The organism is Pirellulales bacterium (genome assembly GCA_036267355.1).
In the GTDB taxonomy this organism is placed as follows: domain Bacteria; phylum Planctomycetota; class Planctomycetia; order Pirellulales; family DATAWG01; genus DATAWG01.
In genome coordinates, this window is the sequence record DATAWG010000072.1 from 1 (window position 1) to 57,671 (window position 57,671).

The 57,671-nt window shown below is 61.9% G+C and carries 41 protein-coding genes (1 of these 41 running past the window's edge); 19 read left to right on the forward strand and 22 right to left on the reverse strand.

The window, feature by feature from the left end:
• Positions 1-559: 559 nt before the first annotated feature.
• The 5 genes from VHX65_10755 to VHX65_10775 all read right to left on the reverse strand — a co-directional run bounded on the left by VHX65_10755 (position 560) and on the right by VHX65_10775 (position 6,196).
• A complete protein-coding gene (locus VHX65_10755) occupies positions 560-1,267 on the reverse strand; it encodes a hypothetical protein (protein HEX3999021.1) in 708 nt (235 codons plus the stop codon).
• Positions 1,268-1,479: 212 nt separating this feature from the next.
• Entirely contained in the window at positions 1,480-1,917 is a 438-nt protein-coding gene (locus VHX65_10760) for a hypothetical protein (protein ID HEX3999022.1), read from the reverse strand.
• A 140-nt stretch (positions 1,918-2,057) separates the two neighbouring features.
• Positions 2,058-4,103 carry an NAD(+) synthase gene (nadE, locus tag VHX65_10765; GenBank protein ID HEX3999023.1) on the reverse strand — a complete coding sequence of 682 codons (2,046 nt, stop codon included), beginning with the start codon at positions 4,101-4,103 and terminating at the stop codon, positions 2,058-2,060.
• 813 nt (positions 4,104-4,916) lie between these two features.
• Positions 4,917-5,513 (reverse strand): sigma-70 family RNA polymerase sigma factor, encoded by a 597-nt coding sequence (locus VHX65_10770; GenBank protein HEX3999024.1) that lies wholly within the window; start codon positions 5,511-5,513, stop codon positions 4,917-4,919.
• 224 nt (positions 5,514-5,737) lie between these two features.
• Complete coding sequence (locus VHX65_10775; GenBank protein ID HEX3999025.1) at positions 5,738-6,196, reverse strand: hypothetical protein; 459 nt, start codon at positions 6,194-6,196, stop codon at positions 5,738-5,740.
• A 454-nt stretch (positions 6,197-6,650) separates the two neighbouring features.
• Between VHX65_10775 and VHX65_10780 the strand changes: the two genes are divergently transcribed.
• The 3 genes from VHX65_10780 to VHX65_10790 all read left to right on the forward strand — a co-directional run bounded on the left by VHX65_10780 (position 6,651) and on the right by VHX65_10790 (position 10,713).
• The gene (locus tag VHX65_10780; protein HEX3999026.1) at positions 6,651-7,502 is read left to right on the forward strand and encodes an ROK family protein; all 852 of its coding nucleotides are present in this window, start codon (positions 6,651-6,653) and stop codon (positions 7,500-7,502) included.
• 93 nt (positions 7,503-7,595) lie between these two features.
• Positions 7,596-9,119: an NAD(P)/FAD-dependent oxidoreductase gene (locus tag VHX65_10785; protein ID HEX3999027.1), complete on the forward strand. Its 1,524-nt coding sequence runs from the start codon at positions 7,596-7,598 to the stop codon at positions 9,117-9,119.
• A gap of 262 nt (positions 9,120-9,381) precedes the next feature.
• On the forward strand, positions 9,382-10,713 hold the full coding sequence (locus VHX65_10790; GenBank protein HEX3999028.1) for an Lpg1974 family pore-forming outer membrane protein: 1,332 nt from the start codon (positions 9,382-9,384) through the stop codon (positions 10,711-10,713).
• Between the two features lie 448 nt (positions 10,714-11,161).
• Here VHX65_10790 and VHX65_10795 read toward each other — a convergent pair whose 3' ends face one another.
• Positions 11,162-12,124, reverse strand: coding sequence for an alpha/beta hydrolase (locus tag VHX65_10795; GenBank protein HEX3999029.1), 963 nt, complete (start codon positions 12,122-12,124; stop codon positions 11,162-11,164).
• Positions 12,125-12,609: 485 nt separating this feature from the next.
• Here VHX65_10795 and VHX65_10800 point away from each other — a divergent pair, with 485 nt between their 5' ends.
• On the forward strand, positions 12,610-13,653 hold the full coding sequence (locus VHX65_10800; GenBank protein HEX3999030.1) for a DUF4142 domain-containing protein: 1,044 nt from the start codon (positions 12,610-12,612) through the stop codon (positions 13,651-13,653).
• Positions 13,654-14,037: 384 nt separating this feature from the next.
• Positions 14,038-15,045, forward strand: a complete 1,008-nt coding sequence (locus VHX65_10805; GenBank protein ID HEX3999031.1) for an alpha/beta fold hydrolase — start codon at positions 14,038-14,040, stop codon at positions 15,043-15,045.
• Positions 15,046-15,134: 89 nt separating this feature from the next.
• Here the strand turns inward: VHX65_10805 and VHX65_10810 are convergent, their stop codons facing one another.
• The 10 genes from VHX65_10810 to VHX65_10855 form a co-directional block, all read right to left on the reverse strand.
• Positions 15,135-16,151: a LysM peptidoglycan-binding domain-containing protein gene (locus VHX65_10810; GenBank protein ID HEX3999032.1), complete on the reverse strand. Its 1,017-nt coding sequence runs from the start codon at positions 16,149-16,151 to the stop codon at positions 15,135-15,137.
• Positions 16,152-16,407: 256 nt separating this feature from the next.
• Entirely contained in the window at positions 16,408-17,508 is a 1,101-nt protein-coding gene (locus VHX65_10815) for a D-TA family PLP-dependent enzyme (protein HEX3999033.1), read from the reverse strand.
• Entirely contained in the window at positions 17,505-18,575 is a 1,071-nt protein-coding gene (locus VHX65_10820) for a membrane dipeptidase (GenBank protein ID HEX3999034.1), read from the reverse strand. The genes VHX65_10815 and VHX65_10820 overlap by 4 nt, the downstream gene beginning before the upstream one ends.
• Before the next feature lie 35 nt (positions 18,576-18,610).
• Positions 18,611-19,993: a gluconate:H+ symporter gene (locus VHX65_10825; GenBank protein HEX3999035.1), complete on the reverse strand. Its 1,383-nt coding sequence runs from the start codon at positions 19,991-19,993 to the stop codon at positions 18,611-18,613.
• Positions 19,994-20,209: 216 nt separating this feature from the next.
• Positions 20,210-23,527 (reverse strand): malto-oligosyltrehalose synthase, encoded by a 3,318-nt coding sequence (gene treY / locus VHX65_10830; protein ID HEX3999036.1) that lies wholly within the window; start codon positions 23,525-23,527, stop codon positions 20,210-20,212.
• The gene (gene treZ / locus VHX65_10835) at positions 23,517-25,349 is read right to left on the reverse strand and encodes a malto-oligosyltrehalose trehalohydrolase (protein HEX3999037.1); all 1,833 of its coding nucleotides are present in this window, start codon (positions 25,347-25,349) and stop codon (positions 23,517-23,519) included. Before treZ ends, treY begins: the two co-directional genes overlap by 11 nt.
• Before the next feature lie 78 nt (positions 25,350-25,427).
• Positions 25,428-25,601 carry a DUF1328 domain-containing protein gene (locus tag VHX65_10840; GenBank protein ID HEX3999038.1) on the reverse strand — a complete coding sequence of 58 codons (174 nt, stop codon included), beginning with the start codon at positions 25,599-25,601 and terminating at the stop codon, positions 25,428-25,430.
• Positions 25,602-25,827: 226 nt separating this feature from the next.
• Positions 25,828-25,980 carry a hypothetical protein gene (locus VHX65_10845; protein ID HEX3999039.1) on the reverse strand — a complete coding sequence of 51 codons (153 nt, stop codon included), beginning with the start codon at positions 25,978-25,980 and terminating at the stop codon, positions 25,828-25,830.
• A gap of 373 nt (positions 25,981-26,353) precedes the next feature.
• Positions 26,354-28,504: a glycogen debranching protein GlgX gene (gene glgX / locus VHX65_10850; protein ID HEX3999040.1), complete on the reverse strand. Its 2,151-nt coding sequence runs from the start codon at positions 28,502-28,504 to the stop codon at positions 26,354-26,356.
• A gap of 227 nt (positions 28,505-28,731) precedes the next feature.
• Positions 28,732-30,522: a glycoside hydrolase family 15 protein gene (locus VHX65_10855; GenBank protein ID HEX3999041.1), complete on the reverse strand. Its 1,791-nt coding sequence runs from the start codon at positions 30,520-30,522 to the stop codon at positions 28,732-28,734.
• Between the two features lie 174 nt (positions 30,523-30,696).
• Here VHX65_10855 and treS point away from each other — a divergent pair, with 174 nt between their 5' ends.
• On the forward strand, positions 30,697-34,056 hold the full coding sequence (gene treS, locus VHX65_10860; GenBank protein HEX3999042.1) for a maltose alpha-D-glucosyltransferase: 3,360 nt from the start codon (positions 30,697-30,699) through the stop codon (positions 34,054-34,056).
• Positions 34,057-34,140: 84 nt separating this feature from the next.
• Here the strand turns inward: treS and VHX65_10865 are convergent, their stop codons facing one another.
• Positions 34,141-35,832 (reverse strand): DUF4038 domain-containing protein, encoded by a 1,692-nt coding sequence (locus VHX65_10865; GenBank protein HEX3999043.1) that lies wholly within the window; start codon positions 35,830-35,832, stop codon positions 34,141-34,143.
• Between the two features lie 607 nt (positions 35,833-36,439).
• On the opposite strand from VHX65_10865, the gene VHX65_10870 reads away from it, so the two are divergent.
• Complete coding sequence (locus tag VHX65_10870; GenBank protein HEX3999044.1) at positions 36,440-36,868, forward strand: Rrf2 family transcriptional regulator; 429 nt, start codon at positions 36,440-36,442, stop codon at positions 36,866-36,868.
• A gap of 114 nt (positions 36,869-36,982) precedes the next feature.
• Positions 36,983-37,774: a histidinol-phosphatase gene (gene hisN, locus VHX65_10875; GenBank protein ID HEX3999045.1), complete on the forward strand. Its 792-nt coding sequence runs from the start codon at positions 36,983-36,985 to the stop codon at positions 37,772-37,774.
• Between the two features lie 58 nt (positions 37,775-37,832).
• Here hisN and VHX65_10880 read toward each other — a convergent pair whose 3' ends face one another.
• Positions 37,833-38,234 carry a hypothetical protein gene (locus VHX65_10880; GenBank protein ID HEX3999046.1) on the reverse strand — a complete coding sequence of 134 codons (402 nt, stop codon included), beginning with the start codon at positions 38,232-38,234 and terminating at the stop codon, positions 37,833-37,835.
• A gap of 344 nt (positions 38,235-38,578) precedes the next feature.
• On the opposite strand from VHX65_10880, the gene VHX65_10885 reads away from it, so the two are divergent.
• From VHX65_10885 to VHX65_10915, 7 genes are all read left to right on the forward strand, one after another.
• On the forward strand, positions 38,579-40,012 hold the full coding sequence (locus VHX65_10885) for a hypothetical protein (GenBank protein ID HEX3999047.1): 1,434 nt from the start codon (positions 38,579-38,581) through the stop codon (positions 40,010-40,012).
• 296 nt (positions 40,013-40,308) lie between these two features.
• The gene (locus VHX65_10890) at positions 40,309-41,307 is read left to right on the forward strand and encodes a sugar phosphate isomerase/epimerase family protein (GenBank protein ID HEX3999048.1); all 999 of its coding nucleotides are present in this window, start codon (positions 40,309-40,311) and stop codon (positions 41,305-41,307) included.
• A 259-nt stretch (positions 41,308-41,566) separates the two neighbouring features.
• Positions 41,567-42,109, forward strand: coding sequence for a DUF6174 domain-containing protein (locus tag VHX65_10895; GenBank protein ID HEX3999049.1), 543 nt, complete (start codon positions 41,567-41,569; stop codon positions 42,107-42,109).
• A gap of 178 nt (positions 42,110-42,287) precedes the next feature.
• Positions 42,288-43,091 carry an SDR family NAD(P)-dependent oxidoreductase gene (locus VHX65_10900; GenBank protein HEX3999050.1) on the forward strand — a complete coding sequence of 268 codons (804 nt, stop codon included), beginning with the start codon at positions 42,288-42,290 and terminating at the stop codon, positions 43,089-43,091.
• Positions 43,092-43,448: 357 nt separating this feature from the next.
• On the forward strand, positions 43,449-45,035 hold the full coding sequence (locus VHX65_10905; GenBank protein ID HEX3999051.1) for a hypothetical protein: 1,587 nt from the start codon (positions 43,449-43,451) through the stop codon (positions 45,033-45,035).
• A 120-nt stretch (positions 45,036-45,155) separates the two neighbouring features.
• Positions 45,156-48,077, forward strand: coding sequence for a DUF1553 domain-containing protein (locus tag VHX65_10910; GenBank protein ID HEX3999052.1), 2,922 nt, complete (start codon positions 45,156-45,158; stop codon positions 48,075-48,077).
• Between the two features lie 7 nt (positions 48,078-48,084).
• The gene (locus VHX65_10915) at positions 48,085-49,569 is read left to right on the forward strand and encodes a DUF1501 domain-containing protein (GenBank protein ID HEX3999053.1); all 1,485 of its coding nucleotides are present in this window, start codon (positions 48,085-48,087) and stop codon (positions 49,567-49,569) included.
• A 135-nt stretch (positions 49,570-49,704) separates the two neighbouring features.
• Here VHX65_10915 and VHX65_10920 read toward each other — a convergent pair whose 3' ends face one another.
• A complete protein-coding gene (locus VHX65_10920; protein HEX3999054.1) occupies positions 49,705-50,001 on the reverse strand; it encodes a DUF2934 domain-containing protein in 297 nt (98 codons plus the stop codon).
• Between the two features lie 312 nt (positions 50,002-50,313).
• On the opposite strand from VHX65_10920, the gene VHX65_10925 reads away from it, so the two are divergent.
• A complete protein-coding gene (locus VHX65_10925; protein HEX3999055.1) occupies positions 50,314-51,900 on the forward strand; it encodes a cyclopropane-fatty-acyl-phospholipid synthase family protein in 1,587 nt (528 codons plus the stop codon).
• The gene (locus VHX65_10930; protein HEX3999056.1) at positions 51,879-53,021 is read left to right on the forward strand and encodes an NAD(P)/FAD-dependent oxidoreductase; all 1,143 of its coding nucleotides are present in this window, start codon (positions 51,879-51,881) and stop codon (positions 53,019-53,021) included. Before VHX65_10925 ends, VHX65_10930 begins: the two co-directional genes overlap by 22 nt.
• 223 nt (positions 53,022-53,244) lie before the next feature.
• Here the strand turns inward: VHX65_10930 and VHX65_10935 are convergent, their stop codons facing one another.
• Positions 53,245-54,651 carry a DUF1598 domain-containing protein gene (locus VHX65_10935; GenBank protein HEX3999057.1) on the reverse strand — a complete coding sequence of 469 codons (1,407 nt, stop codon included), beginning with the start codon at positions 54,649-54,651 and terminating at the stop codon, positions 53,245-53,247.
• 237 nt (positions 54,652-54,888) lie between these two features.
• Between VHX65_10935 and VHX65_10940 the strand changes: the two genes are divergently transcribed.
• Together VHX65_10940 and VHX65_10945 are read left to right on the forward strand one after the other, a co-directional pair.
• Complete coding sequence (locus VHX65_10940) at positions 54,889-55,140, forward strand: CDGSH iron-sulfur domain-containing protein (GenBank protein ID HEX3999058.1); 252 nt, start codon at positions 54,889-54,891, stop codon at positions 55,138-55,140.
• A gap of 271 nt (positions 55,141-55,411) precedes the next feature.
• On the forward strand, positions 55,412-56,245 hold the full coding sequence (locus VHX65_10945) for a hypothetical protein (protein ID HEX3999059.1): 834 nt from the start codon (positions 55,412-55,414) through the stop codon (positions 56,243-56,245).
• 1 nt (position 56,246) lies between these two features.
• On the opposite strand, the gene VHX65_10950 is transcribed toward VHX65_10945, so the two are convergent.
• Positions 56,247-56,861: a DUF4254 domain-containing protein gene (locus VHX65_10950; protein ID HEX3999060.1), complete on the reverse strand. Its 615-nt coding sequence runs from the start codon at positions 56,859-56,861 to the stop codon at positions 56,247-56,249.
• Between the two features lie 387 nt (positions 56,862-57,248).
• Positions 57,249-57,671 carry the 3' portion of a transcription elongation factor GreA gene (gene greA, locus VHX65_10955; protein ID HEX3999061.1) on the reverse strand. Its footprint extends 54 nt past the window's final position, so the window shows 423 of its 477 coding nt (coding positions 55-477); its start codon lies beyond the right edge, outside the window — the gene reads right to left on this strand; its stop codon occupies positions 57,249-57,251.

The window sequence follows — 57,671 nt, forward strand, 5'->3', positions numbered from 1 at the left end:
GCCAACGTAGCAGGCACACTCCGTGTGCCGTCTGCCGTCCACTCGCGTGCAACGCGCCCAGCGCGTGCGATGCGCAGCGGAGCGCCGACGGCACACGGAGTGTGCCTGCTACGTTACGGACAACACCGCCCAACTCAATCGTGTGCCCCTGGCTCCGCCAGTGAATGGCCAATGTTGCACACGGCAGAAAGATGCCTCTTGCAAACCGAGCCGCTGGGAAACATTCGCCAACGTAGCAGGCACACTCCGTGTGCCGTCTGCCGTCCACTCGCGTGCAACGCGCCCAGCGCGTGCGATGCGCAGCGGAGCGCCGACGGCACACGGAGTGTGCCTGCTACGTTACGGACAACACCGCCCAGCTCAATCGCGTGTCCTGGCTCCGCCGGTGAATGGCCAATGTTGCACATGGCAGAAAGATGCCTCTTGCAAACCCGGCCGCTGGGAAGCATTCGCCAACGTAGCAGGCACACTCCGTGTGCCGTCTGCCGTCCATTCGCGTGCAACGCGCCCAGCGCGTGCGATGCGCAGCGGAGCGCCGACGGCACACGGAGTGTGCCTGCTACACTGGCGGCAGGCCCATCACCAGCCGCAGCAGCACCGTCACGACCAAGTAGAAGGCGTAATGCATCACGGCGCTGCCGAATTCCAGATCGAGCGCCGCGTATGCCGCAGTGCCGCCGACGACGAAGAACGGCGGTCCGACAAACAGCCACACCTGCGGACCGCTCAAATAGCCCTTCGCATTGAGAAACGCATACGCGCCCCACAGTCCCGCGTAAACGACGGAACATAACAGAGCACGGATCCAAAGCGACCGGCCCCGATAGGGCTCGAGTTCGTCGTCGCGCAAAAACGTGTAGCCGGCCAACACCAGCGGCGGCGCCAAGAGCAGCGCTGCGAGCCCCAAGAGGATCGGCGACACGTCCGGCCGCGACAATTCGGCGCCGGTAATCGGATCGGTGGCTCGCGCCGCCGCGTGGCCGAGCATCCATGCCAATCCCAACGTCACCACGCAAGCGGCCCCGATCGCCACGCCCACATTGGCGGTCAGCCGGGTTTCCTCGCGTTCGATCGGCTTGAGAACGAGCCGGCCCTTGGTGTCTTTCGCTCCTCCGTAGTCTTCGGGCTCGGCGATTTTGACCTGTTCCGAGGCCTTGGGAATATTGATCAGCGTCTTGCACTTCGGACAAGGACCTTGCTTCCCGCCGAACTTCTCGCTGACTTGAAAGCGGCTATGGCAGCCGGGGCAAATTATGGCGATCGGCATCGTCGATGTCGTCGTGGATGACGTTGTGGGAGGCGGCGTGAGTGGCGAAACAAGCGGCGCTGTTCGGCGCCGGAATCAGCCGCGCGGAAAAGTCGGCAGCTTCGCGGCAGAAGATAGTAGTTTCGATGCGGGATGCCGGCAAGTCAAGCGAAACGCAGCTCCGGTGGACCGCAGGCGCCCGACCAATCCGGCCGAGTTTGACTCGGAAATTCTTACTTCGCTGGTTTCGGGCTGCCGTTGGAACTTTGGCCCGCCGGTTCCGCGTCGCGGTTTACGCGCGGGTCGAGGAGCGGCCAGCGGCCGAGCCAATCGAGCAGCGGTTTCGGTGCCAGTCGCTGCAGATTTCCCAAAAGTGCGCGAGAGGTTGTGCCCTCGTTCGTCGCTGTTTCACAGAACAAGCTCGAGGCGCGATCCTCATGTCCGAGCACCAGATCCATGGTGTGGCTCGAATTGATTGCCCGCACGACTCCGCCCGCCCTCGTGGAATCGATCACGACCTGCGGGCCGGCGTCGTCGTTGAGCACCACGAGTTGCTCGCAAAGAACCCGATGTGCCTCGATCTTTTTGACCATGCCAAATTTGTCGCGCAGCGTAAGCCCCAGCGTCAACAACAACAGCGGATAGACGATCCAGCGTTCGCGCTCAGTCATGATCGTAGGACTCCAAAAAATGGGCTATAGGCTCGAGGGGTGGGCGCCATGCCCACGGCTTCGCGTGGGCATGTCGCGGCTCACGGCAAATCGTTTCACATGCCCCTCAGGATAGCCGGCATGGAATCGGGCAGCCGGGTTTATCGCTTGTTCACATACGCGCGCAGTTCGGCCAGTTCGCGTTCGAAGCCGCCGGACAGAATCGGGAAGCGGCACCATGTTTTCGGGTCGAGATTCTCGTCGTCGACGTGGAACGATGGGGCATAGCGCTCGCGCTTCCATTGGTTGCGGCACCAAAGCCGGAAGAACCGTTCGACCCACGCCAACAGTTGCGCGGCTGAATATTGCGGAAAATCGACCTGCACGATCTTGAACACTTCCAGCGGACTTCGCTTGTCGCGAATTGCCGCCCGTTCGATGGCATCGAGCAATTCGTAGGGCATCAGATCCGCTTCGTCGGTCTGCCCCGCGGCGCTTGGGCGGAGCTCGGCGGTCGGCTGTTGCTGGTTCACGGCCGAAAGGGCCACCAGCGGACCGATCCCCTCGGGACCTTGCGCTTCATACCACGCGAGCCAGCGGCGCAAGAAAGCCTTGTCGATGCCGGCGATCGGGCTGATGCCGCCCGACGTGTCGCCATCCATCGTGGCATATCCGACCGCGGCTTCGCTGCGATTGCTCGTGGCCACGAGCAGCGCTCCGCGCACGTTGGCCAGCAGCCACACGCTCGGCGCCCGCACCCGGGCCTGGATGTTTTGCAGCGCCAGATCGTCGGTTTCCCAATCGAGCGGCCGCCCCTCGGCCTGCGAGCCGAGCGCGATATATTGCTGCACGAGCGCATCGACGTCGAATTCGATGAAATCCGTCCCGAGCGCCTCGGCCACGCCGCGGGCCGCGCTGCGCGTGACATTGCCGCTATTGCGCGTCGATTGATAGACGCACGTGAGCAGGCGATGAATCCACTGCCGCGCGTCGGGGACTGGCTCCATTTCCGATGCCTGGTGAGGAAATGGTGCCCGTCCCCCTTCGCGCGCTGCGTCGCCCTGAAGTATATATTCCACCCGCTTCGCAAACTCCAGCAACCCAAGCTCGGCAACACCGAATTGCACGGCCGCGGCGATCAAGCACGACACGGCTGCCGAATCGGCTCCGCCGCTGAGCGACACGACGAATCCGCGCGACCGGCTTTTGCGCAGGTAGTCGAACAGCGCCAGCGCGATTGCCCGGGTGAATTCTTCTTCCTTCACGCTGGCGCCGAGTTCCCAGGCCGCGTGGCGATCGAGCGTCGGCTCGAACTCCTGCGTTGGATAGGAAAACGGCGATTGAATGCAATTCGCTTCGGCGTCGGAAAACTCGGGGGCGAAACTGCCGCTACGCGCCCGTGCCATCCGCGTCGCGTCGATATCGACCAGGGCCGTCGTCAGGCCGACTTCGGCGAACGAGAATCGCGGCCCGGCGGCGAGCAATTGCCCGGCCGTGGCGATCAGCGCTCCGCCGTCGTAAATGGCGCGACCCGCTTCGTTGCCCAACAGGTTTGCATAAACATAGCTGACCGCGAAGGCTCGCGAACCTTCGAGCACGAATCGCCGTCGCACCTCCGCCTTGGCAAATGCGAAGTGGCTGGCGCTGGGATTCAAGATGACGTCGACTCCGCGGCGGGCCAGTTCGCTTCCCGGACGGTTGGCCACCCACGCATCTTCGCAAATCTCAAAGCCGATCTTGATGCCGCCGACGTCGAAATAAATATCCCCCAACGGGTATTCCTGATTCTGAACGATCGCACTCGCCCGCCGGCCCACCGGCCAAGGTTTGAACCATCGCGGCTCGTAATGGATGCCGTCGCCGGCCAGGAACCGTTTGGCGGTGAAACCCAGAATTCGGCCGTCGGCCACAAGACATGCCGTGTTGTAAAGCGCGTTGTTGTGCAATAGCGGCAAGCCAAGCGAAACGACGAGCCCTTGCGTGGCGGGCAGGATTTCGCCCAATAGCGTCAGCGCCATTCGCTGCACGGCGGGCGAAAGAAACGCGTCTTCGCAGCCGTAGCCGCTGATGCACAGCTCGGGCAAGCAGAGCACGCTTACCCGCTGTTCTCGGGCCGCGCGGATCGCAGCCAGAATATGCGATTTATTCGAATCCCAGGCCAACGGGGTCTGATTGAGAACGGCGGCGCCGACTTTAAGCAACTGCATAGCGACCAGTTTAGCCTCTAAGCCCGCCGCCCGCCAACGCGAGGGCCGGACGAACGCGGAGGATGCAGGCCCACGCGGAGTCGCGGAGACACGGCGGAGCAAGCGAGGTGACGGCGGCAATACTCGTCATCAAACCGTCGCGGCGATCGGCTATTATCTGCCGATGCGAATTCCGAAAATGCGATTCGGCTTGCGGGCGCTGCTCGTTGTGGTCGCCATGCTCGGAATTTCGTGCGCGTATTTTTGCGCGAAGCGGAAACCGTGCGAGAACGGAGAGCCTGGCTTGCCTCGGGGGGTCGAGACTTTCGCATGTCTTTCATGACGCAGTCGATCGACGTACTTCGCCATTTCGGCTGGCCGACCACTCCAAGGAACCATCCCCGCTTCGCCGATGGCTTGGCGACAAGCCCCAGCCGTACCTTGTGTTCGAAACTTCCGAGTCGGCACCGGAAATCACAACCGCGGCATCGAACACAAGCCCGAAGCGTTAGCGAGGAAGCGCCGCAACCGCGGCATCGAACACAAGCCCGAAGCGTTAGCGAGGAAGCGCCGCAACGGCGGCATCGTCTCGCTGCAGGCGGCAAAGCCGCATGCACATTCGACTGATGCCTTCGTGAGGCCGACTCGCAATGGAGCGCATCCTTGCTTACGCTTCGGACTACGCTACCTAAGCACACTCCTTCCCAGAAGCGGACTATATATCATCCCGGCCTTCCTCGACCACTAACCGCAGTTCCTGCCGTCTCCTCCACCGTCTCCGCGACTCACCGTGAAAATGCTTTCTCTCTGCGTCGGCTGGGAGAAGAGCGGCTCCTATTCCTCCAACAATTCTTGCAGCTTGGCCAAGCTGCGAGTGAGCATTACTCGGATCGCGCCATCGGTTTTTTCCAGCCGCTGGGCAATTTCCTTCGAGGGCAGACCTTCGAGATACCGCAATCGCAGCGCCGTGCGCTGGTCTTCCGGCAGCGATTCGAGGGCCGCCAGCAGGCGAATCTGCCGCTGATCGCGTGAAAATGCCTGGCTGGCGGTCGTCATGCTGGCCACGAGCAAATCCACAAGCCCGCCCCCTTGCGAGTCGACCCCGGCATCCATCGACCGCTCGCGGCCGGCGCTTCGCTTTTGGCTGCCGAAGAAACGGCGATGCGCGTCGATGATTCGCCGCTCGGCGATTTGGCAAAGCCAGCCAAATGGATCTCGCTTGCTGAAATCGATCTCGGCCGCCGAGCGAATCGCGTCGGCATTGACTTCTTGCACGAGGTCTTCCGCCTCGATCTTGCACCGCAGCGCCATGCCCAAGCGGCGCTCGATATAAGCCGACAGTGCCGGTCGCCGGGCCAGCAGCCAATCGCCGAGCGCATCGCGGTCGCTCGCGGCAAACCGATCGATGAATTTTTGGTCTGCTTCGGTCATGGCGAGAGCGTTCAAGTTTCAGTGGCCGACGATTTCTTGAACCATCCTAACGGCTGACAGCGCGGAAGCGAAACGCAAAAACCGCCGGGCCACCCTTCGCTGGAAGATCCCAGCGATCGGGCGGCCCGGCGGAAGCGACATTGGAAGCGGCAACGACCGGTAAATTCGGCTTCGATGGATGCGTAATGCACGCCGTCCGGAGTTTGCTCGCCCGCAATCCACGCTTACTTTCGGCCATGCCCACCGTGCGAGTGGCCGCCACGGCTCATCCCGCCGCGGTAGGAGACACCGTGGCCGCGGTAGCTGCGATTGTATTTCCGGCAAAGGTCATACCCGCCCTCGCAACCGGGCACGTAGCCGCAACCGGCGTCGCACGTCGGCTGGCAACCGGAATCGGGGGCCATGGCCGCCGGCGCCGATTCAACCTCGCTGCCGCAACCACAGCCACAGCCATTGTCGAAGCAATAGTTCGGGTAGTACCGATAGCGCCAATCGTTGCGGCGATTGCGATAATCGACGCGATGGTTTCGATGGTCCTTCGAGCCCATGTGCTTGCCACTATGGCTGTGACCACTGCTGTGGCCGCCGCCATGCCCTTTGGCTTGGGCAGCCGGCGTGCTGACCAACAAAGCGAGCCCCAACACCACACACCCGGCGGTCGCGACGCGAATCAAACGAGACATGGCAACGTCCTTTCAAAACTGAGTTCATTTGCTCCTTTTGAGCGGCCGACACTGGCCGTCTCACTCTCTTTGCAGAGCGTGAAGCCGCGGGCGTTGTTACAAAACAAATTTGGACGGCCGATCGTCGGCGTGCCGCCGGCCGACCGACCGTTCGACGCGGCGCCGGGAAGTGGCCCGCGATTGGCAAGTCGCCCACCCGCCGGCGAAATCCGCATAGCGCCGTACGTTGTTGTAGGCACGCTCCGTGTGCCGTCCGCACGCCGCACTGCGTTCACTCCGCGGTGTGCCTCCTCGTGTTGCACGGCCCGGCGCCGCGCCGCGCGCGTGTCCCGCCGCAAACGGCACACGAAGGTGCCTGCAACGTAAGGATGGGATAGAATATCTGTGGACCGGGAATTGCACGGTGGCAGTGATCCCGATTGCGCGCCGCTCCAAAAACGGCAGGAGATATTTCATGCAAATCGCCGCGGATAAACGGGTCGATGAGCAGGTAGACAGGCAAGCCGATAAGCAACCAGGCACCGCCGATTCCAACGGCGGCCCGGCAGCCGCGAAATTCACGCTGGCCCTCGATATCGGCGGCACCGGGCTGAAAGCTTCGGTGCTCGACGAGCAGGGAAACATGGTGACCGACAAATCGCACCTTCCCACGCCGCACCCCTGTCCGCCCGAAGTGTTCATGAATTTACTCGACAAATTGATCGCGCCGTTGCGATCGTACGACCGGGTGTCGGCCGGATTCCCGGGCGTGGTGCGAAAGGGACGTATTCTGACGGCGCCGAATCTCGATCCGAAGGGTTGGGCCGGCTTCGACCTGGCGACCGCGCTCAGCCAGAAATTGGGCAAGCCGGCCAAAGTGAAAAACGACGCCGATCTGCAAGGTCTCGGCGCGATTCGCGGCGAAGGCATTGAAATGGTCGTCACCCTTGGCACCGGAGTCGGCACGTCGCTCTTCGAAGATGGCTGGATCGCGCCGCATCTCGAATTTGCCCACCATCCGTTTCGCAAAGGTGAAACGTATGAGGAGCAACTTGGCGAAGCGGCCCTGAATCGGGTCGGGAAAAAGAAATGGAATCGCCGGCTGCGCAGGGCCATCGCCGTATTGCGGGCCCTGACCACGTTCAACCACCTCTATCTCGGCGGCGGCAATTCGCGGAAAATTGATTTCGAACTCCAGCCCGATGTCGAAATCGTGTCGAACGATTTCGGTATGCGCGGCGGCATTTGGCTCTGGCGACGCGACCGCGGACTGATGGGCCGCGAACCGGAATCCAATCCGAACGTCGCAAAAGCCAACGGAGATTGAAAAACTGGAATTGTCGGGCGGCAATCGACGAGCCAATTGACAAGGCGTAATTCAAGGACCGCAGTCGATCGAACCGCAACGAGGAGATTCGCCATGCATCGAGTCGTGATCGTCGGCGGAGGTTTTGGCGGGCTGCGGGCTGCCGAGGGCTTGGCCCGCGCCGCGGTTCACGTCACACTGCTGGACCGGCAGAACTATCATCTGTTTCAGCCGCTTTTGTATCAGGTGGCCACCGGCACGCTTTCGCCGGCGAATGTGGCATCGCCCTTGCGAGCGCTATTGAAGCGGCAGCGGAACGCGGTCGTACTGATGGGCAACGTTTGTGGCTTCGATTTATCGCGACGCGAAGTGTTGCTCGCTCGCGATTCAGCCGGCAGCGGTTCGGCAAGCAACAATTCCGGCAGCGGCGATGCGATCGGCTTCGACTCGTTGATCGTTGCCGCCGGCTCGGGCCACAGCTATTTCGGCCATCCGGAATGGGAACAGCTCGCGCCGAGTTTGAAATCGCTCGACGACGCCACGGAAATCCGGCGGCGAATTCTCTGGGCCTTCGAGGCAGCGGAACGCTCAGGCCTTTCGGCCGAGATCGAAAAATGGCTGACATTCGTGGTTGTCGGCGGCGGCCCGACGGGCGTCGAACTCGTCGGCCAGATCGCGGAAATCGCCGCGCACACGTTGCGCAACGAATTTCGCTCCTTCGATCCGGCCCGTTCGCAAATCTTCTTGATCGAAGCGCTCGATCGCATCTTGCCGACGTTCCATCCCGATCTTTCCGCGAAAGCCCGCGACGCACTGACGCATCTGGGCGTAAACGTGCTCACCGGCGCGCGAGTCACGCAAGTCGATCCGCATTTGCTGACGATCGAACAATCGGGAAAGACGCGGCAAATCGAGGCCCGCACAGTCCTTTGGGCGGCCGGGGTCGAAGCGTCGCCGCTGGGCAAGAAACTTGCCGAAGCGGCCGGCATCTCGGCCGACCGCTCCGGCCGCGTGCCGGTCGGAGCCGATCTGACCGTGGCCGGCCATCCGGAGGTGTTCGTGATCGGCGACATGGCTCGACTCGACGACGGCTCGGGCCAATCGCTGCCCGCGCTCGCGCCGGTGGCAATGCAGCAAGGCACCTACGCCGCCCGATTGATCCGCGAACGGCTTGCCGGCCGCAGGCTGCCGCCGTTCCACTACCACGACCGCGGCGTGCTGGCCACGATCGGGCGATGGAAAGCCGTGGCCGATCTGAAGTTTATCCGGCTTTCCGGAGCGCTTGCGTGGCTGGCATGGCTGTTCATCCATCTGATGACGCTGGTGCAATTCCGCAATCGGCTTTTGGTGTTCGTCCAATGGGGCTGGAGTTATCTGACGAAGGATCGCTCCGCCCTCTTGATCACCGGCAAGTCGCCCGTGGGTGTCGTAACAGGCGGTTCGCCAGTTGGCGCTGTTTCAACGCCGGAGCCTGCGGCGAGCAAGCCACAAAGCGATGGGCGGGCGAACACGCAACCATCTTCGGCCGCGTCGCCAGAGGACCAAGCAACGGATGAAATCGGCGAAGCGTCGGAAGAATCGTTCCCCGCAAGCGATCCGCCGGCCTGGACACACAGTTCGATCTCGCGCGATCCATGAAGTTGCACAGCCAGGCTTTGCCTCAAAACATTAGCCCGAAGCGTCAGCGAGGATGCGCTCCGTTGCGGGTCGCCCTCGTTAACGTCTTCGAGTCGACGTGCATGCGGATTTCCGCCGCCTGGCGCGATGGTGCGCTCCGTTGCGGGGCTCCCTCGCTAACGCTTCGGGCTAGTTTGACGATTGGTGAGTTTTGAGATTGCTAGCAGCCGCAAATCGATCTACCTGCGGGCGGCGATTTTTGGTTCAATCCGCCCCTCTTCTTATGTGGCAACGCATTCTCTTAGCGACGTTCGCGGTATGCGCGTTGTGCCCGGCTGCGGCTTGGGCGCAAGGCTACGGTGGGCCGTTGCCGCCGGCAGAACCGACGGCGATCGCCGCCGGACCGCAAACGGGCGCGCCGGGGGTTTATCCGCCGCAGGCCCCGCTGCCCAGCTCGCCGAGCCCTTCGGATTGGCACCCACCGCATGCCGCGGCGCCAACCTATCCATCGGCGCCGGTGTATCCGCCGCAGCAGCCGTATTCCGTCCAACAGCCGAACCCGCCGCAGATTCTTCCGCCGCCACGTTATTATCCGCCGCCAAATTATGGGCGGCCCAGCTATGTGCCGCCGCCCGCGGCAGAATACCCCACCGTGCCGAGCAGCGATGGAACCACGATGTTTCCGGCCCTCGGCACGCCGACGCCCGGCTCGCATTGGATGTTCAGCGCCGAAGCAATCTGGCTCCAGCGCGTCGACAACACGAGCGTCATCCTAGGCAACACCGTGACCGACTACGGCGCGGGCCTGGGCTACGTCACCGATATTCTCACCAGCACCGACGTCGATTTTCCACTCGACTCGGGTGTCCGCTTGCAAGGCGGCTATCGATTCAACGACCGCAATTCGCTCGAGCTGACCTATTTCGGTTTGCAACAAACATCGGTCGGGCGATCGATTGCCGGCGATCCGGTCGGCAACACGATCTTGGCCTATTCCCCTTGGACGCAGACCGATGCCATCATCGGCGGCTTCGACAACGGCCTCAGCTACACCTACGGCAGCCGAGTGAACAATGCCGAAATCAATCAGCGATTGATTGCCACCGCGGGCCCGACCTGGACGCTGGCGGGCCTATGGGGCGTGCGGTTCGTGCAAGTGGCCGATCGATTCAACCTGAACGGGTCCGACCTTTCGACCGGCGATTTCGAGAACATCGACATTCGCACGGCGAACAACCTGGTCGGCCCGCAAATCGGCGCCGCCTGGACGAGCTATTGGAATCGGCTTGCTTTGACTACCGAGGTGAAGGGCGCGCTGCTGGCCAACTTCAATTCGGCGAGTTATTCGAACCTCAATTCCAGCGGCGTGATCTCCGGCAATCCCGTCGGATTCTATCCGTTCGACCAATCGGCCCACGGAACGAACGTGGCAGGATTGGTGGAATTCACGTTCATGGCCCGCTATCGCCTGAGCGCGCATTTCTGGCTCCGCGGCGGCTATCAAACCTATTATCTGGGCGGACTGGTTCTCGGCCCGCGGCAACTCGCCAACTTCGACCACAGCGGCGGTCTTTCGCTCGCCGGCCCGTCGCTGGGCATCGAAACGAATTGGTAAGGCTCGGCCGAGAAATAACCTCGGCGACTGCCTCAGAATGGGTGCCATGCGAACGGCTCGCTTAGCATGGCCCACAATATTCACTCGCGGCAACGTTTAGCGCCTCGGCCTGAAGGGCCGATTCTGCCAGCCCAGGCCGGAGCCGCGCAGGCGGCGGAGGCCTGGGTCAACCGCCCCGTACGATGCACCGGCCCTGACAGGGCCGTTCAATAAAGCGCCGCAGATTGTGGAACGGCCCCTATCAGGGCTGGCCAACGCGCCGTATCACGGTCACAGGGCTTCGCCACGGCTCCGCCCTGGGCTGACGGAATGCGCCCTTCAGGCTCACGTATCGCCGGCCCGTATCGAGATTCGCTGCCAGGTATTCGGCCGAAAAACGAATTCGTCCGATCGGGCGGCGCGCCTCCGATCACTCCTTCAAACGACGCGCGCCACAGGAGATCCGCCTTCATTTTGCAGCCAGCCAGCCGTTGGCTTTGAGCCATTCGGCGGCCCGGTCGGGCCAATGCGAAACTTCGTTCGGCGAAGGCCGCAATCCGTAGCCGTGGCCCCCCTTGGGATAGATGTGCATTTCGCAGGGAATTTTCAAATGCCGAAGGGCTAGAAAATAGGCGACCGCATTGTCGGCCGCATCGTCTTCGGTCATCGCGATGAAAGCCGGCGGCGTGTCGGCCCCGACCTTGATCTCCGGTGCCAGCTTGGTGGGATTTCCCTTCTCGGCCAGGTAGGCCGGGTAAATCAGGATCGTGAAATCCGGGCGGCAGCTTTCCCGGTCGGCCGCGTCGACGGTGGGATATGTCCGCTCCGAGAAATTCGTGCTGGCCGTGGCTGCGAGGTGCCCGCCGGCGGAAAAGCCAAGGATGCCGATCCGTTTCGGATCGATGCCCCAATCCTTCGCTTGGCTGCGAACCATTCCGATTGCTCGCTGGGCATCTTCAAGCGGAGCGGCAAAGCGCTCGCGGCCGGGCCGCGCCGGAACGCGATATTTCAGCAGCACTCCGGTCACGCCGATCGAATTCAGCCAATGACAAATCTCGGTCCCTTCCAGATCGTAGGCCAGAATCGCATAGCCGCCGCCGGGGCAAACGACCACCGCGGCGCCGGTGTTCTGATCTTTCGGGGGCGAGAAAACCGTGATCGTCGGCTTGCTGACGTTCGCCAGCCGAATGACTTCTTTCGACGGCTCGCCTTTCGGATTGTGCTTGGTGGAATCGTGCTCCGGCCCGATGTCCCCTTTGTCGCCGGGCGCGACGCCGGGCCAAAGCGTGACCGGTTTCGATTCGCTGCCGACGTTCTTCGCCGCGCCGCTCGCCGCATCGTCGGCCATTCCGCGAGTTGCGAAGAGCGCTACGCCGAGAACAATGATCAAACTGCAAACGGCTCGAACCAAACGCGGGAAGATCGCTTTCATGAGTGAGCCTGACCAAGGGTTGGAGGTGGGAAAACTGGCGGCGTGCGGATGCAATCGGCCGATCAAAGCACGTCGGCCGCGCCGCATTATAGTTCGCGCCCACTCGGCTTGAAAGCAGCCGCGGGCACCGACTCCAGCGGCCTAGCGGCCTGAAAAGCCGATTCTGCCAGTCCAGGCCGGAGCCGCGCCAGCGGCGGAGGCCCGGGAACACGGTTCCGCGCGTTAACCGGCCCTGAGGGGGCCGTGCAAAACGCGCACTCGCCGCATTGAAGGCCTCGGCTGCGGTTGCTTCTAAGCCAATGCGAGCCAATGCCGATCAGCGCAGGCAGCGGATATCGGCTGTCTTGCCATGAAGGTGAGTTCCGGTCGGATGACGGAGCGGCGAAGTCCTCTTTCTTTCAGCGGGTATATGGTTTGCTCCGTTACGAGCCAATTCCGGGCTCATTTTCGGTTCACGACCGTTTCTCGACAAGGAGAGTAATCGTATGGCCAATACATCATGGAAACTTAAGGGGGCGTTTCTTGCCGTATCGGCCGCGCTGTGTGCGTTGGTGGCCACGGCGAACGCGCAGACGCCCCCCGTGTCGCCGCTGCCGCCGTCGCCGCAGATTTCGCCCGGCCGGCCCTTTCCCGCCCCGGGGCAAACGCTCCCCTCCTACCTGACGCAAAAACCGATCACTCCCGAACAAGCACCCGTTCTCAGCCTCGACCACGACGTGGCCGAGTGGCTGCATATCGACAATCGAGGTGAGGTGTCGTTGGCCAAAGTAGCCGAGGCGAAATCGCAGAATCAAGCGGTGCGGCAATTTGCCGATCGCATGATTCACGATCACTCCCAATTCCTCGAAGCATTGAAACCGTTCGAAGCGACGAACATGGCGGCGATTGCCCCAGCCGCGACCAGCGCGCCGGCAACGGCGCCCGTCCGGCCGGAAGGGCCGGTCGACGCCGGCCGGGCCGACATCAGCGGAACGCCGCAAACGCCGGCCGCCCCGGGAACCGCGGGCACCCCCGTTCGGGCGCCCGATATCGGCAGTGTGCCGACGCCCGGCAGTGTTCCAAATTCGTCGACGGTGCCGACGCCGGGCGGCTTGCCGGTGCCGGGAACGACGCCATCGCCACGGCCGGTTGCCACCGCAGCGCCGCAGCCTCCGCGGCAGGCGGCGCCAGTCGATCGCCAAGTGGCCGCGAACATCGCCGCGATGAACCATCCCCGCGGTCTCGACTTCTTCCACGTCCAGCGGCAGATCGGCGCGCAATCGTTAGCCGACACCACCAAGCAGTGGGACACGATGAAATCGGCGGATGCCGATATCGCCTACGTCGGCCAGCAGATCGTCATGCACCAGATGTACATCGAAACATCGCAAGTGCTGCGGCAGTATGCATCGCTGCGTCTGAAGAGCTTGATCGATCAGGGAATTCAAGTGGCTCAATCGCATCTATCGGAAGCGAAAGACCTGATGAAGGAACTCACCGACCGCAACTACTCCGAAGGCCAGGCGAGCACGAGCAGTCCGGCAAAATAAGGGGCGCTCCTTGCCGCGCAGCTCAAGCCAGATGAATTACTAGATTTCAATTAGCGGCGGAACCGATACAATCGGTGCCGTCTGTCGAAAGCCTTCCCCACGCATCCTCCGTGCGTGCGGAGGGTTTTTTTGTTTCCTGGCAATTCGACCTGCTATTCGGGTTTGCCGGCCAGCCGGGCATATTCGGCGACGATCGCCTCGAGGCTCGGTTTCCGGTAGCCCGGACAGCGCCTATCGTGGTAGCGTGCTGTCGGCAAAGGCCAAATGTTGACGAACCCCTGCCGCGCACTTACGATGAAACCTGCATCGCACGACCGGCATTCGCCGGCGGTTTTACGATTGTCTCCGGGCTATGTCCCAAGGTTTTCTCCCGAGGATCCAGGCATGAATCGTTTTGCCCCGCAGTGGTTTTCCAGGCATCTGTCGTTCGATCGATCGTGTCTGAAATTGGCCGCCGTCAGCCTATTGGCCGGCCTGATGGTGGGCGTATTGGGGATGGCCGCGCGGGCCCAAGCGGCCGATGATCCGCCAGGAGAAAAGAAGATCCCCGCGCCGCTCGATATCGAATTGCAAACGACCGACGGCTTGCAAATGCAGGCCACCTACTATGGCAGCATCCAGGGGAAGAATGCCGTGCCGATCATCATGTTGCATGGCTACAAGGGAAGCCGGGCGGATTTTGCCGGCCTTGCCCTGGCGATGCAGGCCCGCGGCTGCGCGGTGATCGTTCCCGACCTTCGCGGGCACGGCAAGAGCACGAGCATCAATCGGGGCGGCGAACTGGTGACCATCGATCCGTCGACGTTGAGAAAAGGGGATTTCGAGCTGATGGTCACCCAAGACCTCGAAGCCGTGAAATCGTATCTCATGGAGCGCAACAATGCCGGTGAATTGAATATCGAAAAACTCTGCGTGGTCGGCAACGATATGGGGGCCATGCTGGCGGTCAAATGGTCGCAATACGATTGGCATTGGCCGCAATTGCCGTCCACCAAGCAAGGCCAAGATGTGAAGGCCGTGGTGCTGATTTCGCCGCCGATGAATTTCCACGGTATCCCGATCAACGATTCGCTCGGCACTCCGCTATTGCAAACCGGCCTGTCGGTGTTGATCATCGCCGGCGAAAAGAATTCCAAGGCGATGGATGAAGCGAAACGAATCTACAACCGCCTCGCACCCTTGCGACCAAAGCCCACGGACGACCGCGAAGTGATGGACAAACAGGATCTGTTCCTTTCGACCGTCAAAGCGGCCTCGCTTCAGGGTCCGAACATCTTGAACGATAAGTCGATCCTGCCGCAGTTGACGCTGGTGATTGGGCAGTTCATCGAGTGGCGGCTGGTGAACAAAAAGTTCCCCTGGACCGACCGCAAGCCGGCATTGGGGCAATAACGGCCTGCCGGCCAGCGGCGGCAAACAGCGGCGGAGCTCACGGCACACCCATCCACGGTGGGAAAGCCGGTCGCAGGCGGCTGCAGCCGTTAAGGCGTAGCGAGCAACATGCCGGCCCGAATATCGTGGTCCGATCGGAGTTGCTCGCGATTCGCTTGCAAAAGCACGTCGGTATGCGCGCTGTCGCCGTAGACTTTTTGAGCGATGCTCGACAGCGTATCGCCGTTTTGCACGACGTAGATCCGCCCCGCGGCTTGCGATTGCGGATCGATCGGCGGCAGCGGTGACAAGCCGGATGAACCGATATCGAGCAGCGGCGCTTTCGTCGCGGCAGGCGTCGGGCCGACTGCGGGGCCCGGCGGCGGCGATGCGGCCGGCTGCGCCGCAGCGACCGCGGCCGTTGCCGGATCGCCCGCCGGCGGTCGGGCGCGCGCTTGACCGCTCGGAATTCGCAGCCGGGCACCGATCGGCAGCAGTTCCGGATCGCCGAGCACATCGCGATTGCAGGCAAAAATCTCGCCGGCTCGACTGGCCGAGCCCAAATATCGCTCGGCCAACATTGGCAGAGAATCGCCGTCGACGATCTTGTGCGTCTGCGGCGGCGAAGCATCCGGCGACGGTTCGGTATGAAAATCGGACGTCGACGGAGAATCCGACCGATTCCCGGAAAATCTGTCCGGCAAATCGGGCAACGCGCCTTCGGCCGGTTTTGTGGGCGCGCTTCCTGCCGCCGTGTGAAAATCGTTCGCATCGGCAGCCGGCGGCGGCGTCGATGTTGGAGATGCAGGCTGCGGCGTGGCCGGCGGCGAAGGCGTCGGAGCAGCGACGGTGTCGTTTTGCGAGTGCGAATTCGTTTCCTGCGGTGTCGCCGAAGAGCGGGTTGCGGGGTCGTTAGCGCCGGCGTTTGTCTGGCCGGAATTCGCCGACAAATCGAGCGGCGGCGCGCCATTCGGCGGCACGATTTGCGGCGCCGACATGGCATGACCAGCCGTTTCGCTAGGTGCGGCGGCGGTTTTCGTCGCGGCCGGCTTGCGGAATTGCAATGCCACGACGAATCCGATCGTCAGCACGATCGAGACCAACACGATCTTTGCACGCCGAGGCATAGAACGCTCCTTGTTCTGTTATCGACGGAGCGAAGGCAGGGCTTGCGCCAAATCGCCACTCGCGGCAACTTGCGCAGCAAACGCCAGACAGCAAATCCGGGCTATGCGTCAGAGTTTGACAAAGCGACAACGTAGCAAGCACACTCCGTGTGGCGTCGGCCACTTATGCCGGCCAACGGAGGTGATCGGCTTTCAACCTCTTTCGAGATCAATTGCGTTTCGTCGCGCCGATGGCCCACGGAGTGTGCCTGCTACGTTAGTTCCTTTGGCGCGCGTCAATGGCCCATTCCGCCGTTGCCCGGCCATCGTCCACCACGATCGCCCGCGGATGCAGGTTGCAGGTCGGACAGATATGCCACGGGATGCCATAGAGCACATCGCCGATTGATAAATTGCGTGCCGCCGGCGAACGCAAGTTCAGATGCTCTTCGCTATGGACAACGACGGCTGCGTCCGGCAAATCGGGCCAGACAACTCGCACACCTTTCGGATCCGCGGCCACGGCTTTATGTCCCAGATCGACGCACACGCAGTCGGCCGCCGGCTTGCTCACGACGCGCGTCAGCAGCGCTGCCGCGAAAAGAAAATCCAGATCGGGAAGCATCGCGGCGTAACCCGCATCCCACAAAAGGCACGTGCCGGGGCTAAGTTGCCGATCGGAATAGGCCGCATGAATCGGAAACGTGGGCGTTCCGCCGGCGACAAGTTCCGAAACGTCGTAGCCGAACGCCCGCAATTTTTCTCGCAACGATTCGACCGGCGCCATCGCCGCCTCGGCCAATTGCCGCCGCTGCGCGAGACCCGGCTGGTGGAGATGCCCGTCGTAGGCATGCAATCCGCATGGCCTCAGGCCGTTCAGAGCAGCCAAGCACCGGTACAGATCGATCGCGGGCGGGCCAGGAGGAATGCCGGTTCGGCCCATACCCACGTCGAGATCGATGAACACATCCAACCGCCGGCCTGCCTGGGCGAAGGCTGCCGAGAGCCGGCTCGCGGCCGCGGCGTCGTCGACGATCGCCGCCAGTCGGGCGTTTGGAAATCGCATCGAGAGCGCTACAAGCTTGGCGATCTTCGGCCCCACCGGCTGATGGGCCAGTAGAATATCGTCGGCCCCGGCACCCGCCGCCATTTCCATTTCCGCCAACGTCGCGCATTTGAACCGATGAATGCCCGCCCCCAACTGCAGCCGCACCACGGCCGACATCTTGTGCGTTTTGACGTGCGGCCGCAGCCGATCGGCGTCGCCGGCGATCGAGATCATTCGGCGAATGTTTTCCTCGATCCGCGGCGGATACACCAATAGCGACGGCGAATCGACCTCCTCGGCATTCGCGATCGCATACCATCGGTCGTTCATCGGCGCCAACTCTCGCGCAAGAAGCGAATCCAGTTGCCATGCATGATCGCAACGACATCGCTCGGCGGATAGCCACGCGCTGCAAGCAACTCGGGCAGGCGCGCCAAGTCGGCGATCGTGTCGACGTCGGCCGGCGTTTGCTCGACGCCAAAAGCGCCGTCGAGATCGGTGCCCAGGCCGACGTGCCGGGCGTTGCCGGCCAATTGGCAGATGCGATCGAGATGGTCGATCATGTGATTGAGCGAGAGCCCGACGTCGGCCGGACGAGTTTTGCCGCGAATCCAGCCGGGAACCATCATCCAAGCGTCGAGCGGCAGGCCGATCACCGCGCCGCGTTCGAGGAGCGCACGGATCTGTTCGTCGGTGAATTGCCGCGTGTCGGGAGCGATCGCACGCACATTGTTGTGGCTCGCCCAAACGCGGCCGGAAAACGCATCGAGCGCTTCCCAAAAGCTTTCGTCGGAGAGATGCGTCGCGTCGAGGATGATGCCAAGTCGTTGCATTTCGGCCAGCAATTCACGGCCGCGCGGACCAAGTCCGCCGGGCGAATGCGTGCCGTGTGCGTACGTGCCCGGGCCGTAGTGCGCCGGGCCGATGGCGCGCAATCCTTGGGCATACGCCCGCTGGAGATGCCGCGGCGTGAGAATCGAATCCGCTCCTTCGAGGCTGAGCACGTAGCCGATCGGAGCGTCGGGCGGCGGCGAATCGCTCCACAGTGCGACATGCCGATCGAGCGAAGCGGCATCGGTGATCGGCGTCATTTGGCCCGCTTCTTCCATCGCCCGATACCAGGCCAATTGGCCCTGCGTTTGGGCCCACGCGATTTCCGGGCTATGCCAGCCGGGGAGCTTGTTCGGCGGCTTGACGTAGCGGGCAATGAGTGTCGCAACACACAATCCGACTCGGCCGCGGCGCATTTCCGGCAGCGACACCGTGCCGTTGCCGCGGTCGGGCTTGTCGGTCTGCCCCTGTTCGCGGGCTCGGATCTCGGCGACCTGCCGCGTCAGGTCGCGATTCCATTCTAGGGCGTTCATCGCCAGATCGAGATGGGCGTCGAAGATCAGCATGGGAATGAAGCGGGATACTGGAGGGCCGGCAAAAGCTATTTCGGACCGACGGCGGCGGAGAGCAGCAGTGTGAGGCCGAAGGCGACGATCGAAATCACGGTTTCCAGCACGGTCCAGGTGCGCAGGGTTTCGGGCGTGTTGAGACGGAGGTATTTTTGCACGAGCCAAAAGCCGCCGTCGTTCACATGCGAGCATACAATCGAACCGGCCCCCATCGCCAGTACCATCATCTCCGGCCGAACGCCCGACTTCGCAGCCAAAGGGGCGAGCAAACCGGCGGCCGTGGTGATGGCGACCGTGGCGCTGCCGGTCGCGACGCGGATTGCCGCGGTCGCAAGCCAACCCAACAGCAGCGGCGAAATCGCCACCGCCGTGGCTCGATGCAAGATCGCATCGCCCACGCCCGAGGCGATCAGCACCCGGCTAAAGCCTCCGCCGGCCGCCACCACGAGCAGAATCTCCGCGATGGGGGCAAGGCTCGCCCCGCTCGTCGCCGCGATCTGCCGCCGCGACATGCCGACCGACAATCCCATCGTCACGAACGAAACGAGCACGGCAATCAGCATCGCTACGGCCGGATCGCCAAGCATTTGGGCCGTGTGCAATAGCGGCTCAAACCGCGCATTGCCGCTCAGCAAAAGCTCGGCCAGCGTTCGCAGTAGCATCAGCAGGATCGGCAATAGAATCGTCAGCAGCACCCAAGCGAGCGCCGGGGAGCGAATCGGCTCCATCTCGCCCGCAGCCCGCCGCGCTAGCAAGGATTGGTCGCCCGCGTTCTGCTTTTCATCGCTTGCCGGCGTCGCTTCGCCGACATCGACGCGAGCAAACATCAGCCCTGCCACGAGCGCGGTCGGGACTCCGATCAGGATGGAATAGAGAATCGTCTTGCCCACGTCGGCGTGCAACATGCCGATCGCCGCCATCGGACCGGGGTGCGGCGGCACCAGCGCGTGCGACACCGATAGCCCCGCCACGAGCGGCAGACCAAGCCGCGACAAGCGAATTCCGGCCCGCTCGGCAAGCGGAACCAACACGGGCACCAACAGCACCAGCCCGACTGTGAAAAACACGGGAATGCCGATCAGAAAGGCGCAGCCGATGACCGCAACGGCGAGCAGCCGTGGTCCGCAAGCGTCGAGCATGCTCGCGGCGAGTTTCTTGGCGCCCCCCGATTCGCCCAGCATTTGCCCAAGCACGGCCCCGAGGCCGATAACCATGGCGACTTTGCCGAGCATGTCGCCGACACCCGCCTCGAAAGCATCGGCCACCGTTGCGACATTCATCCCCGCCCCAATGCCAGCCGCCAGCGATGCAATAGCCAGCGCGATGAACGCATTCAGCTTCAGCCAGGTAATGAGCAGCACCAGGCCAACGACGGCCAGCAGCGTGTCGAGCAGAAGCCAAGTGGCGGTGTCCAATCGGAGAGTCTCGGCAAGCGGAACGGCGAAGCAGCGTGAATTCGAGGAAATGATTAGAACGGCAAGCGGCGGGCAGTGGAAGCAAACCGTGCCGGAAATTTCCTGGAACGACACCGCGCGGCGGCATAGCGATAAGTCTCGCTAAGGCACCGGCGGCTAGCGCCGTGCCGCTCACACGCGGACAGTCAAGGCGCGCGGCATCGCGCTAGCCGCCGGTTAATCGGCATTCGTCAGCAGGGCGACCGGGAAATTTGCCAACGCGGTCGAAAGCGGCAATGCGGAGCCTGCGAGATCGATGGTTTCGCCGGTGAAGAGGTTTTTTAGCTGGCTCGCCGGCAAGTCGCCGAGCAACAACCGCGTGTCGGACCAAATTGCTTCGCCGATGGGGGCGGCGGATTGGTCGCCGCCGTCGGGGAGGCCGAGCGACAAGCGAGCCAAGAGACGTGGAGCGACGGCGATGGCGATCCGCGGTGAAGTCGCGAAATGGTCGGAAGAAGAAGGCGCCGCCGACGAGCGGTCCGTGCGCACGCCGGCCCTTGCACGCCAAGCATAGGCGCAAACGTGTCGGGCTCGGGAGCCATCGGCGAAAAGCGGAATGTATTCGCCGTGGCGAAAGAGATCCGAGTGCCGGCGGCGGAATTGCAGCAATTGCCACGTTACGAAAAGCTTCAATCGCGGATCGCGCGGATTGTCGGTCAGCCGGCGGGCAAATTCCAATCGCGAACCGTCATTCGCAAGCGTCGCCTGCAGTTCGCCGAGCAGTTGTCGCCGATAAGTGAAATCGACTTCGCGGCGATTGTCGGGATCCACGAGGCTGAAGTCCCACAACTCCTGGCCTTGATAGATGTCGGGAACGCCCGGCGAAGTAAGCTTGAAAAACGCTTGCGACAAGGCGCTGTACAAACCCCAGCCGATGATTTGGGCATGGAACTCGCGCAGATCGGCAAGAAAACGGTTTTTCGGGTGATCGTCGAGCGCTGCGGCCACGAAATCGCGCACGGCCGCATCGTATTCGGCGCTCGGATTGATCCAACCGGTGCGCTGCTTTTCTTCGTGGGTGGCCTTTTCCATATAGGCCTGGATGCGCGTGCGATACTGGTCCATCCCGGCGTGATCGAGTTCGTCGATCGGCCAGGTGCCGACGACCGACTGGTAGAACAGATATTCGTCGTTGCGGCTGGGGGCAGGCCCGCCGTCGACTTCGCGGCGGTGGCGGCGGTTGAGCCGGGCCCAATGATTCACCGCGGTGCGCCACAGATGCGGCACCTCGGAGAGAACGTTGATCCTCGCCCGCGTGTCTTCGCTGCGCTTCGTGTCGTGCGTGGTGGTGGCGACGAGCGAACCGGCTTGGCGCTTGAGGCGGGCAGCGTTTTCGCGATGAAATTCGTCGGTGGAATCGGCGAGTTTTGTCGGATCGCCCCCCACTTCATTGAGCGTCACCAGCGGGATGTAGACATAAAAGGCGGTGTCTTCCACCCCCTTGGCCACCAGCGGACTGGTCACCTGTTGAAACCTTCCCACGAACAGCGCTCGCTCGCGGCAGCCGGCCTCGTCGAGATCCGGCGGTTGCTCCAGCAGCAGCACGGCGCGGATGAAATCGAACAGGTCGACATCGAGCTCCGGCCGGCGGCGCTTCGCCTGGGCGACCGCTCGGTACACCACCTGCCGATCGCGCTCCGAAACATGGCCGGGATGGATATACGTGCGATAAACCGGAAAACAGGCGAGGATTTCGCGCAAGCCGACGCGAAGCGTGTTGAGCGTAAAATCGCGCGAGCGACGATGCCGCTCCGAAATACGGTTGAGCTGATGAGTGAGCAACTGCATGTCGCTGGCCATCGCCACGCGGGTGATGAGCAGTTTCGATCGGTATGCGACTTCCGGAAAGCCGACGCGATCGTTGATAAAGCGCTGATAGATTCGGACCATCCGTGCGACGCCGGTCGGATCAAGCATCAGGCGGGTGATGTGGTTGAGCGCGTCGTAGCCGGTCGTTCCGGCGACGGGCCAGTCGTCGGGCAATGGCTCTTCAGGGCCGAGAATTTTTTCCACCACCACATACAGCGGCATGCGGGATCGGTTGCCGAGCGCCGCATCGATTTTCGCCAGAAACGATTGTTCGAGATCTTCCCACTTCAGCGGCTGAGGGGGAGCGGCAGCGGCGGTCGCGGTGGCCGCGCCGCTCGATGTCGCTGTCTCGCCGCCGCCAGACATCGCCGTCTGCGACGGCGGTTGCACACCGGCGTGCGCGAAAGGGGCCGCAGCCGCGGGTGAATCGCGAAGCCGCTCAAAGGCCATTCGCCCGAGCGTCCGCAAGTAGCCTTGTTGCAAGCGGCGCATGTAGTCTTGTGGATCGAACAGACCGTCGATATGGTCGACCCGCAAACAATCGACATCGCCGCGGCCGATCAGTTCGAACACCAAGCGGTGAATGACTTCGAAGACCTCAGGCTGTTCGGTGCAGGCGGCGGCCAACTGGCTGACATCGAAAAACCGGCGATAGTTGATCTCATCGGCCGCGGCCTTCCAATACGAAAGGCGATACACCTGCGCATTCAACAACTCGTCGAGCCGGTCGAAACTGTGCGGGTCGTCGGGCGAGCCGTTCCAGGTTTGCAAGTTTTGCAGGATAAAGGCGGAGATCGCGGGCGATCCGTCGGTCAACCGGCGCAGTCGGCCTTTGATCACTTCTTTTTCGCGATGCCGCTCGGCGACGCGCTCCACAGCGGTTTCCGTGTGCTGCGGAAGATAATCGATTGCCGTGAGGATGCTTTCCAACTCGCGCAGGTCGGCCGAGTCGGAGCCCAACTTTTGTTTCATTTCCGCAAGACCGGCGGTCAAAGGAATGGCATAGCTGCGCGGGTCGAGCGGCAGTTTTGTCTCATAGTATTGAACGAAAAATGCGCCATCCTCATAGATCAGCTTGAGCTTGCCGGCTTCGAGCACCTTGCCGTATTGATCCTCGAGAACCGGCAGCAACACCTTGTTTTCGAGTTCGGCCTTGATCGGTTGCCAATTGACGTCGAAAAAATGGGCGTAGCGTGAACTCGGGCCGTTTTCGAGCACGTCGTTCCAAAACGGGTTCTCGCCGCCGACGATCCCCATGTGATTCGGAACGATGTCGAGCAGTTGGCGAAGCCCCGCTTTGCGCAGGGCTGCCACCATCGCGGAATAATCCTCCGCACTGCCGAGTTCGGGGTTCAACCGGCCGTGATCGACGACATCGTAGCCGTGCGAACTACCGGTTTGCGATTTGAAATAGGGGGACGCATACAGATGGCTCGCGCCGAGCTGCGCCAGATACGGCGCGATGGCCGCCGCGTCGCGAAACGTCCGTTTGCCGGCCTGGAATTGCAGCCGATACGTCGAATCGGGCCACCGCGAGCGCTCGACGACGATCTTTCGCACCGAATCCACCAGGCAATCGAGTAGCGCGGCGGAATCCCTTGGCTGCGACGGGGCATCGAACTGGATCGCATCCTCGCTCCGTGAGCCGGCTTCGAACCGCGACAGATCGCCGTTGCTAGTCGCCATGCGTCGCTCCTCGGACCAAGAGTTCGTAGGGAAGGAGCCGTTCCGCGGAGTCGGCCGGCGTCCGCGAACCGCCGTAACGAACATCTTCGGTCGAGAACCACGGCGATGAAGCCGAGGACGGCCACGAGGCTGATTGCGAGGGAATCGTGGCGGGTTCGGCGGTCAGGTTGGCATACATCATCATCGCCGGCGATTCGCCGCGGCGAATGACGATAATCGTGTTGACCAACTCGGCGTGCAACGGCTGACCATAATTTAGCTGCGGCCAATCTCGCCGCGCGGCGAGCAAATCTTGATAGAGCGTTCGCCGCTTGGCTTCCGCCGAATCTTCGGGCCACGACCATCTCAGCTTCGCCGAGGCAAACGTGCCGGGATCTTGCGCGTCGGGAATTTCGTGTTGCCACTTGAACGCCAGGTCGGCAAACTCGCGATTGCGGCCTTTGCGAATCGCTTCGACCAGATCGGGATCGCCAAACGAGCAAAAGAACGGGAACGGCGCCGTCTCGCCATATTCTTCCCCCATGAACAAAAGCGGCACGAACGGCGAAAACAGCATCAAGGCCGCCGCAAGCCGCTGCGCCGCGGGTGGCAAAAGCGTCGTCAGCCGATCGCCGAGCGCTCGGTTGCCGATCTGATCGTGATTCTGCAGACAGACGACGAACTGCGTGCGATCGGCCGAGCCGACGTTGTTGCCGTGCCGCCGCCGCCGGAAGGGGCTATAGCAGCCGTCGTAGACATACACCTCATTCAGCGCTTTGACCAATTGTGTCGCTTCGCCGAAGTCTTGATAGTAGCCGTCGCGCTCGCCGGTCAGCAGAGCGTGGACGCAGTGGTGAAAGTCGTCGCTCCACGCGCCGTCGAGACCGTGTCCGCCGCGTTCCGGCGGATCCACCACGCGCACATCGTTCAAATTGCTTTCGGCGACCACATGCACCGTGCGATTCTGTTCGCTGCCGGCGCGATGCACCGCGGCGCGAATGTCAGACAGGATGTGCAATGCCGAGGCGTCGTAGATCGCGTGGATCGCGTCGAGCCGGAGCCCATCGACATGGAAATCGCGAATCCACATCACGGCGTTGTCGATGAAAAATTGCCGCACCGGATCGCTGTAGGCATCGCCGAAATTGATGGCCGTGCCCCACGGCGTATGGTAATGATCGGTGAAATAGGGCCCGAAGCGATTGAAGTAGCTTCCCTCCGGCCCAAGATGGTTGTAGACCACGTCGAGAAATAGGGCCAAGCCGGCAGCGTGCGCCGCATCCACAAGCCGCTGCAATGCGCGCGGTCCGCCGTAGCTGTTCTGCGCGGCGTAGGGATGCACGCCGTCGTAGCCCCAGTTGCGCTCGCCGGGAAACTGCGCGATCGGCATCAGCTCGATCGCCGTAATGCCGAGCGAAGCCAATTCACCGAGCCGCGGAAGGATCGCGTCGAAAGTCCCCTCCGGCGTAAACGTGCCGACGTGCAATTCGTAAAACACCAAGTTCTCGCGCGGAATGCCCGGCCATCGGCCATCGCTCCAGGCGAATGCGGCGGTTGAAAACACCGCGCTCGGGCGATGCACCCCCTCGGGCTGCCAGCGCGACGCAGGATCGGGATATTGCTGGCCGTCGTCAAGCTTGAACGTATAGGGCGTCCCTTCGCCGATGCCGGTCTGTTCACAAGTGTGATAACCGAAGGGCGCGGCCGACAGGGCGATCTCGCGACGATGGGCGCCGGTCCCTAGCACCAACGAGACTTTCTTGGAGAGCGGCGCCCATACCCGCCATGCGACGCTGCCGTCGGCGGCGAATAGTGCGCCCTGTGGTTCGTATCGTGGTTCCATCGGCGAGGTCGCCCTTTCCTCGGTGCTTGGGTGCGGTGGAGTCTGAATCGATCGTCCGGCAAAAAACCTTCGTCCGAGCTACAAGACCGTCCGGAACAACGTGAAACCCAGCACCAGAGCGATTAGGAACAGCGCAACGAACACGAAGAAGATGAATTTGGCGATTCCCGCCGCAGCGATCGAGAGGCCGGTAAATCCGAATATTCCGGCCACGACGGCGACAAGAAAGAAGAATATAGCGAGGCGAAGCATCGACGTGACTCCTATCGATCCTATTCATCTGAAGCTTTGTGTCATCCCATCGAATGCAAAATCGATGCCGACGTGATTCCGGCGTCGCGTGAGCTGTGCGCAGTTAACAACCATGATGCTCGTTTCGTTGTCGATTTTAGCTTGAAAAACAGCGAAACCGACCGTGGCATGCCGAATGCAACGAGTTCACGGCGCGAAGGTTCAGCCGAAAACTAACTTCCGCTTTTCAAACCGTCACCTGCGGATTGTGAACCACGAATGAATCACGGGCCCGCACCTTGAGGCGGGCTTCCACCGACCCGGTGGGCGGCATCTGGCCGCCCGCCGGGTCGATTGTTTTTTGGCGGAAGGGATTGCGCTCGCCGTCGGGGCGTGGCAAACGTAGCAGGCATACTCCGTATGCCGTCGGCCACTTGAAACGCCTCCCACCGCGCCGTTCGAGCGTTTCCGCCGCACGCAAGCGGGAGCGAAGCGGAGGATTGATGGAGCAAAGATTTAGCGATGTCCGATTGCGAGCGAGAGCGAATCGGCATCGCTGCCGGCACACGGAGTGTGCCTACTACGTAGCAGGCATACTCCGTATGCCGTCGGCCACTTGAAACGCATTCCACCGCGCCGTTCGAGCGTTTCCGCCGCACGCAAGCGGGAGCGAAGCGGAGGATTGACGGAGCAAACATTTAGCGATGTCCGATTGCGAGCGAGAGCGAACCGGCATCGCCGCCGGCACACGGAGTGTGCCTACTACGATCTCGCTAGATCGGTACCGGGGGCACTTCCGGCGCGTTATGGCGAATGCGGAAGAGGGCCGTCGTCCGGCCGTCGAGCGCGTATTGATCGCCGCCGTGCAGCGTCGTTTGCGGTTGAGGAGGCTCCGAGGTGTCGAACACGAGTTCCCAATATTCGTCGGGTTTATGTTCCGGCAAGATGAACTTCGTGCCCGTGTGCTCCTGGTTCAGTAGCAGCAGCATGGTGTCGCCTTGCAGTTTCTCGCCGTGCTCGTCGATGTCGGTAATGGTGTCGCCGGCGAGATGCACGCCGACGCAGCCGGTCTTGCCGGAGTTCCAGGCTTCTTCGGTCATTTCCTTGCCCGAAGGATCGCGCCAATAAACGTCCTTGACGCCGGAGCCGCGCAGCGGCCGCCCTTGGAAAAACTTCGGCCGCCGAAAAACGGGCTCGTTGCGCTTCAATTGAATTATTTTCGAGACGAACGCCAACAGATGTTTTTGCTCGTCGTTGTGCTCCCAGTTGAGCCAACTCAGTTCGTCGTCGTGACAATAGGCGTTGTTGTTGCCCTTTTGCGTGTGGGCGAATTCGTCGCCGTGGCGAATCATGGGCACGCCCTGCGAGAGCAATAGCGTGGCAAAGAAATTGCGCATTTGTTGCCGTCGCAGGCGATTGATCTCGGGATCGTCGGTCGGTCCTTCGGCGCCGCAGTTCCAACTGAGATTGTTCGATTCGCCGTCGCGATTCTCGTCGCCATTGGCTTCATTGTGCTTTTGGTTGTAGCTCACCAGATCGTGCATCGTGAAGCCGTCGTGGGCGGTGACGAAATTGATGCTCGCATAGGGCCGGCGGCGGCTCGATTCATACAAATCGGCGCTGCCGCACAGCCGCGTCGCAAGCTCCGAGATCGTGCCTTTGTCTCCCTTCCAAAAGCGGCGGATCGCATCGCGATATTTGCCGTTCCACTCGGTCCATTCGACCGGGAAATTGCCGACTTGATAGCCTCCTTCGCCCAAGTCCCACGGCTCCGCGATCAACTTGACCTGCGAAATCACCGGGTCTTGGTGGATGATGTCGAAGAACGCACCCAGCCGGTCGACTTCGAACAGTTCGCGGGCCAGACTGCTCGCGAGATCGAAGCGGAAGCCATCGACGTGCATCTCGGTGACCCAATAGCGCAGGCTGTCCATGATGAGCTGCAAGACACGCGGATGGCGCATGTTGAGCGTGTTGCCGCAGCCGGTATAGTCCATGTAGTAACGCGGATTGTCGTGCACCACGCGGTAGTACGAAGCATTGTCGATCCCGCGCAACGAAAGCGTCGGCCCCATCTGGTTGCCTTCGGCAGTGTGGTTGTACACCACATCCATGATGACCTCGATGCCTGCGCTGTGCAGCACGCGAACCATTTGCTTGAACTCGCGGACGGCCTTCCCGTCGGTCATGCCGGAGGCGTAGCTGCTTTCCGGCGCCAGGAAAGCGATCGTGTTGTAGCCCCAGTAATTGCGCAGGCCGCGATCGAGCAGAAATTTGTCGTGAACAAACTCGTGACACGGCATAATTTCGATTGCCGTCACGCCCAATTCAGACAGATAGCGGACCGCAGCTTCCGACGCCATGCCGAGATAGGTTCCGCGGGCGGCCTCGGGCACGCCGGGATGGAGCTTCGTGAAGCCCTTGACGTGGGCTTCGTAGATGATCGTTTTGTGCCACGGGGTGCGCGGCCGACGGTCGTCGCCCCACGTAAATGCCGGATCGACAATGATCGCCAACGGCACGAAAGCGGCGTTGTCGCGATCGTCGCGCGACAGGTCGGCAGCCGGATCGCCGATCTTATAGCCGAACATTTCCTCCGACCATTTGAGATCGCGGCCGATGGCCTTGGCGTAGGGGTCGAGCACGACCTTGGCGGGGTTGAAACGATGTCCCTTCTCGGGCTCGTACGGCCCGTAAACACGGTAGCCGTACAACTGCCCCGGGTCTACGTCCGGCAGATAGCAATGCCAGACCAGATCGGTGACGTCCGGCATGCGGATCTTTACCGATTCTTTGGTCGCTGCCGGTGAATCGAACAAACAGAGTTCGACCTGTGTGGCGTGTTCGCTGAACAGGGCAAAATTGACGCCGACGCCATCCCACGTCGCCCCGAGCGGATAGGGTCGGCCTGGCCAAACTCTCATGCAATCGTCTCCCCTCCAAGATTGGTACGCGTATTTTTCAGTCCGGCCCGGCAATGCGAATGCCGTGCCACGCCGACGAGGCCGAACGAAGCAGCAACCACGAAAGACGCGAAACGCGCGAAACGAAGGGCCAAACGCGCGAAACCGCAAGCGAGACTTCACCACCCAGCTTGATTCGGCAGCTCCCTTGCGATTTTCGCGCGTCGGGGTCGTCAAGCGACGGCAGCCTAACCGCTCTGCCGCATTTCCGCCGGGCTCCCTTCAGCGGAGATGGCGCAGGCGGCGTTGATCAGTCCGACGTGGGAAAATGCTTGGGGAAAATTGCCGACAAACCGCTGCTGCTTCGGATCGTATTCCTCGGGCAGTAAGCCGACATCGTTGGTGAGCTTGAGCAAGCGGTCGAAATGCTCGCGTGCTTCGTCGTTCCTGCCCTGCATCGCGATGGCTTGAACATACCAAAAGCTGCACGCCAAAAAAGCCCCTTCGCCGCTCGGAAGCCCATCGACATTGCTTGCTTCCGGATAGCGCCGCAAGAAGCCGTGGTCCATCAGATGTTCTTCGACGGCCTTCACCGTGCCGACAATCCGCGAATCGTCGCAGGGCAAAAAGCCGATCAGCGGCATGAGCAGCAGGGCCGCGTCCTCGCAATCGGCCCCATAATATTGCACGAACGAATTCCGCTTCGAATTAAAGCCCTGGCTACAGATTTCGGCATGAACCGTGTCGCGCACTTTGCGCCATCGCTCCAGCGGCCCGGGCCGGCGGCTATGTTCGATCGCCTTGACGGCTCGATCGAAAGCCACCCACACCATCACTTTGGAATACGTGAACTGCCGGGGCTTGCCGCGGATCTCCCAAATGCCGTGGTCCGGTTGCCGCCACACCGACTCCAAATACTCCACCAACCCCATCACCAGCCGCCAATCATCGTCGTCGATCCGCATGCCGCTGCGATGGGCAATGCGGATGGCATCGATCACCTCGCCAATAACATCGAGTTGCAATTGGCCCGAGGCGGCATTGCCCACCCGCACCGGCCGCGAATTCTCGTAGCCGCCCAGCCAATCGGCCTCCCATTCCATCGTCCGCCGTTCGCCCGCCAAGCCATACAGGATGCGGATCGCGGCCGGATCGCCGGCAATGGCGCGCATCAGCCAATTGCGCCATTCGCCCGCCTCCTCGTGATAGCCGCCGGCGATCATTGCGCAGAGCGTAAACGTGGCATCGCGAAGCCAGCAGTAGCGGTAGTCCCAATTGCGCGTGCCACCGAGTTGCTCCGGTAGCGAAGTCGTCGGAGCCGCCACCACGCCGCCAGTCGGCCGATAGGTCAGAGCTTTGAGCGTAATCAGCGAGCGGACGACTTGCTCGCGCCACGGGCCTCGATACGTGCAGCGGTCCGACCAATCACGCCACCATTTCTCGGTCCGCTGCAATTCATCATCCGCGGAAATATTAGAATGAGAGCGGCGGTGCGACGGGCACCAGCGGAGCGTGAACGGCACGCGTTCACCGGCCGCGACCGCGAATTCGCCCACCGTGTGCATGTTTTCGCCGTGCAGAGGCGCGGGAGTGGTCAAATGCAGACTGTCTGGCCCGGCAATTGCTTCCAAGCCTTCCGAGGTTTTTCGGACCCACGGCACGACCGAACCATATTCGTAGCGCATGATGAGTTCGGTTCGCATGCGGACCGTCCCACGTCGGCCGACAACGATTCGAATAAGTTCGGGGTTCTCGCGTCGCGCCGACATGAAGTCGATCAGCGTGGCTTCTCCCTCGGGAGTTTCGAAATCGGTTTCCAGGATGAGCGTATCCGGGCGATAGCGACGGCGGACGTTGCGAACCTCGCCTTGCGGCGCGATCAGCCAGCGGCCATTTTCCGCAGCGCCCAACAGCGCCGCGAAGCACGCCCCGGAGTCGAACCGTGGAACGCATAGCCAATCGACCGAGCCGTCCCGGCCGACCAAGGCGGCTGTCTCGCAATCGCCGATCAGAGCATAATCTTCGATTCGCGATGCCATGTCGGAAAGTAGGGTGAGGGGTTAGGGTGAGGGTTTAGAGACCAAGAGAAAATCGCGGACCGTTCCAAGCCTGCGACAAAGAAACCCGCTAAGCGCCTATGTTCATCCTCACCTAAACCGTAGCCGCGTGCTTCCTTTCCCTCACCCTAACCCCTCACCCTAGCCGCCCGCCCCATGCCCGCCGGTTCACAGTGGTACAAAGATGCCGTCATCTACCAGCTCCATATTCGGGCTTTCTTCGACGACAATGACGACGGGATCGGCGATTTCCGCGGGCTGACGCGCAAGCTCGATTATCTTCAGGACCTGGGTGTCACGGCGATTTGGCTGCTGCCATTCTATCCTTCTCCGCTGCGCGACGATGGCTACGATATCGCCGATTATTATGGCATCCATCCCAAATACGGCACGCTGCACGATTTTCGCACCTTTCTCCGCGAGGCCCACGAGCGCGGGCTGCGCGTGATCACCGAACTCGTGCTGAACCACACCTCGGACGAACATCCCTGGTTTCGCCGGGCCCGAATCGCCAAGCCCGGCAGCCGCTGGCGAGATTTTTACGTCTGGAGCGACACGCCCGATCGCTACAAGGAAGCCCGCATCATCTTCAAGGATTTTGAAACGTCGAATTGGGCCTGGGACCCGGTGGCCCAGGCCTATTTTTGGCATCGATTTTATCGCTTTCAGCCCGACCTGAATTTCGACAATCCCGAAGTGCGGAAGGCGATGCTCGAGGTGATGGACTATTGGTTTGGCATGGGAGTCGACGGGATGCGGCTCGACGCCGTCCCCTATCTGGTCGAGCGCGACGGCACGAGCTGCGAAAATCTGCCCGAGACGCATGCGATTCTCAAAGAGCTGCGGGCCCATATCGACGCCCATTTCGAAGGCCGGATGCTATTGGCCGAGGCCAATCAATGGCCCGAAGACGCGGTGAACTATTTCGGCAATGGCGACGAATGCCACACGGCCTTCCATTTTCCGCTCATGCCGCGGCTGTTCATGGCCGTGCAAATGGAAGACCGCTTCCCGATCGTCGAAACGCTTGCCGACACACCGCCGATTCCCGACGTCTGCCAATGGATGGTGTTCTTGCGCAATCACGACGAACTGACGCTCGAAATGGTGACCGACGAGGAGCGCGATTTCATGTATCGCGCCTATGCCCGCGATCCGCAGGCGCGGATCAACCTCGGCATTCGCCGCCGCCTCGCCCCGCTCATGCAGAACAACCGGCGCACGATCGAGCTGCTGAACGGCCTGCTGCTCTCGCTCCCCGGCACGCCGGTGATCTACTACGGCGATGAACTCGGGATGGGCGACAACATCTATCTCGGCGACCGCAACGGCGTGCGCACCCCGATGCAATGGAACTACAACCGCAACGCCGGTTTCTCGAACGTCGGCCCGCAGCAATTGTTCCTGCCCGTCATCATCGATTACGAATACCACTACGAAACCGTCAACGTCGAAACACAGCAGAAGAATCCGAGTTCGCTGTTGCGCTGGATGCAGCGGCTGATCGGGCTGCGGCAACAATCTCGAGCCCTGGGGCGGGGGTCGTTCGAGCTATTGCAGCCGAACAATCCCAAAGTGTTCGCCTTTCTGCGGCGTATCGACGACGAACAGGTGCTGGTGGTGGCGAATCTGTCGCGCTTTCCGCAATACGTCGAGCTCGATCTGGCCTCGTTCGCCGGCAGCACGCTGGTGGAAATGTTTGGCCAAGGGGAATTTCCGCAAATCAAGGAATCGCCCTACCTGCTAACGCTCGCCGCGCACGGTTTCTATTGGTTTGGCATCCACTCGTCGGCGGCGCATCGCGCCGACCGATCCGCGCAGCCCACGAGCGAAGCGTTGCAGGAAAGCCAGATTCCGCTGGTCGAAATCCACGGCGATTGGGACGACGTGTTCGAGGCGGCCGGTCGCCGGCGTTTGGAAAAACTATTCCCCGGCTTTTTGGCCTCGAGGCGCTGGTTCGGCGGCAAAGCCCGCACGATCCGTGCCGCGCATATTTCCGACGTCATTCCCATGCGCCCGGCGAAGATCGCCTATGTCGTCGTGCAAGTAATCTACAACGAAGGCGAAGCGGAGGTGTATCTGATGCCGGTCGGTTTCGCCAGCGAGGAACATGTGCGCTCGAGCGAGTCGGCCGGGGCCGCGAGCATCATGGCCCGCATCGAAGTGAAAAAAGGCGGGGCTCGCACCTCGGGCGTGCTCTACGACGCGTTTGGCGACGAAGATCTCAGCAAGATGATGCTGGAAATGATCAGCTCCAAACGGCGATTTCATGGCGAAGTCGGGCAACTTGCCGGCCGGCCGACCAAAGCCTTCCGCCGCCTGCGAAGCCAGACGCCCGAACCGCTGAAGGTGACCGCCGTCAAGGCCGAGCAGAGCAACAGCACGCTGGTCTATGGCGAAAAATTCCTGCTCAAGCAATTTCGCCGGCTCGAGGAAGGCGTGAATCCGGAATTGGAAATCGGCGAATTTCTCACCGACACCGTCGCCTATTCGCACTCGCCGCCCCTCACCGGCGCGATCGAATACCTGGCGCCGCAGCGGCCGGTCGTCACCGTCGCGGTTTTGGAAGGCTTTGTGCACAACCAGGGAACCGCTTGGAACTACACGCTCGAAGCCGTCGAAGATTATTTCGAAGGCATTCTCGTTCAACAACCGCTGACGGAATTGCCGCCCGAACTGCTGCCGCGAGCCCCGCTTCTGACACTGGCCGCCGGCGATCCGCCGCCCCGCGCCGACGCGATGTTCGGCTCGTATCTCGAATCGGCCGCGCTGCTCGGCCGACGCACGGCCGAAATGCACATCGCGCTGGCCACGCCCACCGACCAGCCCCAGTTCGGCCAGGAGCCCTTCACGCCCTTCTACCAGCGATCGCTCTATCAGACGATGCGCAACACGGCCGTGCGCACGTTCGCGCTCCTGAAACGCAAAGTCGCCGCACTGCCCGAAATCGCGCGCCCGCGGGCCGAAGCCGTCTTGTCGCGCGAGGCCGAAATCAACAGGCGATTGAAGCAAATCGCCGAGCGTAAAATTACCGCCATGCGCATCCGCTGCCACGGCGATTTTCATCTTGGCCAGATTCTTCACACCGGCAACGACTTCGTCATCATCGACTACGAAGGCGAGCCCACGCGTTCGATCAACGAGCGACAGATCAAAGCCTCGCCGTTCCGTGATTTGGCGGGCATGATCCGCTCGTTCGACTACGCTTGCTATTCGGCCTTGGCCGACCAGATCGCCAGCATGTCGCGTGGCCACGACGAACTGCAGCGCCTCCGCGGCTGGATGCAATTCTGGACGGCCTGGACGAGCGAGGCGTTTTTGAAAGCCTATATGGCCGTCGCCAACGGCCAATCATTCATCCCCGCATCGCTCGAAGAATCGCAGGTGCTGCTCGACGTATACATGCTCGAGAAAGCGCTCTACGAACTTCGCTACGAGCTCAACAACCGCCCCGACTGGGCCCGCATCCCGCTCTACGGCATCATCGAATTGCTCGACGAACCGCGGACCTCGTAAGCCGCAAGACGCTAGCCGCGGGTAACTCACGGGCCGCAACGCGTTAGCCTTTTTCGATCCGGCTACACCCGTGCCCGCCGCCGATTACTTTTCCAGCAGAAGCACCCAATCGTGGTCCTTCGCCGGCGAGGCGACATTTGCCATGCCTTTAGCGTCGGCGACAATCGTCTTTGCCGCGCTGCGATCGCCGCTGACGGGATCGAAGATCGTCAGGCGGTATCTCGAATTCGCCGCGAGGCCGTGAAGGTCGACGCCGAGCGGATCGAGGGCGTAGACGACCAAAAGCGAATCGCCGATCCCGCAGGCTTGTGGCGGAATGCCAGATCCCTTTGCCGACCAACTCGCCGCGCCGGGCTTGGGCGCCAGCTTCGTCCACGGCAGCGATTCGAAGAATTTCTTGCCGAGCGCCTCTTGGCCGGAACCAGGAAGCCGCATTGCGTCGTCCCAAGAAATTTTGCCGTAGGTTCCGCCGTGCGGCGATTTGCCGTGCGGATCGCCCCGGCGGTTCACCTGCCAAATGCCGTTCGCGCCATACGTGTGCCCCGCGGCGCCATTCGTCAGGCAGAGCCAAAACATCGCCCGCGTCCAGCGCGTCGGCAACGAATCGCCCAGCATTTCATAGCTGGCCTCGCCGTCGACCACCGGCATCGTCGGCTTCGCGGCATACGACTCGCTCACCGCCCGAACGGCAACCTGCCCGGCGCTCAACTCGCCGTGCGGTGTTTGCAGCATATCGAAATCCAATAGCGCCGGATCGTCGGTCGCATGACGCGACGTGTATTGATTTATTGCCGTGGGATGGATCGTCAGCGGCCGGCGCCAGGGGTCGGTCTCGCGGATGGATCGCAACACTTCGGTCCAGCCATGTACCTGCTCGCGGTCGTCGTAGGGAAATCCCTTGGCGAGATACCAGGGCAAATTCGCCTCGCCTGCAGCGCACCAGATCATCGGCCAGGCCCCGTATCGCGCAATCAAATACCGCCAATGCGATTTCATCTTCGCCACGCCCATCCAGGGCATGAAATATCCCCACGCGCCGACCAAGCAGGGCGAAATGCCCTGGTCGACCAGATAACGGAGCCGCGTGTCGGCAGCGTCGAAGTATTCGGGCCGAATCCGCTTGTAATCTTTTTCCCAAGGAAAGCCGGCCTCGTTCGCCCCACGCGGATCGAACGGCGGCATGTCGGGATACAAGCCCGCCACGATCTGCACGACATTGAATCCCTTCTGCCGCCGATCGGCCGCGAGTTGTTTGAAATCCTCTGGCCAATGGAGCCGATGCGATAGGCCCATCCACCATGTGTCGCCCAGCCAGAAAAACGGCGTGCCGTCGGCATATTCGAAATGCCGCTTGTCGGCCGCCACCCGCACCGGCCCATGCTTGAACAGCGGATTATCGCCCGTATAGGCCGAAACCCTGATCGCGCCGCTGGCGCCATGCAGCCCTGCATCGTGTGTATCGCTGCATTCGCTCCGCCATGTGTGCCGGCCGAACTGCGGCGAGGAATAACGGGCCTTCCAGAGATCGCCGCCGTCCCAAAACGCGGGCACGCGCAGCACCCTTCCATCCGGTTCGGTAAAAACCAAATCGAGCGTCACCTCGTTGAACGGATCGGCATGCGCGACGCCGGCCTTCAGCGACACTTCGACCGGCACATTCGCTTGCGTCTCAATTTCCGCGCCCCATGCCGCGGGCGAAGCCGCAGCGAATGCAAGCCCGACGACAATCGACCACCCGATACAAACTGCGATTTTCATCACTTCTTTACCTTGCATGGCGCGGATCAAACACAACCGACCACGCTAGGCCGAACTCCGACGGTTGTCAATTGCTTGGTCTCGGCAAGGTCTGCCGGCACGACCGGACTTCGATTGCCGGAGAATTTCTCCGATTTTTGTTGGCGGCCGCCGCTTCCGAGCGTCTGGCCCCGCCGCCACTTGCAGCAGCCGGTCGATTCTCGGCAATCGCGAACGGCCGGAAAAGTCACGCGCGGTTCTTGACAAGTTGTCCGTGGATTCCGGGCCAAATCGCAGCGCTGAAAATCACGCCCGTCGCTGGTTTCTTGCTGAATATTTTTGACTTCGCCGCGTGTGCTTGCTAGCTTAACTGCCGGGGGAATAATGCAAATCGCGCCGCTATTGCGCGACAGTTGGGCCGTCGAATCTTCGTGGCCCATTCGAAAGGAGGCACGCCGAACAGCAAACATCGATGGTGCTGGGTGCGGTCTTGCGGAACTCGAGAGGCACACAATGGATCCTACCCATCCCATGTCGCGATCGAGCCGGATCGCCCGACGAATGCAGGGATTCATCGCATTCGGGGCTCTTCATGCGAAGGCCCATCGGCTTAGATCACGGTGGCGAACTAGGAGGTTTCCACCCAATGCAATTATCCCGAACGGTCGGTTATGCATTGCAAGCAACATTGCAATTGGCCATTTCCGAATCGAGTTCGCCAATTCCCTGCAGCCGATTGGCGGCCGAAGGGCACATGCCCGAACGATTCTTGCTGCAGATTCTTCGAAACCTGGTGACGCATGGCATTCTGCAATCGGTCCGCGGAGTTGATGGAGGTTACACACTCGAGCGCAAGCCCGAGGATATCTCGCTGTTGGAGGTGATCGAAGCGGTGGATGGCCCGTTGATGTCGGGCCCGCCCGTGGCCGAAGGATTGCCCCACGAATCGCAAACGAAGCTTCGTGAAGCGTTGGAACAGGTGACCGCCACATCCAGGCGGCAACTCTCGGAAATCAAGTTGGCAAGCCTGTTGAAAACCCCGGGCCATCGGGAGCAAGCCCGGCCGTCCCAGTAGCCACTCCATGAGCCCCCGGCCGATGCGCTCAGTCGCGTTGCTAACCGTCCCCCTTGGCCTCTGATCCCTGTGCCCGGTTCACCGCCCCCTCCCTTTCCCCTCCATCTTGCCCACATGGATCCAACGCAACTCGCTCATCGGCTTGAAGTCGGCCGGGCTGCCGCCCAAGAAGCTGGCCGGCTGACGCTCGGCTATTTCCAGCGGCCCGATCTGGCCGTGGAGCGCAAGGCGGATGCGTCGCCCGTCACCGTCGCCGATCGGCAGGCCGAGGAACTTTTGCGCGAGCGGATCGGCGCCGCGTTTCCCGACGACGCAATCGTCGGCGAGGAATTTCCCGATCGGCCGGGCACGAGCGGCTGCCGCTGGATTTTGGATCCGATCGACGGCACGAAATCGTTCATCCACGGCGTGCCGCTCTACGGCACGCTGATCGGCATGGAGAGCGGTTCGCAAAGCGTGCTGGGCATCATCCATCTGCCGGCGCTCGATGAATGCGTTTACGCCGCCGTGGGAAGCGGCGCCTGGCACGTTCGCGGCAATGCCCCGCCAATTCCCGCACGTGTTTCGCAAACCGAGCGATTTTGCGAATCGCTGTTTTGCACGAGCGAAGTTGCCAGCTTCGGCCCGCGCGGCGCGATGCCCGTCTACGAACGATTGCAAGCCGCCGCCCGCCTTTCGCGCACCTGGGGCGATTGCTATGGCTACATGATGGTGGCGACCGGCCGGGCCGAACTGATGGTCGACCCGATCATGAACGTTTGGGACGCCGCCGCGATCCTGCCGATTCTCGAAGAAGCCGGCGGCACGTTCACCGACTGGCAAGGCCGCCCAACCATCCACTCCGGCGAGGGTTTGGCAACCAACGGCCTGGTGCTGAATGAAACCCTCGCCACGATCCGCGGCTGAGCCCGCCTTTGTTCGCACCCGTCTTAGCTTTTGAAAGAATAGGGGGGCGAAAACGATATTAACTGCCGGACGAGAGGCGATTGTGGTTCTGGCGCCATTGCGATGCGTTGCTCGCCGAACCGCTCGATCCGGTCGTCGAATTGGACGACGACCCGCCGTTGCGTGTCGTTTTCAAGCAAACTTCCAATTGCTTGATCGCTTCATCGACCGCATGCAGGGCGGCCTCGCGATGACCGTCGAAATCGTGACGGGCATGTTGCAGTTCATGCCGTGCTTCGTGGAGCGTGTGCAGCGCGCGGTGGATTTCCGGATCGGATCGGCCGTTGTTCGCCACTTGGCCCGATGAGCCCGACTTACCGGGAGTCGCGGCAATGCCGTTGTTCCAAGCGGACAAGCTCAGCACGACGCCGAAAGCTCCGGCCAACAGACCCAGACCCGTAATGCGGGTGCGTGTGTACATCGTTGTGCTCCCAGGAGATGAGAAAGATCCGGTTCTACCGCTGACGCAAATGCTTGCGGACCTGCGGGAACCGTGAGAACCGAGCCGGACGCTTCATTCCTGCTCGTAGGCCGAGCCGCCCGGCGAACGCCAGCCAACTCGACATCGAAACTATAGGTCAAAAGCGGTCAAGTGGTGAAACAGGATGAAATTTTTCTTGTTCTATTCCATCGCACGGATTCGCCGAGCGGTCGACGCATCGAGCGGCCTGTCGTCGGCGAATGTCCGTCATTCGACATTCGCCGGTGGCTCGTGTAGACTCCGCATAGTGGTTTCTTATTGGCGTTTGCGAGGATTGCGAATCGATGGGTCAGGTCGGCTTCCTGGTTCCGCTCGGCGAATTTCTCCCGGCCGAGGCTCCCCCACGAGCCTACCTGTCGGCCCTCGACCAACTGCCGTGGCAAACGCGCGTCACGCGCACCGCGACCGGCATCACCGTCGAGCGACCGGAAAGCGAATCGGGTTATTTTCACATCCTGTGGCAAACCGCCACGCGCGGCCGATTGGTGCTCATCACCGGGACGATTGCCGAGCGAGCGGAGCCCTACATTTTGCCCGTCGAGTTGGCGCGGGGCGTGATCTGCCGGCTGCGAAATCAGGTTGGCGGATGGGACGCGGCCGGATTGGCGCCCCCCGCGGGCGTGACGGCCCAATTGAAGCAGGCGATGCAGCATTTCGTGGTAGCCGCAACATCGCAAGACCACCCCACCGAAGCGGCGGCTCAAGCCCAGGCGGCGATCGAGGCCGCGCTGGCGGGGAGTGATTTGCTGGTCGATGCATTTGCCCAACAGGCAATCCGGGCGCGCAAAGGGCAGGCGGCCAGGCTCGCGATTTTATTGGGCGGTTCGTTGGACAAGGTCGTTCCCGATCGAACGCTGGCCGAGCCGTATCTTGCGGCGTTCAATTCGGCCGTGCTCCCCTGCGCTTGGAGCCAGATCGAGCCACAAGCCGGCCGGCGGCAGTGGGAATTGGTCGACGGCCAACTCGCATGGTGCGCGGCCCATCAGTTGCGAGTTGTCTGCGGACCACTGCTGGATTTGCAGCCCGTGGCCTTGCCCGACTGGCTGTATCTGTGGGAAGGGGATTTTACGAACATCCTATCGGTGGTGACGGACCAAATTCGCGCGGTAGTGACGCGAATCAAAGGTCGGGTGCACCTCTGGAACTGTGCCGCACGTGTTAACACCGCAGAAGCCCTTTCCCTCTCCGAGGAAGAGGTGTTGCGGCTGACGGTGCGGACGGTCGAGACGGTGCGCAACATCGACAACCGTACGCCGGTCATGGTCACCTTCGATCAACCGTGGGGCGACTATCTGGGCCAACTCGAACGCGATTTGCCGCCGTTGCATTTCGCCGATGCGCTGGTGCGCTCCGATCTCGGGCTGGCGGGCATCGGTCTCGAACTAAACCTGGGCGTCGGCCCGGAATCGACGCTACCGCGCGACGCGATGGAATTGAGCCGACAACTCGATCGCTGGGCCGCACTCGGATTGCCGCTCGTGGTTCTGCTGACGATTCCCAGTGACGGCGAGGGATTCACTTCCGCCGGCCAACTGGCTTGGCTCCGAAGCTATTTGCAATTGATGTCGGCCAAATCGAGCGTGCATGGAATCCTGTGGAACGACTTGCGCGACGCGCCCGCCCCGCGCCCCGACAGCCGAGGATTGCTGAATCCCGCGGGTCAACCGAAGCCCGTATTGTCGGCGCTCGCCGAGTTTCGCCGAATGCAAGTGGTTTAGGTGTAACGTGGTTTCCTGGGTCGTTATACTAGGGACTCATCGACGCGAAACAAATTCAGGCGTTCCCCTGAGCCGAATCACCGGCGGCTAGCGCTTGCCGCTAACGCTCGGATAGCCCACGTGAGCGGCGTGGCGCTAGGCGCCGGTAAAACCAAAGCCGCGTCGTCAACCCTCCAGACAAACCAACGATCCGCAAGCCATTTTCAATTTCCCTGCTAGCGCGTCGGGCTCGGTCAGGGGGCCGCGGAACAATTCGAAAACAACATCCTGCAGGTAAGATCCTTATGAGTCGATCCATGACACGTCGCCAGTTTGTGGCCGCCGGAGCTGCGGTTGCCGGGGTTGCGGTTGCCGGAGTCGGTTGGTTGCCGAGTGTTTCGGCGGTCGCCGCGGAAGCGGAAGAGCCGGCCGTCACCGGCCCGTTCCGCCATCCGTTTCACAAGGCCGTCTTCGCCACGCTGAAAGACGATTTCCACAAGATCAAGGCAGCAGGGTTCGAAGGAATCGAATGTCTCGATTGGAACGTCTCGCCGGAAACGGCCCGCGAGGGGCGCAAAAAAGTCGAGGCGGCCGGCCTGCGCGTTCATTCCGTCCTCCGCGGGTGGCTCGATTTCAACAGCAGCAAGGCCAACGAAGTCGAAAACTCGCTCGGCTCGGCCACGGTCGCCCTCCGGGCCGCGCAAGCTTACGGAGCCGACACGGTGCTCTTGGTGCCCTGCAAAGTCGGCGGCATGCCGATGCCGAATCCCTGGGAGCTCGATTTGGATTTCGACGAGCGCACGTTGAAACTCAATCGCGTGGTGAAGGGCGACAACAGCAGATACCAGGCGTATATCGACGCCCAAAACCGGGCCACCGAAACGTCGCTCGTAAACCTGCGAAAGCTGATTCCAATTGCCGAACGAGCGGGCGTGATCGTTGGGGTCGAAGAGGTGTGGAACAATCTGTGGCTGCGGCCGGAGTTCTTCAAACACCTCATCGTGGCGTGCGATAGCCAGTGGATTCAGGCCTATTTCGACATCGCCAACATGGTGAAATATCTCATTCCGCCCGAGCAGTGGATTCGCACGCTCGGCAAGCTGATCGTGAAATGCCACGTCAAGGACTACAAGCTTTCGGCCGACCGCCACAGCGGCACCTGGCCGACGCTCCGCGAAGGGAGCGTCAATTGGCCCGAAGTGCGCAAGGCGCTCGACGAAGTCGGATACGGCGGCTGGGGCACGATCGAATCGCCGGGGCCAATCTCGCTGGAAGAGCAAAACCGCCGCTTCGATCTCATCATCGCAGGCAAATAGAAAATGACGAAGGACGAAGCTCGAATGCCGAAAGAATGCCGAATGCCGATTCCCGATTCCCGAATGCCGAATCACGACGCTGATTCGTAACGCCCGGCTGCCCATAAACGTTTCTTAGGCTGGGCCGACAAATAATTCTCCACAGACCCATCTCCCCTTGCGGGAGAGGGCAGGGTGAGGCGTTCAAACAGCGGAAGTTATTTTTCGGCCGAGCCTTCGTTTAGACATTTGTCATTCGACATTCGTCATTTCCCCGTCCATGCCCATCAACGGATTTGACGACGAACGGAGGCCAGTCGTCGGTCGCCGATCGCGAATCTCACTGCGGTTCGTGGCCGGGGCGATCGTGCTGGGAGTCACGCTTGGGCTGGTGGCCACGGTCGTCGTGCTCCTTATCAGCAGCCGCGGCCAACTGCCGCGCATGACCGCAGCCGATTTCAAGAATGCCGAGCGGCACTGGGCCGAATTCGGGCCGGCCAGCTATGAAATGAATGTCGAACAGAGCCTCGGGTTAAGCGGCAAAATTCATGTCGAAGTGCGGCAGCGGCAGGTCACGGCGATGACGATCAATGGCGAGCCGGCGCCGCCCCGGCTCTGGGACAATTGGTCGGTCGCCGGACTCTTCGAAATCATCCAGCTCGACCTGGATCGCAACACCGATGCCGCCGGCCAATCCCCCGTCGTTTTTCAACAGGCCGAGTTCGATCCCGACACCGGTTTGCCGCGCGTCTATCGCCGCACCGAAATGTCGGGGGGCCAAACCGTCGAATGGCGGATCAGGTCGTTCCGCGCATTGCAATAGGCGCCCACGCGTCTCGCGGTTCGGAATTCGGGATTCGATCGGCGCGGGGCTACTCAAAGCCCCAGTTTATTAAGACAATCGGCGCTCCCGCGCCCGGCCTCGATTTTCGTCCGGCCCACGTTCCTCCCCTCACCTTCACCCTCGCCCGTCTCCTCCCCCTCACCCCCACCCGTCCCCGATGCCCTACTGGACCGACAAAGTCGCGCTGGTTACTGGCGGGTCTGGCGGGCTGGGCAGTGCGTTAGGAAAGACTTTTGCCGCCGCGGGAGCGAAAGTTGTCTTGGCTGCCCGACATGCCGAGCGGCTGGAGGCGGTCGTGGATGCGATCCGGCAAACCGGCGGCTCGGCGATTGCCGTCGCCGCCGATGTTACGCAGCAAGCCGACGTCGAAAATCTCTTCCGCCGCACGATCGACGAATTCGGCCGCCTCGATGCACTGGTGAATGCGGCCGGCCGCTCGGCCCGTGGACAAGTGATCGACACGACGCCGGAGGAATTCGCCGAACTGTTGGATTTGAATTTCTTGTCGGTCGTGCGCTGCGTTCGGGCGGCGGTGCCACATCTATTGAAGACCCGTGGCCATCTGGTAAACATCAGCTCGCTGGCCGGCAAAGCGGCGACGCGGTATGTGGGCGCCTATCCGGCGTCGAAATTCGCGCTAGCCGCCTACACACAGCAGTTGCGCCTCGAACTTTCGCCGGGCGGATTGCATGTCTTATTGGTTTCGCCGGGACCAATCGCCCGTCCCGACACCGCCCAGCGTTACGCCGAGCAAACCGCGAACCTTCCCGAACGAGCCCGCAAGCCGGGCGCCGGCGTAAAATTCCGGGCGATCCAACCCGAGGATCTTTCCCGCGCGATCCTGCGGGCCTGCGAGCGTCGCCGCACGGAGCTGATTTACCCAACGGCCGTTCGGCTTCTTCTTGCTTTGGGCGCTCTTTCGCCCAGCTTGGGCGATTGGATCGTCCGCCGCCTGACGTAAGCGCAAACCCCGCCGTGTGCCACTGGCTTCGCCGGTGCTGCTGGGCGAACGCTTCGGCCATTCACACTGGCAGAACCAATGGCACACGCGGTGCAACGCCCGCCTGGAGGCGCGCAGCGCAAGCAAGGAAGCACGCACAAGTAAGACCGTCGCTTCGGCTTAGATTGCCTGGCGATTCCGGTCTCCGCGGATTGAGCTTGGCGGTTTGTCACCGGAGCCGAGCGCTCGGATACTTCCCGATTTTGATTGACGCAGCCCGCCGTGTTGCTACAACAACATTCAATGGGGGAACATTTTGCATCGGTCTCTTGCCGATATTCGCGGCGACTGCGGCGTTTTGCCGAAAAGGGAGGAGCGATGGCCAATCAATCTCGTCGAGCGTTTTTGGAGGATGTGGGCCGAGGCATGTTGGTTGCCAGTGTGGGCGCTACGATCGCCACAGATCTGGAATTGGCTCCGCGTGCCTTCGCCGACGACAAAGGGCCGGCGCGCCTTTCCTTTGGAAAGCTTGACGCCCTGGCCGGGCTGATGCAGGACATTCCGGCCGAAAAGCAATTGCCGATCCTTGTGAAAAAACTCCGCGACGGCACATCATTGCGCGAACTGGTCGCCGCGGGAGCGCTAGCGAATGCGCGGCAGTTCGGCGGCCACGACTACGTCGGCTGGCACACCTTCATGGCGCTCGCGCCGGCTTTCGAAATGGCAAAGGAACTTCCGGAAGCCCGGCAAGCTTTGCCGGTGCTCAAGGTGCTCTATCGCAACGCCCAGACGATTCAGCGCTCGGGCGGACCCCAGCATGAGGCCCTCAAACCGGTCGAACCCCGCAGCTTGGCAGCTGGCCGTTCGGGCACCGAACTGTTGCGCGAAGCCATTCAAAACCGCGATTTGCCGGAGGCCGACGCTATTTTCGCGGCTCTGGTCCTCCGCAATCCGGAAATTGCTTACAACGATCTTCAGCCGATCGTCGAGGAAGCGATTTATCCGGATGCCGATGGCATTCATTGCGCGGTCCTCGCTTGGCGAGCTTGGGCCACCCTCGACCTGACCGGCAAGGAACACGCTCAGACATTGTTGCGGCAGTCGGTGCATTTCTGCATGGACCGGGAGCGGCGCATCGACGGCGGATTGGAGCCCAGCATCCGCACGGCGCTGCCGCGCTTGCTCGATCGCCACAAGCTGATCGGCCGCACCGCTGGCAGGCGCCCGGCAGACGACGCTTGGGTCGACGAACTCGCCCGAACGATCAGCGCGGGCAACCACGAGCGGGCGGCCGAGGCAGTGGCGGCGGCCTTGGCCGAAGGGTTCGATCCCGAGGCGGTCGGCGAAGCCATCTCACTGGCAGCCAACCATCTGCTGCTGTCCGACTCCGGACGCCCGTCGCCGATCGGCACCGGGGGAAGCCAATTCGTGAAGGCCAAGAACAGCGTTCATGGCGACTCGGCCGGTGTGCATGCGTCCGACGCCACCAATGCTTGGCGCAACATCGCGCGGGTCAGCAATTCCCGAAGCGCTTTCGCCAGCCTGATTGTCGCGGCATACAACGTCGGGCCAAGCGTGGGCAATTTCGGCGGCGTGGGCAAGGATCTTTATCCGCTGCCCGAACATCTGCAAAGAGTGCGGGGCAAGGATCCCGCGGCGCTGGTGGGCGAGGCCGAGGAAGCCATCCGTGCCAATGATCAGCCGCTCGCCTGTGCCGCAGTTCACCGCTATGGCGAGCTCGGACAGTCGCCGCGCGCGATCCTGGATATATTGTTGAAGTACGCGGTCAGCGAAGACGGCGCGCTGCATGCAGAGAAATACTACCGCACCGCGACCGAAGAGTTTGCTGCGGCCCGTCCCGCGTTTCGCTGGCGGCAACTCGTGGCGTTGGCGAGGGTGACAGCCAGTGAATACGGCCAGCCGGCGCCGGGTTATGCCGACGCGTGCCGTTTGCTTCATGTGTGAACGTTGTCCGCTTTCCATCCCGATTTTTTGGATTCGCATCCGGACGCCGTTATTCGGCGGAATCTTTTGCCGGGAATTGGAAGGCGCCGGTTCTTGCTGCAGCCTACGCAAATATTCCTCATGGATCGCATCGCTATCGCCTTCTCCATCCGGACGGCGGTGTTCATATCCGCTCTGATAGTCGGCATCGCAGGTTGGTCCGTCGCTCGGGCCGATGATGCTGCAACCGTGGCCCCTTCGCCAACTCCAACCGCCAAGCGGGTCGATTTCGATCGCCAGGTAGCACCGATCCTGCTGCGGCGTTGCGCGGGTTGCCATAATCCGGGCGAAAATTCCGGCGGCTTGAGTTTGCTTTCTCTCGAGTCGGCCCGAGTGGGCGGCAAGAGCGGCGAACCTGCGATCAAGCCCGGCGATATCGACAATAGCTACGCCATCACGCGAATCGAAGCCGGAGAAATGCCGCCGCCGCAAAAGGCCAAGCCCGTCGAGCCGGCGGAACTTGTCCTGTTGAAACGATGGATCGATTCCGGAGCCGCTTGGACGAAAGGTCGCGTGCTCGACCCCCTATCGACGACCACCGACACGCGAGCCGGCCGCGATTGGTGGTCGCTGCAGGCGCCAGTGCGGCCGAAATTGCCGCAAGTGAAAAATGCCCACTGGATTCGTACGCCGATCGACGCCTTCGTGTTGGCGAAACTTGAGGAAAACGGTCTCGAGCCATCGCCCGAGGCGGATCGCGCAACGCTGATCCGCCGCGCCACGCTCGACGTGCTCGGGCTGCCGCCGTCGCCCGAGGAAGTGCAGGCGTTTGTCGCGGACCGATCGCCGGATGCCTACGAACGGTTGGTCGATCGGCTGTTTGCATCGCCGCATTATGGCGAATGTTGGGCCCGGCATTGGCTCGACGTGGTGCGCTTCGCCGAGAGCGACGGATTCGAAATGAACCGGCCTCGCCCGAATGCCTGGCCGTTTCGGGATTATGTCATCGAATCGTTCAACTCGGACAAGCCCTACACGCAATTCATCACCGAGCAATTAGCCGGGGAGCAGATTGGGGCCGATGTCGCCACCGGCTATCTGGTCGCCGGGCCCTGGGACCAAGTGAAAAGTCCGGATGTCGAACTTACTCGCTTGCAGCGCCTGGCCGAATTGGACGACATGGTTTCGACCACGACCACGGCATTCCTCGGACTGACATCCGGCTGCGCGAAATGCCACGACCACAAATTCGATCCGATCACGCAACGCGATTACTACGCGATGCAAGCGATCTTCGCAGGCGTGCAACACGGCGAGCGAGCGCTGCCCGAGTCGCCGGAGCAAGGTCGCCGGCGGCGCGCGATCGAGCAAGAAATCGCGGCAGCGGAGCAGAAAAAGCGAGCGATCGCCGTGAGCATCGAGCCGCTGGCACGCGTTCGATCGCGGAGCGGCGATTCGCCGCATTCATCGAACAAGAAATCCGCTCGGCTGCGGGCGGCCGTGAATCCGCTTTACAATGTCGATCGCTTCGAGGCGGTGATGGCGAAGTACGTTCGGTTCACCGTTCGCGCGACGAACAATCTCGAACCCTGCATCGACGAACTGGAAATCTATTCGGCGGGGCCGCCGCCTCGAAACGTTGCCTTGGCGAGCGCCGGCGGCGCGGCCAGTGCATCGGGGACATTCGCAAATGGCACCTACAAGCTTCATCAACTGCCGCACATCAACGACGGGCACTACGGCAATTCGTGGAGTTGGATTTCCAATGAAGTCGGGCGCGGGTGGGTGCAGATCGAATTGCGCGAGCCGACGCGGATCGACCGCATCGTGTGGGCCCGTGATCGCGAAGGCGTCTTCCGCGACCGGCTGGCAACGAGTTATCGGATCGAGGTCGCGATCGAGCCGGGAAAATGGCAGACGGTCGCCACGAGCGACGACCGCCAGCCATACGATCCACGGGCGACCCCGATCCCGCTCGATCCGTCGCAATTGCCGAGTGGACAGAAATTGAAGTATGAGTCGCTTGAGGCGTCGATTGCCCTCGCCAGCGCTCGGCTCAAACAATCGCAGCCGCCGGTCGCCTATGCTGGCAATTTCTCGCAGCCGGGCGAGCCGACCTACCGGCTGAACCGCGGAGACCCCATGCAGCGGAAGGAAGAAGTGCAGCCGGGCTCGATTGCGGCAGTGGGAAAAGCCTTCGAACTGTCGAGCGCCGCGCCGGAAGCTCAGCGCCGGTTGGCCCTGGCCCGATGGATCGCTGATCCGAGCAATCCGCTGACGGCCCGCGTGATGGTCAACCGAATTTGGATGTATCACTTCGGCCAGGGCTTGGAACGAAGCCCGAGCGATTTTGGCTTCAACGGCGGAAAGCCGTCGCATCCGAAGTTGCTCGATTGGTTGGCGACCGAATTCATGGCAAACGGCTGGCGGCCGAAATATATCCACAGGCTGATTCTGCTTTCCAGCACCTATCGCCAGTCGAGCCGCTTTGACGCGCGCAATGCGGCGATCGACGGCGACGACACTTTTCTCTGGCGATTTCGCTCGCGGCGGCTGGATGCCGAACCGATTCGCGACAGCATTCTCTCGGTCAGCGGCACGCTCGAAACACGAATGGGCGGCCCGGGATTCGATGTGTTCGAGCCGAATAACAACTACGTCAAGGTCTATTTCCCCAAACAAACATTCGGGCCGGCCGAATGGCGACGGATGATCTATCTCGACAAGCCGCGCATGCAGTTTGACGCCACCTTCGGCGCATTCGATTGCCCCGATTCAGCGCAACCGTTGGCGAAGCGCAATACGTCCACCACCGCGCTGCAAGCGTTGAACCTGTTGAACGGCTCATTCGTCGAACAACAGACGGCGCGCTTCGCGCGAAGATTGAATCGAGACCGGCCAAACGACGTGCCGGGCCAAATCCAGCGTGCCTTTTGGTTGGCGTTCGGTCGAGCGCCCGACGGCGAGGAACTGCGCGCCGCCGAGAAACTAGTCGCCCACGAAGGGCTGCCAATCTTTTGCCGCGCAATGTTGAACGCGAACGAACTCGTCTACTTGCCTTGAGGATCGCATGCCAACTCCGATCATTTCTCACGAAGGACGACGATTGCTGGACAGGCGAAATTTCTTGGGCCACACGGCCGGCGGACTGACCGGCGTCGCGCTGGCCAGCTTGCTCCATCGCGATGGCTTGCTTGCTTCGACGGATCCGGCGCCGTGGCAGCCGCGCATCGATCCGGCCGCCCCGCTTCGCGCCCGATCGCCGCATTTCGAGCCGAAGGCGAAACGCGTGCTGATGATTTTCTGCTCCGGTGCGTGCAGCCAACTCGACACATGGGACTACAAACCGTCGCTCATCAAGTACGACGGCAAGCCGATGCCGGGCAACGCCAATGTCGTGACATTTCAAGGCAAGCTCGGCAATCTCACCCGCAGCCCGTGGCAGTTCCGTCCTCGCGGCCAATGTGGCAAATTCACTTCCGACCTGTTGCCGCGGCTCGGCGAGCTTGTCGACGATATGTGCTTCATCCACTCGATGACGTCGAAAACGAACACGCATGGTCCCGGCGAAACGTTCCTGAGCACCGGCTTCACGGCCGAGGGTTATCCGAGCGCGGGCGCGTGGGTCACGTATGCGTTGGGGAGCGAGGCCGACGATTTGCCGGCTTATGTGGCGATTCCCGATCCGCGCGGCGTGCCGCAAGCCGGTCCGCAGAATTGGGGAAGTGGATTCCTGCCGGCCGTGTTTCAAGGCACTGCGTTCAACGCCCAGCGGCCGATCCGGAATCTCGCCCGCCCCGCGGAAATCAGCCCGGCAAGCGATTTGGCGACGCGCGATTTTCTCAAGTTGCTCAACGATCGGCATCAGCAGCGGAATCCCGGCGATACAGAGCTCAGTGCTCGCATCGCGAGCTATGAACTCGCCGCCAAGCTTCAACTCAGCGCACCGCTCGTCGGCGACCTGTCGCAGGAGACCGCCGCCATGCATCGGCTTTATGGAACCGACGACCCGAACACGATCAAAGCCGGCTTCGCGCGCAATTGCCTGTTGGCCCGCCGGCTGCTGGAGCGCGGCGTGCGCTTCGTGCAGCTTTTCAATGGCGCTTATGCGATGGGCGAAGGCGTCGGCAATTGGGACGGGCACAAACAGCTCAAGGAGCAATACGACAAGCATGGCCCGGTGCTGGATGGCCCCGCCGCCGCGCTATTGCGGGACCTCAAGAGCCGCGGCATGCTCGGCGACACGCTCGTGATGTGGGTTACGGAATTCGGCCGCACGCCGATGTTCCAGCTCGGCGCGAATGGCCGCGACCACAACCCCAAGGGCTTTACCGTTTGGCTGGCCGGGGCGGGAGTCAAAGCGCCGTTCAGCTACGGCAGCACCGATGAATTCGGCTACGAAGCGGCGGAAAATCCGACCTCGGTCTGGGAACTGTATGCGACCGTGCTGCACTTGCTCGGACTGGATTACAAGCGGCTTAGCTTTCGATTCAATGGCGCCGATCAGCGACTGACGTTCGTCCATGGCCGCGTCATTACGGAAATCTTGTCGTAGATTCGAAAAAAGCAACATCCCCAGGCCGGATTCAAACACACACTGGCCACGGCTAGTGGATCGTGCGTTATTCGGCTGGAGCGAAGAACGACGCCGGCGGCGCCGAACGCCATGACCGGCGACGCCGCGCCGAGTTCAACGAGGCTTTTTGCGCCGCAGGATCTCTGTTTCGGCGGCCAGCCAAAACTCGACGCCGTCGCTTGCCGGGCAGCCGGCTTCTTGCCACTTTCGATACGCGATCGATCGAATCTCGTTCTCGCGCCCGCCCCCTTCTTCCGCCCGGCTGTCGGCAATTGGCGGGCTTGCCTGGGGCGTGGCGGCGGCATGCAGGGGCTGCGTCGTGGCTTGCGAGGGTTGTGATGGAGCCTTCGGGGGCTGCGACGAGGCTTGCGAGGGCTGCGTTCGGGCCTGTGGTTTCGTGATCGGTGGCATCGCTCGTCCTCCTTGAGGTCGTGATTGGGCGTCGAGACTGTCTCGGCGCCGCCGCTGGAATCCCTCACCACTTTCCGCCAATGCAGTTACCGGCCAAGACCGGGTCCCGGCCAACACTGCTCATCATGATAGCCGGTTGCGATCATTTTGCCTACCAATTCCGGCATGCGGTAGTGGTACGTTTTCAGGACGTGCTATGGCACGGGGCTTGCAGAATGTCGGTCGGTATCGGATAACAATTCGTCTAGGATCCGCTGGGAAGTGGTGACGGATCGAATCCGAGTTTGACCGCATGAAGCAGGAACGACTCCTATGAATTCACGCCTGAGTTCGCAGCGACTGACCGAGCTAAGCCGCAACGGGGCCGCATCGGAAATCGCGGCCCAAGACATCTCCCCTCCGACGCGACCGTCTTCGACCGCAACCGCTTCATCTTCGAGCGGAGCGGCATTGACCGCGCAACCCCCCCAATCGAGGACCCCGGCCCGAGAGTCGGAACTGCGCTGGTCGCGTCGGATCGTCGAGCGAGCGCTTCGCAAATTGGGTGACCCGGCCATCGCCGTCGTGCTATGGAATGGGCAAGAAGTTTGTACATCCGCCGAGCCCCCCGCCGCGCGGCTGCGGTTTCACGATCGGGCGGCGTTGTGGCGCGTCGCTCTGGATCCGCGAATGCAATTTGGCGAAATGTATAGCCGCGGTCGGCTCGATGTCGAAGGCGATATGGCCCAGATGTTGATCTCGCTCGATCGGGCGCTCATGCGGATCGGGCGCACCGATATTGGAGCGAATCGGCCGTTGCTATTTCTCCGCCAGTTGCTCCATCCGAACACGGCCGCGCAGGCCAAGCAGGATATCCATCGCCACTACGATTTGGGCAACGATTTCTACCGCCTCTGGCTCGACCAGCAGATGCTCTATACCTGCGCCTATTTCGCCGAACCGAGCATGTCGCTCGAAGAGGCACAAGTGGCCAAGATGGACCACGTGGCTCGCAAGCTATGGCTGCAGCCGGGCGAAACCGTGATCGAAGCGGGCTGCGGCTGGGGGGCCCTCGCGCTGCATCTGGCCCGGCGATACGGCGTCAGCGTGCGAGCGTTCAACACGTCACACGAACAGATCGTCTTCGCGCGGGCTCGGGCTCGGGCGGAGGGATTGCACGATCGCGTCGAATTCGTCGAAGAAGATTGGCGCAATATCCGCGGCCGGTGCGACGCGTTTGTGTCGGTCGGCATGCTCGAACATGTCCGCCCGCCAAACTACCGGCGATTGGGCGAAGTGATCCACGGCTGCCTGAAGCCGAACGGTCGCGGCCTGATCCATTCGATCGGCCGTAACCGCCCGCAACCGATGGATCCCTGGATTGATCGGCATATTTTTCCCGGTGCGATTCCGCCGTCGATCAGCCAGATGATGACGATTTTCGAATCGCGCGAGTTCTCTTTGCTCGACGCCGAAAACCTGCGGCTGCACTACGCCCTGACGCTCCGCCACTGGCTCGACCGCTTCGAAAAATCCAGGGAGCAGGTCTTGCAGATGTTCGACGAGCGGTTCGTCCGCATGTGGCGGCAGTATTTGGCTGGCTCGCTGGCGGCGTTCGAGGCCGGGGCGCTGCAATTGTTTCAAGTGCTCTTTGCTCCCGGCGCCAACCATCAGGTTCCCTCGACACGGCGTTATCAATACGAAACGTCGCTCCCGCCGGCCCCGAGTTGGTTTGCGGGCGGTCCGGACAAGGTTCCCGCGGTGGCAACGCAGCCTTCGTCGGACGAGAACGGCCAGTTGCCAAGCGACAACGGACATTGCGCTCAAAACGCCAACGGCCAAGACGCCAACGGCCAAAACACGAATAGCCAAAACGGGCACGCATCAAGGACCCCTGCATGCAATCCTGCGACGTCTTGATCGTCGGCGGAGGGCCGGCCGGATCGTCGTGCGCAGGGAAGCTGCGTACGAGCGGCGTCGATGTGCTCGTGCTCGACAAGAAAACCTTTCCGCGCATGAAGCCTTGCGCCGGCTGGATCACGCCGCAAGTTGTCTCGACGCTCGGCCTCGATGTCGAAGAATACATCGCCGGCGGCAAACGCGTCTTTCAACCGCTGACCGGATTTCGCACCGGCCTTGTCGGCGGCCGCGAAATCGAAACCCATTACGGTCGGCCGGTGAGCTTCGGCATCCGCCGCTGCGAGTTCGACGGCTATCTGCTCGATCGCAGCGGCGCTCGGGTGCGCCTCGGTGAATCCGTCCGTTCGTTCGAGCGGTCGGCGGGCCGTTGGATCGTCAACGGCGAGATCGAAACGCGGATGTTGGTCGGCGCCGGTGGGCATTTTTGCCCGATCGCGGCCCGGCTCGGCGCAAGGCAAGACCCGTCGGCATCGGTCGTCGCCGCGCAAGAAATCGAGTTCGAGGCCAGCGCCGAAGGTCTGGCCCGGGGAACCGTCGAAGCGGAAGTGCCGGAGTTGTTCTTCTGCGACGACATGCAGGGCTATGGCTGGTGTTTCCGCAAAGGAAACTTTTTGAATATCGGCCTGGGCCGGCTCGATACGCACGGGCTGAGCAAGCACGTGGCCCAATTCGCCGATTTTCTTCGCCAGCGCGGCAAGGTGGCGTGCGACATTCCCGCGAGGTTTCATGGCCATGCGTATCAGCTCTACGAGCGCGTAGCGCCAAAACTGATCGACGACGGAATGCTCTTGATCGGCGATGCCGCGGGATTCGCCTATGCCCACAGCGGCGAAGGAATCCGCCCCGCCATCGAATCGGGCCTGCTGGCCGCGGACGTGATTCTCTCGGTGGCGAAGCAGGGACAGCAGGCCGATTTCACGGTCGAGCGTTTGGCCCCCTATGCCGCACGGATCAAGCAGCGTTTTGGCGCCCCGCAATCGACCGGGCCGACCGATTGGCTCCCGGCCCCGCTCATGAACTTCTTGGGGGCGAAGCTGTTTGCGTCGCGCTGGTTCTCGCGCCACGTGATTCTCGACCGCTGGTTTCTTCACGCCGCCGAGCCGGCACTCGCCAGCGCGTGAAATCAAGTGAGAACTCGGCAGAGAAGACAGGCTAGGCTTTGTCGCAAAACACTAGCCCGAAGCGTAAGCGGGGGTGCGATCCGTTGCGGCGTCGCGCTCAACAACCTCTTGATCCAATGTGCATGTGGCTTTGCCGCCACGGAGCGAGACGACGCCGCCGTTGCGGCGCACCCTCGCTAACGCTTCGGGCTAATGTGCCGATTGACACGTTTTGAGACAAAGCCTAGTCCCACCACCAGCGGTCGCCTTGGCCGTTTTTTGCAGCGTTGCGCAGCGCTTCGTCGCGCAGCGGCTCGAGCTTGCCGTCCTTGTCGGGCAGCAATTGGTCGGCCGCGATCGCTTTGGCCGGCGTGATCGAAACTCCCCCTCCCGCCACGGCCACGAATCGGCTCCCGTGCCATCCGGCATTCACCGCGCAAGCGACTTCCTTCGGCGCCGGCCCGGTTTCGACCGAGATCGCTTGTTCGCTGGCGAATGTCGCCATCTTCCAATCGGCCTTGGTCGCGAAATCCTGTTGCTGGATATACGCGCAGGCAACGAGCAGGTCGATCGTGTTTCGCAGCTCGGCAAAAACGGCCGAGCGCTCGGCAAGCCGCGGAAACTGCTTGGTAAACGCGGCGGCGAATTTTTCGCTCGCGCCGTTGCTACCGACGGCATTTTTCAATTCGCCGCCGGCAGCGATCATCTTTGCCTCGGTGAGAAGTTCAACGCCATCGCCGACCAATTGCATCGCTTGCCGATCCTGGCTCACGCGCACGCAGGCATAATTCGGCGTGAACCACCAGCGCTGCAACACGCCTTGCCGTCCGCCCGCCGCGACCAATTCGAAATAGCTCGGGATTCGCACCGGCGGTTGCTCCAGCCCAATGCCGATCAGTTTCATTCGATAGTCGGCTTCGACCAGCACTTGGGCGCAATGGCTTCGCGGCGATATTCCGAACACGCGAATCGGGGCAATGCCCAGCGCGGAGCGCATCCCTTCGGCGATTCGTTGCCCTGTCTCGGCGCGGTTGGCTTCCGGAATGACACGCGGAACGGTTTTTTGAAACGCCTGCAACTGGCTCATCGCCTTTTGGGTCGGGTCGATGGTGCAGCCAATAAACGGGGTCGGCGGCCGCGCAGGAAGAAACGCTCGTAGCGCAACCGCCAAATCATCCAGTCGCAACGTCGGCCTGCCGGATGCGATGCCACACATGCGGCCCGCCATGTCGGGAGCAAACCCCTCGGCCGGCCCCGCGACGACGATATCGTGCGAATGTGGCTCATAGAACACGTATTGCAATCGCTGCAAGCCCGCCAGGTAAGCCATTTCCTGGTCCGGTTTTTTGCCGGCCTCGATCGCCCGCCGCACGGCGCTCTCCAATCGAATCAGTGAGATCTTGCGCATTTTGCTCGGCGCAAGCAGGTTGGCGGCCAACTGCATTTTGGCGGCCTGGAGGCGAGCGGCGTGGAGTTGCCCGGTCGGGTCTTCAAATGCCTTGAGCGACAACACGCCATCGGCGTTGATGGCGACGCCAAAGGTGGGAAGTTGCACCGTCGTGGCCCCGGCGACTTGACCCATTGCCCGTTCGCACAATCCGGCGTTGACCACGAGCGCTACGAGCAAGATTCCAAAGGATTGCATTCTCATCGCACACCCAAAAAGTTTTTGTCCAAGGCCCCCGGCAGCGTCGCGCCCATTCTACCAATTCGACGACGATCAAGCCGCTTCCGCGACGAAGTCGCAAGCGAAGTAGCCCGCCATTCCGCGGCGGATAGCGCTGTGGAACGCGTCGACGCCGGCTTGGCGCGGCGGCTCTTCCCCGTGTGCGGCCCGCCCAGTACACTGTCGGCGGTCTGTTCACATCAAAATACGGAGATCCAATCGATGGCAGAAATAACGATCCGTTTACGTCCGAATGGTCCGCTGGTGATCGAGGGGACAAGTGCCTTGGACGGCTTGCTGAAAATCGTCGACCAGAACGGCACGGCGTTTCAGATTCCCGCGAACAAGCCAGTCGTAGCGCTTTGCCGCTGCGGGGCTTCGGCCAAGAAGCCGTTTTGCGACGGAGCACATAAGGCATGCGGGTTTATTTCCGAAGAACTCGCCGCGGCGCCGTCGCCACCAGCGCCGGCCTAAGTCGCTGCAGAATTGCGCCCGGCACAGGCTGCGTCGTGCGTTTTCGACGGACCGACAAGTTATCCCCAGCCGATTGCGACCGCTTCAATTGCCGCCAAGCGAGTGGTTGACTGCGTTTGACTCGGCTCTTTTCTCGGTTCGCCAGTCCCGCCTATGCCCCGCCGCGCGGCGCCACATCGGATTGCGGCGCCGCGATCGTGGCGAACGGTTAAAATCATGTCCGGCGGGCAAGGAGCCGGTCACATTTCTTAAGCGGAAAGGGGAAGCGGGCATGATCGATCTGAATTCTGCTGTCGTCGCAGTCGACACGGCATCGGCGCCGTATTTGGGCCAGTGGCATCGCTTGGTTAGCACGACCAATTGGGAAAAGGGACGCATTATCCAAGAATGGCGGACGGCGCTCTCGGCGGGCGGCGCTGCCGCCGCCGAATATGCCGACGAAGCCTGGAGCCGCCGCGTGGGCAATGTCACTGGCCAGCATGTCGGCCGATTGCGGCGAGTGGTCGAGCGATTCGGGGTCGTGGCGGGCGAGTATTCCGGTCTGTACTGGAGCCATTTCCAATCGGCCCTTGATTGGGAAGACGCCGAAATGTGGCTCGAAGGAGCCATGCAAAGCCGCTGGTCGGTCGCAGAAATGCGCCGCCAACGCTATTCGGCCCGCGCGGAAGCGGAAGGCCGCGCGACCGACGAATCCGAATTGGCGAGCGATTCTCCGGACGAAGATTTTGAACCGCTGCCGTTCGAGGCCGATCACCAAGACAGCGTACTTGCCGCTCTCTCTCGCCGTGGAATGAGCGGCCATTCCGGCGACGATGAAATGGACGACGACACCCAAGCCGACGGCGAAAACGCTCGTCTTCGTGACGAGCCTGACGACGATGCGAGCGATACAGAGGAATTGCCGCCTGCCGAACAGCGCAGCGCAGTGCGGGCGGCCCCGTTTGCTAACTTGGCCGAATTGCCGGAAGACTTGGCCGAGGCGTTTGAATCCTTCAAGCTGTCGATCGTTCGGCACCGCCTGGCCGGCTGGCATGAAGCGGCTCGCGACGACGTGCTCGCGGCGCTCGATGCGTTGCGGGAGCTGGCGCTCGCGCCGGTCGAGTGACTTAACCTGCCATCCGCTTGTTCGCCGCGTAGAGATACGGATTCAGCGTCGGATCGTTGTACATCTTGAACTGGCGGTAGATTTTTAACCGCTTTCGTCCGGCGACCAAATCCTCGATCAGTTCGCCGAGCGCGGCGGATAAATCGTGGTGCTGCACGGTGAGAATCGCCAGCTTATCGAACGTGCGAGCCACATGCTCCGGCGCGGCGTCGGTGCGATCCGCCTGCTCTCGCATGTGGTAGATCCGCAGGGCGAGGATCGAAAGGCGATCGATGGCGCCGCCTGGCGTTTCCGTATTGAGGCGAGCGGCGGTAGGAGCGATGCCGCGATCGGCGAGCATACGCACCAGAAAATCGTCGATCCGTTCGATGGCGTCGTTCCGCTGCTGGTTGTAGCGATCGATCGCACGCTTCACCGCCGCGATTGCCCCGTCGCCGGCGTCCGGGCTACGGGCTTTATCTTCCTCATGCCACAACAGAAAATTGAACTTATGCTCTTCGCATACCAGGTAGAGCAAATCGCGATGCGGATTAAACATCTCCTGAGAATGCCACAACTCGACCATCGATCGTTGCAGCGCGGTAATCTGGGGCACGAGTTGGCGCGCGTCGAGCATTGACTGAAACTCCATTTTCACGTTCGTGGCTCGGGATTCGTCGCTCGTGGCTCCGGGGGGACAAACCGTTAGCCGGCCCATCGTCACCCGAAACTCAGCCAATGAGACCAAGCACGAACCGAGCAGGGTCCTTCCATCGCCGGCATTCTAGAAGCCACCGGCTGCGCGTGGCAAGGCAGATTGGGCAAGCCTCGAGCGGGCTGCCAGCGGTTTTCGTTCCTATTTAGCACCGCTAGTTGCCTGTTGCGGCGGCGCGCCAAAGGCTCGGGGCCGAGATACGCTTGGCCGCCGGTCCAGCCGTGCAAGGAAAATGACGGGGCGAAGTGGCGACGCGTTGCGGAACGCCACTGACAAAAGTCACCCGTCGCTCGCCATTGCCCTTCGTCGCTACTCCCAGCGAATTTCCAGGATCTCGAATCGCATTTTGCCGGCGGGAACAGGAATCTCGACTTTGTCGCCAATTTTCTTGTGCAGCAGACCTTGGGCCAAGGGACTGGTTACGTTGATCTTGCCCGCGTCGTAGTCTTCCTCGCCGGCGCCGACGAGCGAAAACGTCTCATCGTCGCCAAAGTCCAAATCGCGCACGACCACGGTCGACCCGAATGCGACCACGTCCTTCGGAACCTTGCTTAAATCTACAAGCGAGGCCCGCGCGAGCTTGTCGCGGAGCATATTGATTTTCGCCTGCAGCATGCCCTGCGATTCGCGGGCGCCATGGTATTCGGCATTTTCGCTCAGATCGCCTTCGCTGCGCGCTTCCGCCACGCGCTGGGCAAGCTTGGGCATATCGACGTTTTCCATTTCGTCCAA

Bases quoted from the DNA above. Each gene is read 5' to 3' on its own strand.
- VHX65_10755 (HEX3999021.1), bottom strand. From the start codon at position 1,267: ATGCCGATCGCCATAATTTGCCCCGGCTGCCATAGCCGCTTTCAAGTC.
- VHX65_10760 (HEX3999022.1), bottom strand. From the start codon at position 1,917: ATGACTGAGCGCGAACGCTGGATCGTCTATCCGCTGTTGTTGTTGACG.
- nadE (HEX3999023.1), bottom strand. From the start codon at position 4,103: ATGCAGTTGCTTAAAGTCGGCGCCGCCGTTCTCAATCAGACCCCGTTG.
- VHX65_10770 (HEX3999024.1), bottom strand. From the start codon at position 5,513: ATGACCGAAGCAGACCAAAAATTCATCGATCGGTTTGCCGCGAGCGAC.
- VHX65_10775 (HEX3999025.1), bottom strand. From the start codon at position 6,196: ATGTCTCGTTTGATTCGCGTCGCGACCGCCGGGTGTGTGGTGTTGGGG.
- VHX65_10780 (HEX3999026.1), top strand. From the start codon at position 6,651: ATGCAAATCGCCGCGGATAAACGGGTCGATGAGCAGGTAGACAGGCAA.
- VHX65_10785 (HEX3999027.1), top strand. From the start codon at position 7,596: ATGCATCGAGTCGTGATCGTCGGCGGAGGTTTTGGCGGGCTGCGGGCT.
- VHX65_10790 (HEX3999028.1), top strand. From the start codon at position 9,382: ATGTGGCAACGCATTCTCTTAGCGACGTTCGCGGTATGCGCGTTGTGC.
- VHX65_10795 (HEX3999029.1), bottom strand. From the start codon at position 12,124: ATGAAAGCGATCTTCCCGCGTTTGGTTCGAGCCGTTTGCAGTTTGATC.
- VHX65_10800 (HEX3999030.1), top strand. From the start codon at position 12,610: ATGGCCAATACATCATGGAAACTTAAGGGGGCGTTTCTTGCCGTATCG.
- VHX65_10805 (HEX3999031.1), top strand. From the start codon at position 14,038: ATGAATCGTTTTGCCCCGCAGTGGTTTTCCAGGCATCTGTCGTTCGAT.
- VHX65_10810 (HEX3999032.1), bottom strand. From the start codon at position 16,151: ATGCCTCGGCGTGCAAAGATCGTGTTGGTCTCGATCGTGCTGACGATC.
- VHX65_10815 (HEX3999033.1), bottom strand. From the start codon at position 17,508: ATGAACGACCGATGGTATGCGATCGCGAATGCCGAGGAGGTCGATTCG.
- VHX65_10820 (HEX3999034.1), bottom strand. From the start codon at position 18,575: ATGCTGATCTTCGACGCCCATCTCGATCTGGCGATGAACGCCCTAGAA.
- treY (HEX3999036.1), bottom strand. From the start codon at position 23,527: ATGGCGACTAGCAACGGCGATCTGTCGCGGTTCGAAGCCGGCTCACGG.
- treZ (HEX3999037.1), bottom strand. From the start codon at position 25,349: ATGGAACCACGATACGAACCACAGGGCGCACTATTCGCCGCCGACGGC.
- VHX65_10840 (HEX3999038.1), bottom strand. From the start codon at position 25,601: ATGCTTCGCCTCGCTATATTCTTCTTTCTTGTCGCCGTCGTGGCCGGA.
- glgX (HEX3999040.1), bottom strand. From the start codon at position 28,504: ATGAGAGTTTGGCCAGGCCGACCCTATCCGCTCGGGGCGACGTGGGAT.
- VHX65_10855 (HEX3999041.1), bottom strand. From the start codon at position 30,522: ATGGCATCGCGAATCGAAGATTATGCTCTGATCGGCGATTGCGAGACA.
- treS (HEX3999042.1), top strand. From the start codon at position 30,697: ATGCCCGCCGGTTCACAGTGGTACAAAGATGCCGTCATCTACCAGCTC.
- VHX65_10865 (HEX3999043.1), bottom strand. From the start codon at position 35,832: ATGCAAGGTAAAGAAGTGATGAAAATCGCAGTTTGTATCGGGTGGTCG.
- VHX65_10870 (HEX3999044.1), top strand. From the start codon at position 36,440: ATGCAATTATCCCGAACGGTCGGTTATGCATTGCAAGCAACATTGCAA.
- hisN (HEX3999045.1), top strand. From the start codon at position 36,983: ATGGATCCAACGCAACTCGCTCATCGGCTTGAAGTCGGCCGGGCTGCC.
- VHX65_10880 (HEX3999046.1), bottom strand. From the start codon at position 38,234: ATGTACACACGCACCCGCATTACGGGTCTGGGTCTGTTGGCCGGAGCT.
- VHX65_10885 (HEX3999047.1), top strand. From the start codon at position 38,579: ATGGGTCAGGTCGGCTTCCTGGTTCCGCTCGGCGAATTTCTCCCGGCC.
- VHX65_10890 (HEX3999048.1), top strand. From the start codon at position 40,309: ATGACACGTCGCCAGTTTGTGGCCGCCGGAGCTGCGGTTGCCGGGGTT.
- VHX65_10895 (HEX3999049.1), top strand. From the start codon at position 41,567: ATGCCCATCAACGGATTTGACGACGAACGGAGGCCAGTCGTCGGTCGC.
- VHX65_10900 (HEX3999050.1), top strand. From the start codon at position 42,288: ATGCCCTACTGGACCGACAAAGTCGCGCTGGTTACTGGCGGGTCTGGC.
- VHX65_10905 (HEX3999051.1), top strand. From the start codon at position 43,449: ATGGCCAATCAATCTCGTCGAGCGTTTTTGGAGGATGTGGGCCGAGGC.
- VHX65_10910 (HEX3999052.1), top strand. From the start codon at position 45,156: ATGGATCGCATCGCTATCGCCTTCTCCATCCGGACGGCGGTGTTCATA.
- VHX65_10915 (HEX3999053.1), top strand. From the start codon at position 48,085: ATGCCAACTCCGATCATTTCTCACGAAGGACGACGATTGCTGGACAGG.
- VHX65_10920 (HEX3999054.1), bottom strand. From the start codon at position 50,001: ATGCCACCGATCACGAAACCACAGGCCCGAACGCAGCCCTCGCAAGCC.
- VHX65_10925 (HEX3999055.1), top strand. From the start codon at position 50,314: ATGAATTCACGCCTGAGTTCGCAGCGACTGACCGAGCTAAGCCGCAAC.
- VHX65_10930 (HEX3999056.1), top strand. From the start codon at position 51,879: ATGCAATCCTGCGACGTCTTGATCGTCGGCGGAGGGCCGGCCGGATCG.
- VHX65_10935 (HEX3999057.1), bottom strand. From the start codon at position 54,651: ATGAGAATGCAATCCTTTGGAATCTTGCTCGTAGCGCTCGTGGTCAAC.
- VHX65_10940 (HEX3999058.1), top strand. From the start codon at position 54,889: ATGGCAGAAATAACGATCCGTTTACGTCCGAATGGTCCGCTGGTGATC.
- VHX65_10945 (HEX3999059.1), top strand. From the start codon at position 55,412: ATGATCGATCTGAATTCTGCTGTCGTCGCAGTCGACACGGCATCGGCG.
- VHX65_10950 (HEX3999060.1), bottom strand. From the start codon at position 56,861: ATGCTCGACGCGCGCCAACTCGTGCCCCAGATTACCGCGCTGCAACGA.